The organism is Paenirhodobacter hankyongi (assembly GCF_003664585.1).
In the GTDB taxonomy this organism is placed as follows: domain Bacteria; phylum Pseudomonadota; class Alphaproteobacteria; order Rhodobacterales; family Rhodobacteraceae; genus Rhodobacter; species Rhodobacter hankyongi.
Genome location: NZ_RCHI01000003.1, coordinates 1 through 55,754, shown reverse-complemented (window position 1 = coordinate 55,754; position 55,754 = coordinate 1). Strand labels below are relative to the sequence as shown.

Below are 55,754 nucleotides of genomic sequence, written 5' to 3'. Positions count from 1 at the left end.
CCAGCGCGCCTGACGCAGCGCCGCGCGCTGGATGCCGCCATGTTCGGTCGCCCGCGTCGCGTGCGGGCGCACAAGGCCCATCTCGGCCAGACGGGCGAGCATCTCGGGCTGGCCATCCTCGCAGTCGTTATGGGCGACATAGAAGGACGTCGCGCCCAGCACCCGGTAATGGGCGAGCCATTCGAGCAGGAAGGCGCCCTCGTTCTTCATCGTGGTGACCACGGCGACGCGCGGGGACGAACCTGTCATCGCCGCCCCCGGTCGCCGCGTCGGACGCTCCGCGGGGAGTATTTTTGCCAGGGAAAAGGCCCATTTTCCCGGCCCAGAGACTCCTGCCGCAGGCAAGCGCCATCGGGGCCGGGCACGCCGCCGGGCAGGGCACGCGCGCTCAATGCTCGGCCTCCCCCACATGCTCGACGGTGAAGAGGAAGTCGGGCGGCAGGTCCTGTTCGTGCAGGTCGGGCGGGATCACGCCGGGCCCGGCGTTGAACACGCTCGAGCCGAAGACATGCAGGATGCGGGAATATTTCTCGAAGCGCGGTGAGCACAGCTCGCCATAGAATTTCTCGTAATTCTCGGTGGCGCGCAGCTCGGCGATCTTCTCGCGGTGCTTGCCGACGGAATACTCATGCGCCGCGCGGATCTCGGGGTCGGCCATCAGCCGGTCCCATTCGGCCTGAAGCGCCGGGATCATCCGCTGGATCGAGCGGTCCTCGACGGCGTTGTGGTTCATCCGGAACCAGTAGCTGAGCCCCTGGTCGCGGTCGACGTGGTTCACCCGGCCGCGGTCGCGCTTGACGAGGAAGCTCTCGGCCGAGCGCACGGCGTAATGGTTCAGCTGCACCCAGTCATAGCCGTAGGTGTCGGTGGTCGAGCGCCAGCCGTTGCGGAACATCTCCTTCGGCATCGGACGCCCCGAGCCGTTGAGCCATTTCACCTGGTCCCAGAGATCGGGGATCAGCCCCTTCGGCCGGTGCACGCCCAGCTTCTTGTAGATGTCGATGTTGCGGAAGAGGGTCTTGAAGCCCCAGGCCTGATGCGGCTTGCGCACCACCTCGGGCGCGCAGGTGGTGAACTGCTCGAGCAGGAAGCGGTCTTCGTATTCATGCACGTCGCAATTGCCAAAGAGCCGCCAGGTCAGCGAGATCATGTTCGCCTCGCCCATGGCGGTATACAGCGCGCGCAGCGTGCCATCACCGATCTTGATGTCGATGAATTCGTCGACATCCATGCAGATCGCCCAGCCGGCATTCTGCATCATCGGTTCGCTTTCGGCGGCCTGCAGCGCGGCGTGCTGCGGCTTGAGGTCCATCGTGCGGAACGGGTTGTCGCGATGCGCGCAGATCCCCTTGCGCTCGAGCAGGTCGAGCATCTCGTCGGTGCCGTCCGAGCAGTCGTTGGTGTAGATCAGGAAGTCGTCGACCCCGATCGCCCGGTGATAGGCGATCCATTCCATGATGAAGGGGCCCTCGTTCTTCATCGTGGTGACGATGCAGGTGCGCCCGCCCTCGACGGCGCGTTTCGGTGCGGCCTTGGGCTTCGACACCGGCGGCCGGATCGGCTTGTGGCCCCAGACCTGGGTGGCGAGGTCCAGCAACTGCGCGTCCTCGATCAGCGAGGTCTTGGGCGCGAGTTCCGAGGCCGCCCGGCCCGGCACGCGCAGGCCCATGGCGCGCCAGAACGGGAAGGTGGTGTTCGGGTCGGGTTTGGCATAGGCCACCCGGATCGCGCGCCAGGTGGCGTCGAGCCCGGCGCGGGCGGGGGCGACGCCCCAGCGGGCGATGCCGCGGCGCGCGTCGAACTGGCGGCAGATGTGATCGGCAAAGCGCGTCGGCGCGCCCTGCCGCACCCGCCAGGGATAGATCCGCCGCCCGACCAGCAGCACCACGCCCGAGCGCGCGGTGGTGCAGGCGTCGAAGGCCGAGGGCACGCCCGCCGCCCGCGGCGTCAGCAGGTCGGTGACGTCAAGCGTCAGCATCGCCCGCGCCTCGGTCAGGAAGCGCCATTTCGCGATCTCGTAGATCAGCGCCTGACCGAGCGGGGAACGCCAGGGATCGGCCGCGGGCACCTCCATGCGGTCCTTGCCCGGCGCGTCGGGGGCGAGGAACGGGTGGCTTTCGGGGCCGAGGTCGGGCTTGCCGAGCGGGAGTGCACTTTCGACGAGGGCCACTGCCATCTCGAGCTCGCGCGCCTTCAGGCCGCGGCGCAGGGCCGTGGCGAAGTCCGCGGCGCTGCCCGCGGCACTGTCGGGCGGCGCGCGGTTCACGATCACCGCGCCGGTCGCGCCGTGATAGTCGTGATGCCAGCTCAGCCAGTCGACCACCGCCTCGGCACTTTCCTCGAGCCGTTGGCCGAAGAGGCAATCGCAGCCGGAAAACAGCCGGGTATCGGGGGCCGCGGCGGCGATCTCATGCACGATCACCGGCGCGGCGGAGGCCTCGGCCTCGGGGCCCGGGCGCGGTGCCTCGGGGCTCAGCGCAATGCGCAAGGGGCCGTCCGCCGCGGCGCGCGCGACCACCATCACGCCCCCCGAGATCTCGCGCCGTTCAAGCACCTCGACGCAGCCCTCGGGCTGCTCGGGCGGCACCTGGCCGGCATGCGACGGCGCGGCAAGGAAGAGACGCAGGGCGCGCACCGGCGCGCCGTCGCGCTGATCGGGCCAGACCACCGCATCGAGCACCGTCAGGCACCCGAGCTGCACGACCCCAAGTTGCCGGCGGATCACCCCTGCCTCACTCATCTGCTCACCTCTTGCCTTTGGCCCTTCCTAGCACAGCCCCCGGGGCCCGCAAACCGCACCCGGCTTTGGGTCGAATTTGCGTTGGCAATCCGGGGGGATTTGGCGATTATGCCGGCAGGCAAGGCCAGAAAAAGACAAAAGGGCAGTGTATTCATGTCAAAAGATTACCAGGTTGCGGCGCTCTGGATCGGCGGGTCGCTGAGCTACCTCGAACAGCTTTGCCTGAAATCCTTCGTCGACGCCGGCCAGCATGTGAAGCTCTATTCCTACGAGCCGATCGATAATGCCCCCGAGGGCATCGAGATGGCCGATGCGAACGAGGTGCTGTCGCAGGAGAACTTCCTGCGCCACGGCCGCACCAACAGCCCGGCGCTGCATTCGGACCTGTTCCGCTATCACCTGCTGGCACAGAACGACCGCACGATCTGGGCCGATACCGACGCCTATTGCGTGAAGCCCTTCGAGACGCCGAACGGCCATTTCTATTCCTGGGAAAGCGCCGATGGCATCAACGGCGGCGTGCTCGGCCTGCCGCGTGACAGCGAGGCGCTTGGCCAGCTGCTCGAATTCACCACCGACGAGTATGCGATCCCGGAATGGTATGGCGAGGCCTACCGCCGCGAGCTGGAAGAGAAGAAGGCCGCGGGCACGCCGGTGCATGCGGGCGAGCAGCCCTGGGGCGTGTGGGGGCCGCATGCGCTGACCCATTTCCTGAAGAAGACCGGCGAGTCGCGCTATGCGATGCCGATCTGGGGGCTTTACCCCTTCGAGTACAGCGCGCGCGCGCTGATGCTGCGGCCGGGCTATGACTGGCAAAGCCACATCAAGGACGACACCTATTCGATCCATTTCTATGGCCGGCGGATGCGGGCGCGTCTGCTCGACAAGTTCGACGGCGTGCCGAAGCCGCGCAGCCTGATCGGGCAGCTCGTCAAGAAGCATGGCATCGACCCGGCCGCCGCGCCGCTGCGCCGCCATGGCTCGCCCGAGGCCGACACCGACGCGGATGACTGAGCGATGGCCGGGGCACAGGACGGGCTGTTCGCGGCGACGGGGCTGACGCAGGTGGCCTCGGTCGCCGATCTCGGCGGCGGGGCGCTGGCGCAGGTGATCGCGGCGCATGACCGCTGGGATTGCGACATCACCTTGATCGACATGGGCGCGAATGGCAGCTGGAGCGGGCTGCGCTCGGACTGGGTTGCCCCCTATCTTGCCGCGCTCGAGGCGGCGGGGGTGGACCCGGGCCGGGTGCGTGTGGTCACGACCGGCGCCGAGCTGCGCGCCGTCGATCTGCTGCTGAACCTTGCGGGCTGGGGCGACCGGCACAAGATCAAGCATCTGAAAGAGGTGCTCGAGACGGTGCTGCATGCCGACAGCCGGATGGTTCTCGACATCCGCCATGGCACCGGCAGCTTCCCGTTCCTCAAGGACTTCGGCGAGACCGAGATCGTGGCCGAGCTGCCGCCCCGCGACGGCAAGTCGGTGCGGCGGGTGGTGTTCACCCCGAATGCGCCGGCGCCGGTGGCTGATGATGGCTGGGCCGCGATCGCGCAGGGGCTTGCGGGGCCCGACGGCTTCTATCGCGAGACCGATGGCCACAGCTTCCTTTATATCCCGCGCTCGAAGAAGGTGCTGGTCGTCACCTTCGACAACCTCGACATCGCGATGAACAAGCGCGACGACCGTCGGCCCTGGGGCTTTGCCTTCATCGAGAAGCAGGGCTGGTCGATGCTGGGCGTGATGGCGGGCGGCTGGACCTGGTATCGCACCCCCTGGGTCCCGGCCGAGTTCGACCGGCTGGCGGCCGAGGGCTTCTTTGCGCAGTTCGACCGGGTGGTGTTCTATGGCGCCTCGATGGGCGGCTATGCCGCCTGCGCCTTCTCGGGCGCCTGTCCGGGGGCGGATGTGGTGGCGATCTCGCCGCAATCGACGGTCGACAAGACCGTTGTGCCCTGGGAAACGCGCTACAAGACGGTCTGGGGCGCGGATTTCAGCGGCAAATACGGCGATGCGGCGCTTGTGAGCGGCGCGGCGCGGCGCATCGCGCTGCTCTATGATCCCTATGAGCCGCTCGACGCGCAGCATGCCGCGCGGTTTCAGGGGGCGAATGTGATGAAGCTGCGCGCCCCGCTTCTGGGCCACCGGCTCGGCTCCTCGCTCAGCCAGATGGGGATCCTGAGCCCGATCATCCTGGGGGCGCTCGACGGCACGCTGACCGAGGCCGCCTTTTATCGCCGGCTGCGCGCGCGCAAGGATTTCGCGCGCTATCAGCGCGAGCTGTTCGAGCGGGCGGTGGCAAAGGGGCACAAGCGGCTGGCGCGGCGGCTGGGCGAATGGGTGCTGAAGCGTGGCGACAACCGGGCGATCCGGCAGGGGCTGGCGAAGCTGTGAGGCCTCGCGCGCGGGCCGTCAAAATGTCGCAGCCTGCGCCCCGGAAATCTTGATCTGGATCAACGTTGCCCGCTGCACCGCCGCGTAGAACAAACGCATCAGGTTCCTGATCTCCCTGAAACACGGCGCAAGCCGGCGGAACCTGACCGAACCTTGGACGTTCTCCCTCGTCGGGTTCAACAATGCGCTGCGGGCCTCCCTCCCGCAGCGCTTTATTTTTTGGCCCATGCCAAGTCAGATCAGCTTCACCTGCGTGCCGATCGGGCACAGGCCGAAAAGCTCCTCGATCTGCTCGTTGAAAAGCCCGATGCAGCCCGACGAGCTCTTGCGCCCGATCTTGCGGGTGTCATGGGTGCCGTGGATGATGTAGGCGGGCCAGCTCAGATACATCGCATGGGTGCCGAGCGGGTTGTCCGGTCCGGGCGGCATCGCGTGCAGCGAGGGGTCCGCGGCGATCATCGAGGGCGTGGGGGTCCAGCTCGGCCCGATCTTCTTGCGCACGATCTCGGTATAGCCGGTCCGCGTCAGCTCGGGGCTTTTCGGCACCGAGGTCGGATAGAGCCGGTAATCCGCGCCATCGACGGCCCAGTAGTGCAGCGCCTTCGACACCGTGTCGGCGATCAGCGTCACCCGGTCGAGCCGGTCGAAATGGTCGCGCCAGTCGATCTCGCGGAAGGACGAGATGTTCGCGCGCATCTGCGGCGCGACGATCGCCGGCTGATCGGCCATCGGAATGTCCTGCGTGCCGGCGCGCGCAATCGCCGGGGCGAAAAGCGATGCAGCCCCCGCCGCGAGTGCCGCGCGGCGGCTGAGAATGATCCGTGCCATGTTCTGTCCTGTCCTCATCTTCGTGTTGCCGAATGCTCCCACGATGCCCCTCCGGGGGCAAATCACGCCGCCTCACGAAAGGGCGAGTCGGGGGCGCCGCGGCCAAAAGGAAAAGGCCCCCCGTCCGGAGGGCCCTTCGCCGGCTCACGCCAGGTGGCGCGGGCTCATTTCGGGGCGATCATCATCACCATCTGCCGGCCCTCGAGCTTCGGCATCGACTCGATCTTGCCGGCATCGCCGACATCGGCGGCGACGCGGTTCAGCAGTTCGAGCCCGAGACCCTGGTGCGCCATCTCGCGGCCGCGGAAGCGCAGGGTGACCTTGACTTTGTCGCCATCCTCGAGGAACCGCATCACCGAGCGCATCTTGACCTCGTAGTCATGGGTGTCGGTCCCGGGGCGGAACTTCACTTCCTTGATTTCGATGATCTTCTGCTTCTTGCGCGCTTCGGCTTCGCGCTTCTGCTGCTCGTACTTGAACTTGCCGTGGTCCATGATCTTGCACACCGGCGGCACCGCCGTCGGAGAGATCTCGACCAGATCCAGCCCGGCCTCTTCGGCCATCGCGAGCGCCCGCGCCGGGGTCACGACGCCCACGTTCTCGCCGTCCGCCCCGATCAGGCGGATTTCGGGCGCTCGAATCCGGTCGTTGATCCTCGGGCCGGTGTCTCTTTGCGGCGGGGCATTGTGCGGTCTGCGGGCTATGGCTGTGATCCTTCTGCGGCCAAGTCGAATGGCGCGCAAAATAGGACCCGCAGCCGCGGCTTTCAACCGGAATCAGCGGTTTTCCGCCCGAACGGCCGGATCTGGCTGTCAAGCGGGCAGGCGGGGCGGGTTGTGCCTTTGCCCGGGCGCCGCGGATGTCCATATAGCGGGCATCGCATTCGTTTCGAAACCGAAGGGAGAGAAACATGAAGAAGGTTCTGGGCCTGGTCGTGGTCGTTGCCGCGATCGCTGCGGGGGCGTGGTATGTCACCCGGTCGCCCGAGGGGCAGAAGGCCGCGACCGAAGCGGTGACCGATGCCGAGGAGGCCGCCAAGGCGGTGACCGGCGCGGTCGAGAAGGGTACCACCGACAGCACTGCCACCGCCGCCGAGGATGCCGCGAAGACCGCGGCCGAGGCCGCGGCCGCGGCGACGAAGGCCGCCGGCGATGCCGCAAGCGCGGCGACCACCGCCGCCGGGGCCGCGGTTGACGCGGCCAAGGACATGGCCAGCGACGCCGCCACCCAGGCCGCGGGCGCGGCCTCCAACGCGGCCTCGGCCGCGAACCAGGCGGCAAGTGCGGCCGTCGATGCCGCCAAGACCGCGGCCTCGGACGCGACCGGGGCGGCAAGCGATGCCGCGACCCAGGCCGCGCAATCGGCCGCCGCCGCGACCTCGGCCGCCGCGCAGGCGGTGAGCGATGCGGCCACGGCCGCGACCAATGCCGCCGCTGCGGGCACCGGTGCGGGCGCCGACGCCTCGGCGCTGACCGTCGAGGGCTTCGATGCCGAGAAGGTCGGCGCGATGATCGACGCCTCGTCGCTCTCGGCTGAAAGCAAGACCTCGCTCAAGGCGGCGGTCGCGGCGGCGAAGACGAACCCCGACCTCGTCGCGGCGACGGTCGAGCAGGTGAAGGTTGCGCTTGGTCTCTGAGACCGGGCCGCAGCCCAGACAGCGAAACGCCGCCCCGAGGGGCGGCGTTTTTCGTTTGCGGAGAGGCGGAGCAGGCCGCGGGGGGACGCACCCGTCGCCTGTCGCCCTCTGCCGATCCGTGCTCAGATGCCGTCGCCGACGAAGGCTTTCTCGACGACATATTCGCGCGGCTCGGAATTCGCGCCCTCGCGCAGCCCGTAATGTTCGAGCACCGCCATCACGTCCTTGTTGAAGGCAAGGCTGCCGCAGACCATGGCGCGGTCATGCTCGGCATCCATCGGCGCGATGCCGAGATCCTCGAAGACCTTGCCGCTCATCAGGTTGTCGGTGATGCGGCCGCGGTGGTGGAACTCCTCGCGGGTGGCGGTGGGATAGTATTTCAGCTTGTCGCCCACCAGTTCGCCGATCAGCGGGTCGTCCTTCAGGCTCTCGACCAGCTCCTTGCCGTATTCGAGTTCGGCGACGGTGCGGCAGGTGTGCATCATCACCACTTCCTCGAACTTCTCGTAGGTCTCGGGCTCGCGCATCAGCGAGGCGAAGGGGGCGATGCCGGTGCCGGTCGCCAGGAACCACACCCGCTTGCCGGGCAGCAGCGCGTCGATCACCAGCGTGCCGACGGGCTTCGGGCGCAAGATGATCTCGTCGCCGACGCCGATGTGCTGCAGCTTCGAGGTCAGCGGGCCGTCCGGCACCTTGATCGAGTAGAATTCAAGCTCCTCGTCCCAGGCGGGCGAGGCGATCGAATAGGCGCGCAGCAGCGGTTTGCCGTTGTCGCCCATCAGCCCGATCATCACGAATTCGCCCGAGCGGAAGCGCAGCGACTGCGGCCGCGTCACGCGGAAGGAGAACAGCCGGTCGGTCCAGTGCTTCACATCGGTCACGGTCTGGGCGTCGGGCAGGTGCTTCACGGGCGGAATCGTCGCAGTCTGGGTCACGTCTGGCATCTCGTTCGGTTGGGCCCGGGGAGGAGGACCCGGGGCGCGAATAAACATGAGCCGCAGATATCTCAATCCTCTGCGGTCGGCCTTGATCTAAGGCAAATTGCCGGGCTGCGGCGATCTGTCAACCCGCGCGGGTCAGCGCTGCAGCCGGGCGCGGTAATCATGCGCGCGCCAATCGGCCCGGGCAAGCCATTGTTCCGCGCCCTGCCGTTCGGCCAGCGCCTCGGAAATCTCGACCTCGTCAAAGCCCGAGCGGCGCGCCATCGCATATTGGTCGGCGATCACATGGCCCGCCGCGCGCAGCCGCCCGGTATAGCCCGCCGCCCGTAGCCGCCGCGCCAGCGTGAAGCCGCGCCCGTCCGAGAAGGACGGGAAGGCGATGCGCACCAGCGCCGCGCCCAGGGCACGCTGTGCAAGCTCCTCGGACGGGGTGTCGGGGGCGATCTCGACGACATCGCCGGTGAAGTCATCGGCGTGGAAGCCGTCGTCGCGCACGATCACGCTCATGCAACTTTCTCCTTGTTGTCAGGCTCTTGCGTGCCGTTCTTGAGGCGCACGGCCTTGCCGCCGATGAAATGGATGCCGCATTCCGTCTTTTGCGAGCCGCGCCAGCGTCCGGCCCGCGGATCCTCGCCGGGCGCGACCTTCGAGGTGCAGGGCGCGCAGCCGATCGAGGGATAGCCCTGCGCCACCAGCGGGTGCCGCGGCAGCCGGTTCTGCACCATGTATTCCTCGAGATCCTCGCGGCCCCAATGCGCAAGCGGGTTGATCTTCATCCGCGTCGGCGTCTCCACCTCGAAGAAGTCGATCGTCGCGCGGGTCTGGCCCTGATAGCGCTTGCGGCCGGTGATCCAGGCATCAAAGCCCGACAGTGCCTGTTCAAGAGGCACCGTCTTGCGCAGCGCGCAGCAGGCGTCCTGGTTGAACTGGTGCAGCGTGCCGTCCGGGTCCTCGAGGTCGAGCATCGCCTGCGCGGCGGTGATCGTGCGCACATCGGTCAGGCCAAGCTGTCGCGACACCTCGCGCTGATAGTCGAGCGTCTCCTGAAACAGCATCAGCGTGTCGATGAAGATCACCGGCGTGCCCGGTGCGATCAGCGAGACCATGTGCAGAAGCACCACCGATTCCGCCCCGAAGGAGCTGACCAGCGCCACTTCCCCGGTGTCGGGGTCCTTCAGCGCCTTCTCCATGACCGCGACGGCCGCGTGGTGGCGGTAGCGGTCATTGAGCCCGGCGACCCGGGTGGTGATGTCAGGCAGCATCCCGTGCCTCGCCATAAAGCGCCTCCTTGAACGGCGCGGGGCCGAGGCGGCGGAACGCCTCGATGAAGCTCTCGGCGCGGTCGCTGCGCAGCGCCAGATAGGCGCGCAGGATCCGTTCGATCGCCGGAACGACCTCGTCATAGGCAAAGCCCGGACCGGCCCGTTCGCCGATCGTGGTCGCGGGGCCCGCGTCGCCGCCAAGGGTGATCTGATAGTTCTCCACCCCGGCGCGGTCGAGGCCGAGAATGCCGATGTGGCCGACGTGGTGATGGCCGCAGGCGTTGATGCAGCCCGAGATCTTGATCTTCAGCGCGCCGATTTCTTCTTCGAGACCGATCTTGCGGAAATGCGTGGCGAGCTCCTGCGCGACCGGGATCGAGCGGGCGGTGGCCAGCGCGCAGTAATCCATGCCGGGGCAGGCGATGATGTCGGAAAGCAGCCCGACATTCGCCGTGGCCAGCCCCGCGCGCAGCAGCTGCGCATGGATCGCCGGCAGATCGGCCTTGCGCAGATGCGGCAGCACGACGTTCTGCTCGTGGCTGATGCGCAGCTCGCCATAGCCGTAGCGCTCGGCGATATCGGCCAGCACCCGCATCTGGCTGGCAGAGGCGTCGCCGGGGGTTTGCCCATGCGCCTTCAGCGACACGGTGACGATCGCGTGGTCGGCGCGGCGATGTGCGGTCAGGTTCTGGCCCGCCCAGGCCCGGAACAGCGGATCGACCTCGAGCGCGCGCTCGTAGAACTCGACCGGCGCCGCCTCGAAGTCGGGCAGGGCGAACTGCGCCTCGATCTCGCGCAGCATCGCTTGGTCGACGCCTTCGAAGCTCGGCCGGATCCGGGCGAATTCCTCTTCGGTGGCGGCGCGGAAGGCGTCGATGCCGTTCTCGAAGACGGTGATCTTGATCCGCGCCTTGTACTTGTTGTCGCGCCGGCCCATCAGGTTGTAGGTCGAGACGATCGCCTCGAGATAGGGCAGCAGGTCGGCCTTCGGCAGGAAGGCGCGCAGCTCCTGGCCGACCATCGGCGTGCGGCCGAGACCGCCGCCGACGAAGACGCGCAAGCCGGTCTCGCCATCCTTCTCGACGATCTGCAGCCCGACGTCATGGGCCCGGATCACCGCCCGGTCATCGGCCGAGCCGGTGATCGCGATCTTGAACTTGCGCGGCAGGAACTGGAACTCGGCATGGTCGGTCGACCATTGCCGGATCAGCTCGGCCACCGGGCGCGGATCGGCGATCTCGTCGGCGGCGGCGCCCGCGAAGGCGTCGGTCGTGACGTTGCGGATGGTGTTGCCCGAGGTCTGGATCGCGTGCATCTGCACATCGGCCAGCGCATCGATGATGTCGGGCACGTCGGGCAGCTTCGGCCAGTTGAACTGGATGTTCTGGCGCGTGGTGAAATGGCCATAGCCCTTGTCCCAGGTCTCGGCGATATGGGCGAGCTGGCGCATCTGGTCGGCGCGCAGCGTGCCATAGGGAATGGCGACGCGCAGCATGTAGGCATGCAGCTGCAGGTAGAGCCCGTTCATCAGCCGCAGCGGGCGGAACTCGTCCTCGGTCAGCGCGCCCGACAGGCGGCGCTCGACCTGGCCGCGGAACTGCGCGGCGCGTTCGCGCACGAAGGCTTCGTCGAAGTCGGAATACTTATACATGGGCCGCCTCCTGCTTGCCGTGCGGATAGTTCGAGGGGCCGCGGGTGCGGAACACCTCGCGGAAATGGACGGGTTCGGGGCCGTTCGCGCCGGCGCGCGCCTCGGCGAGATAGGGGCCGACGACAATGCCCGGCTGGCCGAGCGCCGCCAGCAGCCGCAGCTCGCCATGCGCCTCGTCCTCGATCAGCTCGGCCTCGGCATGGTCGCGCGTCCAGCTGCCCGCCGCGGTCATGTAGACCACGTCGCCCATGCGCAGATCATTGGCGGTGACGACTTTCGGGGTGAACTTGCGGCTCATGGCGGCCTCCGGCGACGTGTTTTCCTGTCTGGAATATAGGAAATTTTCCCGGTATCCTGCCAGTCACCCGCGCAGATAAGGACATCTGTTCCGCATCCTGCGCCGAGTGGCATCAATTTCCCGACCGAAGGAGAAAAGCGGAATGGCTGTCCGGATCGACGAGATGGATCGGAAAATCCTCTTCCAGCTGCAGGAGGACGCGAGCCAGTCGCTCGACGAGATCGCGCGCAAGGTCGGCTCCTCGAAGACGCCGGTGTGGAACCGGATTCGGCGGATGAAGGAGCAGGGCGTGATCGGCCGGCAGACGGTGATCCTCGACCCCGAGGCGCTCGGGCTCGAGGCCTGCTTCTTCGTGCTGATCCGCACCTCGGAGCACGAGGCGGAGTGGCAGCAGAAATTCCTGCGCACCCTGCGCGAGCGGCCCGAGGTGCTCGAGGCGCACCGGCTGGCGGGCGACATCGATTACATCCTGAAGGTGCGGGTGCAGAACGCGCGCGCCTATGACGCCTTCTATCAGGCGCTGATCTCCGAGGTGAAGATCTACAACGTCACCGCGCTTTTGAGCATGGAAGAGATCAAGTCGACGACGTTGCTGCCGCTGTGAGCGCGACAGGGGGCGCTGCCCTCACCCCCGGGAGTGTTGCGGATATTGGAAGAGAAAGACGTCGTGCTTTCTCCTTGCCGGAAATACCTCGGGGGTGAATTGGCGCAGCCAAGAGGGGGCAGCGCCCCCTTCCTGTTTCAGGCCTCGTCGAGCGCGGCGAGGATCGCGCCGAAGTCCGCGGCTTTCAGGCTGGCCCCGCCAACCAGCGCGCCGTCGACGTTCGAGGTGGCGAAGATCTCCTTCGCGTTCGAGGGCTTGACCGAGCCGCCGTAGAGCAGGCGGATCTTGCCGGCCTCGGCGGCGCCGAAGCGGCCGGCAAGTTCCGAGCGCATGAAATCATGCACCTCGGCGATCTGTTCGAGCGTCGGCGTGCGGCCGGTGCCGATCGCCCAGACGGGCTCGTAGGCGATCACCGTATTCGCGCCGGTGGCGCCGTCGGGGGTGGAATCGTAAAGCTGGCGGCCGATCACCTCGAGCGTCGCGCCCGCGTCGCGTTCGGCCTCGGTCTCGCCGACGCAGATCACCGCGACCAGATCCGCCTCGCGCGCGGCCGCGGCCTTGGCGCGCACCATCGCATTTGTCTCGGCGTGATCGGCGCGGCGCTCGGAATGGCCGAGGATGACATGGCTTGCGCCCGCATCCTTGAGCATTGCGGCGGCGATGTCGCCGGTATGCGCGCCCGCGGCTTTCATGTGGCAATCCTGCCCGCCGACCGCGATGCGGCCCGCGGCACGCGCCGCCATCTGCCCGACCAGCGTCGCGGGCGGGCACAGCAGCACCTCGGAGCGCGGCGTCGGATGGGCCGCGATCAGCGCGTCAACCTCGGCGAGGCTCGCCGTGACGCCGTTCATCTTCCAGTTGCCTGCCGCGAGTTTTCTGCGCATCCGCCCCTCCATGTTTGCGCCAGATTAGGGCAGGGGCCGGGGCTGGGGAAGGCGCAAAGCGCCGCGCCCGCGGATGATAACGCCAACAGTCGGCCGTGTCAGTCGGCGTCCGCCTCGCGGAACTTGATCGACTCGCCGCAGCCGCAGGTCTCGACCACATTCGGGTTGCGGAACTTGAAGCCCGATTCCAGCAGGCCGGTCTCATAGTCGATCTCGGTGCCGATCATGAACATCTGCGCCATCGGCGCGATCAGCACCCGGGCCGGGCCGTCCTCGACCACGATATCCATCGGGCCCGCCTCCTGCGCGATCTCCATGGTGTATTCCATGCCGGCGCAGCCGCCCTTCTTCACCCCGATGCGAAAGCCCGCGGCCTGTTCGCGCGCCATCAGCCGGGCGATCTGCGCGGCGGCGGCGGGGGTGAGGGTGACGGGCGGTTTTCCGGGAATGGCGAACATCGGGGCGGCTCCTGTGATGGGCCCAAGATAGGGCGTGCGGGGCGGGCGGACAACCCGCCCCGCACGGGTCAGCCGAGGGCGGGATAGTCGGTGTAGCCCTCCGCGCCGCCGCCATAGAGCAGGGCCGGGCGCAGCGGGTTCAGCGGTGCGTCGGCGGCCAGCCGGGCGGGCAGGTCGGGGTTGGCGATGAAGGGCCGGCCGAAGGCCACGGCATAGGCCGCGCCCGAGGCGACGGCGGCGAGTGCCGTTGCCCGCGTATAGCCGTTGTTCGCGATATAGGGGGCGGTCAGCGCGGCGCGGAAGGCGGCAAGCTCGGCCTCGGGGTAATCGCGCGCCCCGCCGGTCTGGCCCTCGACGACATGGACGAAGGCGAGCGGATGGGCGTTCAGCACCTCGGCCACCGCGGCGACAAGCGCCGGCGTGTCGCTGTCGAGGCCGACATTGTTCGCATTCGACCAGGGCGAGAGGCGGATGCCGGTGCGGCCGGCGCCGAGCACGCCCACCACCGCCTCGAGCACGCCCGCAAGGAAGCGCACGCGGTTGGCGATCGATCCGCCCCAATCGTCGGTGCGGGTGTTCGAGGTGTCGCGCAGGAACTGGTCGATCAGATAGCCGTTCGCGGCGTGGATCTCGACCCCGTCGAAGCCCGCCTCGTCGGCGCAGCGCGCGGCATGGGCGTAATCGGCGAAGATCGCGGGGATCTCGTCGGCCTCGAGGGCGCGCGGCGTCACCGTCTCGACGAAGCCGGTGCCGTCGAAGGTCTTGGAATGGGCCGAGAGCGCCGAGGGCGCGACGGGCAGGGCGCCGTTCAGCAGCACCGGATGCGAGATCCGGCCGACATGCCACAGCTGCGCGACGATCTTGCCGCCCGCGGCATGCACCGCATCGGTGACCTTGCGCCAGCCGGCGACCTGTTCGGGAGAATAGATCCCCGGCGTCCAGGCATAGCCCTGGCCCATCGGCGAGATCTGCGTGCCCTCGGAGACGATCAGCCCGGCGCTGGCGCGCTGGCGGTAATATTCGACGGTGAGCTCGGTCGGCACCAGATCCGGCGCACGGTTGCGGGTGAGCGGTGCCATCACCAGGCGATTGGCGATCTCGATCTGGCCAAGCTGGCCCGGCGAAAACAGCGTGTCGGTCATCGGAAAGACTGTCCCTTGTGCGGCGCGACCTGCGCGCCAGAGTGAACGGATGAGTTCAATTTTGGCGCGCGCGGCGCGGCCGACAAGGGGGAAGCGCGGAATTTCTGCCCCGATTTCTGCCCCGGCGGCTCACATGAACCCGAGTTCGAGCCGCGCCTCGTCCGACATCATGTCCATGCCCCATTGCGGCTGGAAGGTCATCTCGACATTCACCGCCTGCACGCCCGGCACCGACTCGACCGCGTTCTGCACCCATTCGGGCATCTCGCCCGCCACCGGGCAGCCCGGCGCGGTCAGGGTCATCACGATCTCGACCTCGTTCGCGGCGTTGATCTCGATCGTGTAGACAAGGCCCAGATCGTAGATATTCACAGGGATTTCAGGGTCGAAGACCGTGCGGCAGGCCTCCACCACGGCGTCGAACAGCGGATGGTCGGTGGTCGAGGGCTTGATGAGCGGCGTGCCCTCGAGGGGCGTCTGGTCTTCGATGGTCATGGCGAACCCGCATCTGCGAAAGTCGAGCGTTTATATAGGGAATGCCCGGCAAAGGTAAAGAGCGCGGGGCTTGACCCGGAGAGATGAAAACGTCACATCCGCGGCATGGTCCCGCTCGAGAAACTTGCCCAGATCACGCAGCGCTTCGACTTTGTCGGGGCGAAGCTGAACGTCGCCACCGCACCTGCCGAGATCGCGGCGCTGTCGCGCGAATATTCCGAGCTGCGCCCGGTGGTCGAGGAAATCGCCGCCTATCGCCAGGCGCTCGAGGATGTGACCGAGGCCGAGGGCTGGTTGACCGACCCCGAGATGAAGGCGCTGGCCGAGGAAGAGCTGCCGCGGCTGCGCGCCCGCATCCCCGAGATGGAGCAGGCGCTGCGTCTGGCACTTCTGCCCAAGGACGCGGCCGATGCCCGCCCGGCGATCCTCGAGATCCGCCCCGGCACCGGCGGCGACGAGGCGGCGCTGTTCGCGGGCGACCTTTTGCGCATGTATCAGCGCTATGCCGAGACCAGGGGCTGGCGCTTCGAGCTGATGGAGCTGACCCCCTCGGAGCTTGGCGGGGTCAAGGAAGCCACGGCGCGGATCGAGGGCGAGGGCGTCTTCGCCCGGATGAAATACGAAAGCGGCGTGCACCGGGTGCAGCGCGTGCCCGAGACCGAGGCGGGCGGGCGCATCCACACCTCGGCCGCGACCGTCGCGGTGCTGCCCGAGGCCGAGGAGGTCGACATCGACATTCCGGCGGGCGACATCCGCATCGACACGATGCGCAGCTCGGGCGCGGGCGGGCAGCATGTGAACACCACCGACTCGGCGGTGCGCATCACCCACCTGCCGACCGGCATCGTCGTCACCTCTTCCGAGAAGTCACAGCACCAGAACCGCGCCAATGCGATGGCGGTGCTGCGCGCGCGGCTTTACGAGATGGAGCGCGAGCGGCTGGCCTCGGAGCGTTCGGCCGACCGGCGCGCGCAGGTCGGCTCGGGCGATCGCTCCGAGCGGATCCGCACCTACAACTTCCCGCAGGGGCGGATGACCGATCACCGCATCAACCTGACGCTCTATTCCCTGACGCAGATCCTGAACGGCGATCTCGACACGGTGATCGACGCGCTGATTGCCGACGATCAGGCGGCGCGGCTGGCGGAGATGGAGGGATGAGGGCGCAGGAGTCCCTGGTTCTCGGCACCCGGGCGCTCAATGCCGCCGGGATCGAGGGGGCGGCGGGCGATGCGCGCCGGCTGATGGCGCATGCGCTTGGCGTCGCGCCCGAGCGGCTGACGATGGCCTTGGGCGACGAGATCACCGCCGATCAGCAGGCGGCCTTCGATGCGGCGCTTGCGGCGCGCGCGGCGCATCAGCCGGTCGCACAGATCACCGGCCGGCGCCGGTTCTGGCGGCACGAATTCCGCGTCACCCGCGACACGCTCGACCCGCGCCCCGAGACCGAGCTGCTGGTCGCCGCGGCGCTCGAGGAGCCCTTCGCGCGGGTGATCGACCTTGGCACCGGCACCGGCTGCATCCTGCTCAGCCTGCTTGCCGACATGCCCTTCGCCACCGGCACCGGCACCGATCTTTCCGAGGCAGCACTTGCGGTTGCGGGCGAGAACGCCGCGGCGCTCGGGCTTGCGGCGCGGGTGCGGCTGCTCCGCTCGGACTGGTTCGCCGGGGTGAGCGGGGTCTTCGACCTGATCGTCTCGAACCCGCCCTATATCGCCGAGGCGGAAATGGCGGGCCTTGCCCCCGAGGTGCGCGACTGGGAACCCCGCGGCGCGCTGACCCCGGGCGGCGACGGGCTTGACGCCTATCGCGCGCTCGCGCGTGGCGCCGGGGCGCGGCTGCTGCCGGGCGGGCGGGTGCTGTTCGAGATCGGCCCGACGCAGGGCGCCGCGGTCTCGGAGCTGCTGGCCGCGCAGGGCTTCGAGCGGATCGAGATCCGCCGCGATCTTGATGGCCGCGACCGTGTGGTGATCGGCCGCAAGCCGGCGCAAGAGGGCGGTTGCGGCTGCGTCTGAGGCTGGTTTCGGCGCTTTTCCTGCGCGAAACGGCGCCGTTTTGCAATTTCCGGCTTGCACGGGCGCGCGTGAAATGCTTAGTCGTTCCCGTGCAGGACGGAAATTCGATCCCCCGCACGGCTCAGCTCTCCACTGCGGGTCAGACGGTTCACGGGCATCGCCCGGACAGACCGGCCGCACCCCTGGCGGGCCCGATCCTTCAATCCGATCGTGGCCCGGACTTCAGCGCCCCCGAGGGGCTCAACAGACGAAGGCCCATGAGATCTTCCAAATCCCGTTCGCGCAATAAGTCGAACCGTCAGCGCTCGATCGGCAACATCATCAACCGGGTGTTCGACAGCTCCGGCCCCGAGGGCAAGGTGCGCGGCACGCCGCAGCAGATCATCGACAAGTATCTCGCGCTGGCGCGGGATGCGCAGCTTGGCAACGACCGCGTCGCCGAGCAGAACTTCCTGCAGCATGCCGAGCATTACACCCGGATGCTGGGCGAGGCGCAGCGCGAGATGGCGCGCGAGCAGGAAGAGCGGCAACGCAGCTTCCCGCAGCAGGGCGGCAATGGCGGCCAGCAGGGCGGTCAGAACGGCGGCCAGACCGGCAACCGTGACCGGCAGGAGCGTCCCGAGCGCGAACCGCGGATCGAGGAAGGCACGGCGATGCCCGAAGCCTTCGCGACCGAGGATGACGGCCCGGGCCTCGTGCTGACGCCCGAGCGGCAGGCCGAAAGCGCGCCGGCACCGGCCGCGCCCGCACCTCAGGTCGAGGACAGCGCCGAAGCGGGCGCCGAGCCCGCGCCGAAGAAACCGCGCAGCCGCTCGTCCTCCTCCTCGCGCAGCCGCTCGACCTCGTCGCGCAGCAAGAAGAGCGACAAGGCCGACGGGCAGGGCGATGCCGCCCCGGCCGAGGCTCCGGCGGCGCCCTCGGGCGACTGAGCCCGGTTTCCAGATTTTCCGAAAGTCCGAAAGGCCCTGCAATCCGTTGCGGGGCCTTCGCCTTTTTGCGCTCAGCCGCGGGCGACGAGCCGGGCGAGGGTGCAGAATGCCTCGAGCGAGACACGTTCGGCCCGCTCGGTCGGCGCGATGCCGGCCTCCTCGAGTAGCGCCTCGATGTTCGGATGCACGCCCTTCAGCGCGGCCCGCAGCATCTTGCGGCGCTGGTTGAAGGCGGCGGCGACGACGCGTTCCAGAACCTTCGGATCGGCCGGGAACCGCGGCTCGGGCAGGGCGCGCAGATGCACCACCGCCGAATGCACCTTCGGCGCCGGGGTGAAGGCCTCGGGCGGCAGCACCATCACGATCTTCGCCTCGCAGCGCCATTGCGCCAGCAGCGCCAGCCGCCCGTAATGGTTGGAGCCGGGCTTTGCCACGATCCGCTCGGCCACCTCCTTCTGGAACATCAGCGTCAGGCTGTCCCAGAACGGCGGCCAGTCCGGCGGCGTCAGCCAGCGGATCAGCAGCTCGGTGCCGACGTTGTAGGGCAGGTTCGCGGCGATCCGGATCGGCGGCGTCAGATGGGCGCGCACGTCGATCTCCAGCGCATCGCCGTTGATGACTTCCAGCCGGCCCGGGTAATGCGCCGCGATCTCGGCCAGCGCCGGCAGGCAGCGGCTGTCCTTCTCGACGGCAAGCACCCGGCGCGCGCCCTCGGCAAGGAGGCCGCGGGTCAGACCGCCCGGCCCGGGGCCGACCTCGAGCACGTCGCAGCCGCTCAGATCGCCCGCGGCGCGCGCGATCTTGGCGGTCAGGTTCAGATCCAGCAGGAAGTTCTGGCCAAGGCTCTTCTTCGCCACCAGCTCATGGTCGCGGATCACCTCGCGCAGAGGGGGAAGCCCGTCGATCGCCGCCATGATCCGTTCCTTCATCTTGCCGCAAATACCTCGGGGGTCCGGGGGCTGGCCCCCGGTCTCACGGCCCCCGGCCGCGTCGCGCCCGGGCATACTGTCCCCGGGCGGCAACGGCAAGCACGTCAGCGCGCCCGCGCGGCCCCCATCTTCGCCGCCATCTTCAGCGCCGAGATCAGGCTGGCCGGATTGGCGCGGCCCTGGCCCGCGATGTCATAGGCGGTGCCGTGATCGGGCGAGGTGCGCACGAAGGGCAGGCCGAGCGTCACATTCACCCCGCCGTCGAAATCGAGCGTCTTGATCGGGATCAGCGCCTGATCATGATAGGCGCAGATCGCCGCGTCATAGCGCGCCCGCGCCCCGGCGTGGAACATCGTGTCGGCCGGCAGCGGCCCGGCGACGGCAAAGCCCTCGGCACGCAGCCCGGCGAGGGTGTCGTTCATCCAGTCGAGCTCCTCGTGCCCCATCGCGCCGCCTTCGCCCGCATGCGGGTTCAGACCGGCGACGGCCAGCTGCGGGTTCTCGATCGCGAAATCGCGGCGCAGCCCCTCGGCGGTGATCCGCACGGTCTCGCGCAGCAGCTCGGGGGTGAAGGCCTTGGGCACCGCGCTCAGCGCGATATGGATCGTCGTCGGCACCACGCGCAGCGGCGGCGTGGCGCTTTCGGCGGCGAGCATCATCACCACCCGCGCCCCCCCCGCCAGATGGGCGAGGTATTCGGTATGGCCCGGGAAGGCGAAATTCGCGCCGTCATGCAGCGCCTTCTTGTGGATCGGGGCGGTGGTCAGCGCGCTGCCCTCGCCCGCGCGCACGATCTCGACGGCGCGGGCGATCACCTCGATCACCGCGGTGGCGTTGGCCGGATCGGGCTGGCCGGGCAGCGCCGCGGCCGGGAAGGCATGCGGCAGCACCGGCAGGGCCGAGCCCGCATGCAGCATCGCCTCGGCGGGTTCGGCAATCTCGCGGATCCTGGTGCCGCGCGGCAGATGCGCCGGATCGCCGACCCAGACGAAGGGCAGCGCCGCGCCAAGGATTTCCCAGGCCTTCGCGGCGATCTCGGGGCCGATGCCCGAGGGGTCGCCGCAGCTGACGATCACCGGCCGGTGCGCCGCGTCTTCCCGTGCTGCGCTCATGGCCGCACGATCACCGCATTGGCGATCAGATCGGCGAGGTAGTTGTCGGCATAGCTGCCGATACGCTCGTTCTGCAGCCGCGACCGCACCGCATCGCGGTTCGGCGCGGTCTCGCCCTTGGCCTCGTCGACCGCCGCCTCGCGCGAGCACAGCATCAGCAGCTCCTGCCCCGCGCCACGGGTCAGAATCGTCGTTTCGCCGATGTCGAGCCCGGCCAGCGCCAGCGCGATATCCTTCGGCAGCGCGCCTTGCGGCGCCGGATCGGGCCGGGTGACGAGCGACACGGGCAGCCCCTTCACCACGGAGTAAAGGTCGTCGCAGCGCTTTGCCGAGGCGGCCTTCTGCAGCAGTTGCGCGCCCTGTTCGGAGCCCGCCGGGCCAAGCGCGAGCGTCGCATAGCCAAGCGTCTGCGGCCGGGTGCTGGCGGGGCCATGCTCGTCGAGGCCGCGCATCATGAAGATTGCGACGGCGCCATTCAGGTCGATCGGCGCCGAGGCCTGGCCGGGCTTCAGGCTCAGCAGGATCGGGCGCAGCGCCGGCGGCAGGTTGTCGAGTGGCATCCAGTCAAGCCGGCCGCCATTGTCGCGGGTCGAGGCCGCCGACATCTGTCGCGCCGCCTCGGCGAAGGCGCTTTCGCTGCGCAGCTGCGAGATCTTCTCGGCCGCGGCATGGGCTTCGGCCTCCTGACCGGGCGGGGCCGGCAGGATGACTTCGGAGATCAGCACGCGGGTGCCGCCGCCGCGGCTCGATTCCATCAGCATCGCGCGGTCGATGTCGCTGTCCGAGATCTGCACCCGCGGCGCGAAGCGCTGCTTGACCAGCTCGCGCCAGAGCAGGCCGGCGGTGACGAAGTCGCGGAAGGTCGGCTCATCGACGCCGGCCTTCGCCAGCTCGGCGACGAATTGCTCGGTGCTCAGGTTGGCGCGGCCGGCGAATTCGCTCATGCCCTGCGTGACCGCGTCCTTCTCGAGCGTGATGCCCGCCTGCTTCGCCGCCCAGACCCGGATCCGGTCCTCGGTCAGCGACTTCTCGGCTTCCTTGCGCAGGTCGCCGGGCTGGCGCAGCAGCTGCATGAAGCGGATCCGCTGCTCGATCTCGTAGCCGGTCACGCCGAGCCCGTTCACGAGGATCACCGGCGCGAAGGGGCTGGTGGTGGCCGCCTGGGCCGCCACATCCGTCACCGTCAGCCCGAGCGCGAGCGCCATGCCCAGAAGCGGGGTCAGTCGCATCCTCATCCTCATCCGTCTTTCGTCCGTCATCCGTTCCGTTCCTGCCCCGTCGCTCCCCGCCGGGGCGTGTCTTCGCTCGCTCAGTAGCGGCACACGCGTGTCGCGCTGCTGCCCGTGGTCGTGCTGCTTGTCGTCGCGCCGCCAAAGCCCGCCAGCTGCACCGAGAGACCGAAGTCGGTTTCCGGCTTCACAGTAGAGGAGGACGTGAAGCGACGCGAGAGGGAAAGATCGACGACCATGCACTCGTTGGCATATTCCAGCCCGATCGCGGCGCGCGCGGCGCGTTCGGCGGTGAAGTCGTAGCGCGTCGAGAAGATCGAGCGCCAGCCGCCGGTCCAGCTCCAGCCGGTCTCGAGCAGCAGCTCGGAGGTGTCGGTGAGCCGGCCCTCGGTCTCGCTCGCATCCATCCACAGATAGCCTGCCGCGATCTGGTATTTGGCGCCCGCGAAGGCCAGCCGCAGCTCGTCGCGCGAAAAGCCGAAATCGTTGTCGAAGAGCGCCCGGTTCGACAGCGTCAGCCCCTCGGCGGTGGTCAGATGGGTGGCGAGCAGCCAGTCCGAGCGCCGCCCCGACAGGCCCGAGCCGGTCGGGAACTGGTCGGTGTCGGTGACCCGCACGACGCGCCCCGCCGTGACGCCGAGCGACCAGCCCGAGGCGTCGTGCCGCGTCCAGCTCAGCCCGAGGTTCGCCCGCAGCCCCTGTTCGCGCGCATCCCCGCCCGGGTAGCGCGAGAAGGAGAACAGGTTGCCCTCGTCGAATTCGGTCAGCAGGCTGTCCTCGTTCGCCACCTGTTTCAGGTTGCCGGGGCTCCACACGATCTGCGCGATCGGCTCGAGCACCTGCGCCGCGCGGCCCGAGGTGGCGACCCAGGGCCAGCGCAGCTCGACCCCGACGGTCGGCAGCGCGCGCAGCGTGTCGCCGGCCCAGACCTCGTCTTGCCGCACCATCACCGCGTCGCCCGCCAGTTCGGCCTGCATCGCCGCCAGCACACCGCCCGACAGCAGCCATTGCCGGCGCCAGTCGGCGACGAAGGAGGAGCGCAGCGTGTCGCGCCCGTCCGAGACGGTGTCGCTGTCGTCGATGCCGTCCACCGTCATGTCCGAGGAGCGGCGATGCGCGTGCAGCGACCAGTCGATCGTCGCCTCGCCGCCGATCGTCGCGGGCCGGATCACCCGGGTCCAGCTGAAATCGCCCGAGAGCATCGGCTCGGTCGAGTTGCTCTCGCCCGAGCGGATCGAATGGGTGTTGCCGGCGCGCAGCCAGATCATCTCGTTGCGGTGCACCTTCTCGAGGGTGACGCCCGACCACAGCCGGTCATCCTCGGTGATGCCGTAGTTCAGCAGATAGGACGGGTCGGTGACCACCTTCAGCTGCAGCCCGAGGGTGTAATCCGAGGGCAGCTTGAAGGTGCCGTCGGCAAAGAGATAGCCGCGGTTCTCGCCCTTGCGGATGCTGTCGCGGCTGAGCGCGCCCTCGGCGTTGATCGTGCCGCTGTCGAAGGCCTGACGATAGCGCAGCCCGAGCGTGCGGGTGTAGGAGCTCGACAGATAGGGCGTGACGGTCAGGTCGGCGCTTGGCCCGAGGGCGATGAAATAGGGCAGCTTCAGCCCCGCGCCTAGGCTCGACGTGGTGCGGAAGCTCGGCCGCAGCAGGCCCGACATCCGCGTCACCGTCGGGTCGGGCATGCGCAGCTTCGGCAGCCAGACGAGCGGCACGCCCATCACGCGGAACTGTGCGCCCTCGAAATGCAGCTGCTTGGTGTTGCTGTCATGGGTGATCTTGCGGGCGCGGATCTCCCACAGCGGGGTCGGGTCCGAGGCGCAGATCCGGCACGAGGAGGCGACGACCTCGGTCAGGGTGGTGATGCGTCCGTCCTTGCGGTCGATCCGGTTCGCGGCCAGCTGCAGCTCGCGCGCCATCACCATCCGCGCGCCGATCATCACGCCGTTCTGCAGATCGCGCGACAGCTCGGCCTGATCGGCGACGATCACCGAGCCGGTCTGGCCGGGCTCGACCAGCCGGATCGGCCCCTCGATCGTCAGGGTCTCGGTGGTCTGGTCATAGGTGACGCGGCGCGCGGTCAGCCGGTTCTGTTTCCAGTAGACCTCGACCGCGCCCTCGGCCACCAGCCGGTTGTCGGCAGTGGTGACGATGCGGTCGGCCAGCAGCGTCGCGGCCTGATCGGCCTCGGCCACGGTATAGCCGCCGGGCGCGGCGCCTTGCGCATCGGTGCCGGGCGCGGTGGCCGGGGTCTCGGCCCGGGCGCTCGGTGGCAGGGTCAGCGCGGCACTCGCGAGCAGCGCGGCAATCAGCCCGTTCCTCATCAGCCGTCTTCCTCCTGCAGGATCAGCGCCAGCGCCAGCATCAGCGCGATCGCCGGCGGCGCCCAGGCGGCCAGCGCCACCGGGATCTGCCCGTTGTCACCCAGAACCTGCGCGACATTGCGCAGGAAGAACACGCCAAGCCCCGCGGCCAGCGCCAGCAGCACCATCACCCCGGTCCGGCCCAGCCGGCTGTGACGCATGGTGAAGCCCGCGGCAATCAGCACCATCGCCGCCATCACCAGGGGCTGGGCCAGCTCCATCTCGAACCACACCAGATGGCGGCGCGCCGAGAAGCCGGCATTCTCGAGCCCGCGGATGAAGTCCGGCAATTGCCAGATCGGCACGGTCGAGGGGGTGCCGAAGCTGTCGCGGATGCGCTCGGCGGTCAGGTCCGAGGGCAGGCTGAGCGTGTCGGCACGGGTCGCGTCGCGCTCGGGGTTGGTCGAGCTGCCGAGCGGCCAGTCCTTGACCTTGGTCAGTTCCCACGCGCCGCGGGTCAGCACCGCCTCGTCCGCATCGATGCGGCGCACCGGGCCGCGTTTCGGATCGACGATCAGGAAGGTCACGTCAAAGAGCCGCGTCGCGTCGAGATTGGCGCGCGAGGCGCGGATCACGGCCTGTTCGCCGGCATTGTCGCCGCCCATGCCCTGGCGCATCCACACGCCCTCCTGGCCGATCGACACGGCCTGCACCCCGGTCGCGCGATAGCGGCCGGCGAGCTCCTCGTAGCGTTTCGAGGTGGCCGAGACGATCGGGTTGCCGACGGCGACGATCAGCACGCCCAGCAGCAGCGCCACCACCACCGGCGCGGCCAGCATGCGCAGCGCCGAGCGCCCCGAGGCGCGGATCACCACCAGTTCGGACGAGCGCGCAAGGCCCAGGAACAGCGCCACCGCGGCGAGGATCATCACCAGCGGCAGGATGGTGTAGAGCGAGGCCGGCACCGACAGCCCGGCCAGCAGCGCCGCCTGTGCAAGGCCGACCTTGGCGGCGCTGAAGGAGCGGATCTTCTCGACCATCTCGATCAGGAAGAGGATGCCCCAGAAGGTCGCCGCGACCATCACGAAGGCGCGCAGGAAGCGGCGCGCGATATAGAGCGACAGCGTCATGCCCGCGCCTCCCGGCCAGGGCAGAGCTTGCGCGGGCGCCCCGCCCACCACAGCAGAAGCGCCGAGGCAAGCGCGCCCACACCCGCCGGCAGATAGGCGATCGCCCAGAGCTCGGGCTTGCCGCGCATCGCGCTGTCGACGGCATTGGTGAGGAACTGCAGCACGATCAGCCCGACGATGGCGAGGGCGATCTGCCGCCACATGCCGAAGCGCGAGAAGCCGCCGAGCATCAGCGCGGCAAAGCCGAGCACCGCGGCCGCCGGCGCCAGCAGCGGCTGTGCCATGCGGTCGTTCAGGATCTGCCAGGCCTCGGCGGCACTGCCGCCGGTCGCGGCCAGAAGATCGGCCGAGGGCGCGATCAGCCGCCAGCTCGGCACCTCGTCCCAGTTCGTGACCTCCTTCACCGGCGCCCCGATCAGCGCGCCGATGTCATAGGTGAAATCCGAGAAGCGGGTGACGGCGAGGCTGTGGTCGCTCAGCCGCAGGGTCTGCGCCATGCCGTCGAACATGATCAGCTTCGGCCCGCTGTCCGAGCGCACGATCAGCGCCTTTTCCGCGATATAGGTGGTGCGCTGCGTCTTCGAGCGGGCATCGACCAGATAGGGGTCGAGCAGCTCGCCAAGGTCGGAGATCTGCCGGATGTAGATCGTCACCCCGTCGACCGGGTGCTGGAAGCTGCCCTCGGTCAGGAAACGGGCGGTGACGTTCTCGTTGATCTGCGCCTGCCGTGCGGACAGCTGGCTGCGCGAGACCGGCACCAGGACATGCACCAGCACCATCATCAGCACCGCGACGATCAGTCCGAAGACGGCGACGGCGCGCGATAGCCGCCAGGGCGAGGCGCCGGTTGCCTGCATCACCACGAATTCGCTGTCGGCGCTGAGCCGGTTGACCGCATAGATCGTCGCCGCGAAGGCCGCGACCGGCAGCACCAGGCGGATCACATTGGGCAGGGTCAGGGCGGTGAACTCGAGCACCACCCAGGCGGTCTGGCCGTCCGAGATCAGCTTGTCGAACAGCAGCACGGCCCGGTTCACCCAGTAAACCGAGACGAGGATCAGCGCGAAGAATCCGAACAGCGCCATCAGCTGTGACAGCAGATATCGGTCCAGTCTCGTCACGCGCACCCCCGGCAGTTTCGCCCTGTCTACCCCGTCGGCCGCCGGCGCGAAAGCCCCGCCTCCCGCGGCTTTTCATTTTCCGCCGACGCCGTTAGGCTTTGCGCCGATCACCCTTTCGAGAGAGCCGCCATGACCCATCCCGTCGCCATCCGTTTCAGCGAATCCGATCTCGACGCGCTGGCCGCGCGGGACGGGCGCATCGCGCTTGTCGTCGCGCCCGGGGCCGGGCGTTCGCCCGCCGCGCGGCGGATCGAGCGGCTGACCCGCGGCGCGCTTGGCCGCGCGCTCGCCTCCGAGGCCTGGGACAAGCTGAAGGCGGGCGAGTCGATGGAACTCGCCTGGCCCTCTGGGCTCGCCTGCGAGGCGCTGCAGCTGGTGAAGCTCGCCCGGCGTGCGCCGGTCGCCACCGCGCGCAAGGCGGGGGCCGCGATCGGGCGCGCCCTTGGCGGCACCGACCTTCTGGTGCTGGCCGAGAACCACCCGCGCGCGGCCGAGCTGGCCTTCGGCCTTGCGCTGCGCGCCTATCGTTTCGATTACCGCAGCGAGGAGCGCAAACCCTTCGGCGCGGTCGAGATGATGGTGGCGAAGCCCGAGGCGGTGGCGGCCGAGGCGGCCCCCCATGCGGCGCTTGCCGAGGGCATCTTCTTCACCCGCGATCTGGTGAACGAACCCGCCAACATTCTGACCACCGACGATTTCGCCGCCCGTCTGGCCGCGATGCAGGAGCTTGGTCTCGATGTGCAGATCCTCGAAGAGGACGATCTTGCCGCGCTTGGCATGCGGGCACTGCTCGCCGTGGGGCAGGGCTCGGACAGCCCCTCGAAGGTGGTGGTGATGCGCTGGACGGGCCTGCAGCCCGCCGAGGACGAGAACGGCGAGGCGATCGAGGTGCCGCCGCTCGCCCTCGTCGGCAAGGGCGTGTGCTTCGACAGCGGTGGCATCTCGCTCAAGCCCGGCGCGGGCATGGAGGAGATGACGATGGACATGGGCGGCGCCGCGGTCGTCGCGGGCGTGATGCGCACGCTCGCGCTGCGCAACGCGCCGGTGAATGTCGTGGGCCTTGTGGGCCTTGTCGAGAACATGCCCGACGGCCGCGCGCAGCGCCCGGGCGACATCGTGAAATCGATGAAGGGCGACACGATCGAGGTGATCAACACCGATGCCGAGGGGCGGATGGTGCTGGCCGATGTGCTGTGGCACGCCCAGCAGGAATTCCGCCCCTCGGCGGTGATCGACCTTGCGACGCTCACCGGCGCGATCATCGTCGCGCTCGGCCACGAGAACGCCGGCGTCTTCTCGAATGACGACCGGCTGGCGGATGACCTGCTGAAGGCCGCGGGGGCGGAGGGCGAGGGCGCCTGGCGGATGCCGCTGGCGCCGGCCTATGACGCGCTCATCACCTCGCGGCTTGCCGACATCAAGAACACCGGCGGCCGCCACGGCGGCGCGATCACCGCCGCGGCCTTCCTGAAGAAGTTCATCGCCGAGGGCACGCCCTGGTGCCACATCGACATCGCGGGCGTCGCCCTGCCGCCTAAGGAGACGGCGCTGGCGCCGAAGGGCCCGACCGGCTGGGGCGTGATGACCCTCGACCGGCTGATCCGCGACCGGTTCGAGGCGTAAGGTGCCTGCGCTCTTCTACCACGTCACGCAATCGCCGGTGGAAGAGGTGGTGGCCAGCCTGCTGCCGCGCGCCCTTGCCCAGGGCTGGAAGGTCGAGCTGCGCGGCACCGATGCCGAGCGGATGGACTGGCTCGACCAGCGGCTCTGGCTCGAGGGCGACGAGAGCTTCCTGCCGCACGGGATGGCGGGCGGGCCGCATGACGCGTTGCAGCCAGTGCTGCTGACGGTGAGCCCCGCCCCGGCGGGGCGCGACGCGATCATGACGATCGACGGCGCCGAGGTTGATCCGGCCGAGGTCGGCGCAACGCAGCGGGTCTGGATCCTGTTCGACGGGCGCGACGAGCGGGCCGTGGGGCGGGCGCGCGCGCAATGGAAGGCGCTCACCGCCGCCGGCGCGACCGCGCAATACTGGAGCGAGGAATCGGGCCGCTGGGAGAAGAAGGCCGAGCGCTAGCTAGCCCATGCCGCTGTCGCCCGCGCGGCCCGCGGCGCGGCGGCGGTCGTCCCAGGCGCTCGCCACCGCCGCCAGCGCCCAGCTCAGCACGTAAAGACAGCCCATGCCGATCACGATCCGCCCGTCGACCGGACCGATCGCGGCGCGCTCGTAAAGCTCGCGCGTCGAGGTCAGCGGCCCGGGGTGGACCATCAGCTTGCCGGCATAGGCCGCGCTCTGGATCAGCAGGATCCAGATGTAATTGCGCCGGATCCGCCGCCCGACCGCCACCCGCATCGGCACGTGATAGCGCGGAAAGCGGTAATCCTCGGCCAGCACCTTCTGCCAGCCGGTCTCCAGATGCTGCTCGCCATCGGTCAGCAGCGGCGCGAAGAAATGCCGCTCCATCCAGCGACAGCGCGCCCGCCAGACGTTGAAATACCGATAGCGCCGCGCCTCGAGCATCAGGAAGAAGACGATCAGGATGCCCACCAGGATCAGCGGCAGCGGCGAGGCGGCGGGCGAGGCGAAGGAGATCGACAGCGCAATGCCGAGCGTCACGACCGACCAGTTCGTCGTGGTGTCGAGCCGTGTGCGCCAGATCGTCGAGCGATAGACCTCGCCGCGGTAGAGATGCGCCACCGCCCCGAGCTCGCCGGTATCGAACCTGGTGCGCCGATCCTCCTCGTCTCGCGCCATCTGCCTCACTCCCCGGGGTCAGACTGGCACGCTGCCCCTGCGTCAGGCAAGAGGCTTGCCGCCTGCCGCCCACCTTTCCAAGGCGGCGCTTTCGCGCTACACCCCGCCGGCAAAGGAGCGCCCGGATGACCGAGAAATTCAGCTTCACCCTCCACGCCACCGACGGCAAGGCCCGCACCGGGGTGATCCATACCCCGCGCGGCGAGATCCGCACCCCGGCCTTCATGCCGGTCGGCACCGCGGGCACGGTGAAGGCGATGATGCCCGAAAGCGTCGCCGCGACCGGCGCCGACATCCTTCTGGGCAACACCTATCACCTGATGCTGCGACCGACGGCCGAACGCATCGACCGGCTGGGCGGGCTGCACAAGTTCATGAACTGGCCGAAGCCGATCCTGACCGACTCGGGCGGGTTCCAGGTGATGAGCCTCTCGGGCCTGCGCAAGCTGACCGAAGAGGGCGTGACCTTCGCCAGCCATGTCGACGGCTCGAAGCATTTCCTCAGCCCCGAACGCTCGATGGAGATCCAGCGGCTTCTGGGCTCGGACATCGTGATGGCCTTCGACGAATGCCCGGCGCTGCCCGCCGACGAGACCCGCGTCGCCGAGAGCATGCGGCTGAGCATGCGCTGGGCGCAGCGGTCGCGCGACGCCTTCGGCGACCGGCCGGGGCACGCGCTCTTCGGCATCATGCAAGGCGGCGTGACGCCTGAACTTCGCGCCGAAAGTGCCGAGAAACTCACGGAAATCGGCTTTGACGGCTATGCCGTCGGCGGCCTTGCCGTGGGCGAGGGGCAAGAGGCGATGTTCGGCGTTCTCGACTATGCGCCGGGCTTCCTGCCCGAGGACCGGCCGCGCTATCTGATGGGGGTGGGCAAGCCCGACGACATCGTCGGCGCGGTCGAGCGCGGCATCGACATGATGGATTGCGTGCTGCCCTCGCGCTCGGGGCGCACCGGCCAGGCCTGGACCCGGCGCGGTCAGGTCAACATCAAGAACGCCCGGCACATGGACGACCCGCGCCCGCTTGACGAGCACTGCACCTGCCCGGCCTGCCGCAATTATTCCCGCGCCTATCTGCACCATGTCTTCCGCGCCGGCGAGATGATCTCGGGCATGCTGCTGACCTGGCACAACCTGCACTACTATCAGGAGCTGATGCAGGGGCTGCGCGACGCGATCGCGGCGGGGCGGCTGTCGGCCTTCGTGACCGAGTTCCACGCCCTGCGCGCCGAGGGCGACATCGAGCCGCTCTGAGTCAGTGCGCGGCCACCAGCAGCACCGCGGCGTAATGCACCGCCGCGGCCGCGAGCACATGGCCATGCCAGATCGCGCGCGAGAACGGGATGCGGTCGAGCTGATAGAAGATCGTGCCGAGCGTGTAGATCAGGCCGCCCGCGCCCAGAAGGATCAGGACGGCAAGCGGCAGCGCCTGCAGCAGCGGCCAGATCGCGACGATGCCCAGCCAGCCCATGGCGAGATAGAGCACGAATCCCGCCCGCTCGAAGCGGTGGAAGAAGCCGAGCTTCATCACCATGCCCAGGGCCGCCAGCGCCCAGATCGCCGCGGTGAGCCACAGCCCGGCCCGCCCGCCAAGGCCGATGAGGGCCATCGGCGTGTAGGTGCCGGCGATCAGCAGATAGATCGCGGCATGGTCGAAGCGGCGCAGCACGGCGCGGGTCTTCGCATGCAGCGTCATGTTGTAGCCCGCCGAGAAGCCGAACGAGGCGAGCAGCCCCACCGCATAGACGACAAGCGGCCAGATCCGCCCGGGCTCGGCGGTCAGCGCCGCCCAGACGATCAGCGCGCTCACCCCGGCAACGGCGGCGATCACGCCGAGAACATGCATCACGCCATCGGCGAAATGCTCGGCAAAGGAATGGGCAAGGGTATGGCGGGTCATGGTCGTCTCCGGGGGATGGCGCATCCTATCAGGACGAAGCCTGCCACACCAATCACGACGCTGCGTGACATCGCGCCGATCGGCAAGGCGCCGCGCATCGCGGCCCCTGCCTTCTCCTTGCCGAAAATACCTCGGGGGTGAATTCGGCGCAGCCGAAGAGGGGGCAGCGCCCCCCGGACCCCGCCAGGGCTCAGCCTGCCACCACCAGATCGGCGGCCCGGTTTTCCTGCCGCAGGAGTCGCCCGTTCGGCAGGTCGTTCTCCTCGACGCGGCGGCGCGCCTCGGCCTCGGGCAGGGCCTGCCAGCGCAGAAGCAGCCGGCGCCGCAGCTCGGCCTCGGGCACCGAGAGCCGGATCGTCAGATCGAAGAGCGGGTAAAGCGCGCGCCAGTCCGGCCGGGTCAGCAGCAGGTAATTGCCCTCGACGATCACGAAACGCACGGATGCCGGCACGGTCCCGGCGGCAGGCACCACCGCATCCGCCGCGCGGTCGAACTCCGGCACGGCGACCGCGTCGCCCGTCTTCAGCGCGGCAAGGCTCGCCGCCAGCGCCGCGACGTCGAAGGTTTCGGGTGCGCCCTTGCGGGGCAGGAGCCCGCGCGCAGCAAGCACCTCGTTCGGCAGGTGAAAGCCGTCCATCGCCACCACGGCGGCCGATCCTGGCGTGCGCGCATTCAGCTCGGCCGCGATCTCGGCCGCGAGCCGCGACTTGCCGGCCCCGGGGGCGCCGGCGATCGCGATCAGATTTCGCGCACCGTCAAGCTGGCGGATATGGCCGGCCAGATCGGCGCGGTCGGCGCGCAGCTCGCTGGCCATGAAGGCCCCGACATCGCCCATCGGCCCGTCGGAATCGCCCAGCCAGAACTCGCCCGCTTCGCTCTCGCGCATGGGTCAGCCCATCGCCGCGACAAGCCGGGCCAGCGCCGCAACCGGATCGTCGCTGCTCCAGATCTCCTCGCCGATGCCGAAGAAATCGGTCACCGGGGCCAGATCGCGCACCAGCTCCTCGGTCAGCGCACCCTCGGCCACCACCGGCACCTCGATCATCTCGCTCCACCAGGCGAAGAGGTCGCGCCCGGCCCGCGTGCCGTGGCCGAGCCCGGTCTCGCCGACGGGGCCGAAGACCACGTAATCGGCGCCGGCTTCGCCCGCGCCCATGCCGTCATGTTTCGACGCACCGCAGAAGGCGCCGACGATCGCATCGGGGCCAAGCGCCTTGCGCGCGGCGCGGACCGAGCGCGCGCCGTCGCTCAGATGCACGCCGTCAAGGCCCTGCCGCTCGACGAGCTGGAGGTGATCCTCGATCACCAGCGCCACGTCATGCTCATGCGCCACAAGCCGCACGGCGTCGGCCGCACGCATCACCGCATCCTCGTCGCGGCTGGCGAGTGCGAGGCGGATGCAGGCCACCTCCTGGGCGGCCAGCACCCGCGACAGCGTCTGCGGGAAGATGTCGAGATCGAAGCTCGGCGGGGTGAGCAGGTAGATCTGCGGGCGGTCCTCGGCCATGACGCCTCCTGGAAAACGTGTTTCGCGCCTTCTAGCGCAGCGCAGGGGCCGAGGCCAGAGGGCTTGCGGCGCGGGGCCTGCGGGGCTAGGACGGCGCGCGAAAAGGCCCCCCGAAAGGACCCCCGATGACCGATCCCGACGACAGCCTGATCCGCAACCCCGTTTTCGTGCTGGTGCGCCCGCAGATGGGCGAGAACATCGGCGCGGCGGCGCGCGCGATGCTGAACTTCTCCTTCGCGTCGCTGCGGATGGTCGCGCCGCGCGACGGCTGGCCGAACCCGAAGGCGGTGGCCACCGCCTCGGGCGCGGCGACGAAGGTGCTCGACCATGCCGGCGTCTTCGACGACACCGGGGCGGCGATCGCGGATTGCGATTTCGTCTTTGCCACCACCGCGCGCGGGCGCGAGCTGACGAAGCCGATCTACACCCCCGAGGCGGCGATGGCCGAGGCGCGGGCGCGGATGGCGGCGGGGCAGAAGATCGCGGTGCTCTTCGGGCCCGAGCGCACCGGGCTTGAAAACGACGACATCGCGCGGGCGAATGCGATCATCACCGTGCCGGTGAACCCGGTCTTCTTCTCGCTCAACCTCGCGCAGGCGGTGCTGCTGATGGCCTATGAGCTGTCACGGCAGGAAAGTTCGGCCGCGCCGGTCGCGCCGGGGCTTGCCGGCACCGAGGTGGCAAGCGCCCTCGATGTCGAGAAGCTGGGCGATCACTATGAAGAGGTGCTCGAGCAGGCGGGGTTCTTCTTCCCGGCCGACAAGGGCCCGATGATGAAGCGCAACCTGCGCAACATGTGGTCGCGCTTCGGGCTGACGCGGGCCGATGTGCAGACCCTGCACGGCATGCTGCGGCAGATCATCCGCCGCCGCGACTGAGGCTTGCGGGCCGGCGCGCGCCCGGCCATCCTGCCCCGATGTGGCGGGCGATGCGCATTTCCCTTCTGGCCCTCGCGCTTGGCGCGGGGCTCGGCCTTGCGGCGCTGCTGGCCTTCCTGCCGGCATTGCGCGGGGCGGCCTGTCCGCGCTGCTTCGGGCTTGACCCCGCGGGCGCCGGGCTCTGGGTCGAGGCCTCGATGCCGGCCCATGCCCGTGTGGCGCTTGCGGCCGAGGTCCGCGCCGCCCGCGCCCGCATCGCCGCCTTCTACGGCCCGCCGCGTGCGCATCTGCGCCTGATCGCCTGCGAAAGCGCCGCCTGCGACCGCCGCCTTGGCGGGCGGGGGGCGGCGGCGGTGACCTATTCGCTCGGGCCCGTCTCGGTGGTGCGGCTTGCGCCGCGCGGGCTGTCGGCCACCGTGCTGACCCACGAGCTTGCCCATGCCGAGACCCACGCCCAGCTTGGTCTTCGGGGGCAGCTTGGCGGGCGGTTGCCGACCTGGTTCGACGAGGGACTGTCGGTGGTGATCTCGGATGATCCGCGCTACCTCGGTCCGGGTCAGGGCGCCGCGCGCTGCCGCCGCGCGCCGCGCGCCGATCTGCCCGAGACTCCCTTCGACTGGGCGCCGCTTGCCGCGCGCGACCCCGGGCTTTATGCCGAGGCGGGCTGCGCGGTGCTGCGCTGGCTCGCGGCAGAGGGCGGGGCCGCCGGGCTGCGCGATCTCTTCTCCGGCGCGGCCGATCCGCGCGCCGGTCGCGGCCCGGTCCGGTGATCCCGGGTGGGTCCGTCCTCGGCCGGTGCGGCAGTCTGTCCCGGGCAAGCTTGATCTGGCTCAACGACGGCCTCACGAGATCGTGATATCCTTAAGCCGTGTCGCAGCTTAAGGAGGAGAAGATGCGGACATCTCATCTGTGCCGGAAGTCGCTTCCGGCCCTGGTCGTGCTTGCCCTGATCGCCGGATGCAACCCTGTCGGCAATGCCGCGGATCGCGTCGTCGAATATGGCACCGGGCAGGAATATACGGCGGACGATTACAAGACCATCGGCAAGCAGATTGCCAATGACACCGCCTTCAACATCGTTCCGGGCGGCGAGGTCTTCCAGTTCGCGGCGGACATGCCGGATATCACCCGGTCCTACCTGATGGAGACCTTCCGCGCCCGGCGCGATGCGGCCGATGGCCGGGCGATCTATGCCCATGGGCTTGAAGCCAACGCCCTCGATGCCGAGTCGAACTATTACGACAACTACATCCGCTGCCTGTCCGGCGACCGGGCCAGCTGTGACCGTGTTCCGGCGTTGCGGACCTCGGTGCGGCAGGCGCGCAATGCGGCCGCGGCCAGCGCGCGCGGCGATCACGACGGCGGTCACTCGCACTGAGGGGGAGCCGAGCATGCGACGCCGTGATTTCACCCTTGGAATGGCGGCGTCGCTGCCGGTCCTTGCGGGATGCGCTCCGGCGCTTGTGCCGGAGCGGTCGGGGTCCGGGATGCAGGCCAGCCTGTTCATCCCCGGCTATCATCCCGAGAAGCTGCGCCCGGTCGGCGAGCCGCCCGACAGCCGGCGCCGGGCCAAGGAGGGGCCCGAAACCATGCTGACCCGGATCTCGCCTCGCGGCGAGGTCCGGCAGGCGGTGTTCCCGGTCATCGCCCATGACGTGGCGATCTCGCCCGACGGGCGCGCAGGCTTTTTCGGGCGGATGAATCTGGGCGGCGGAGAGGGGGCGGCGCATCATGTCACCTTCGATCCGCAAACGCTCGAGATGATCGCGGTCGGCCGCTCGCTCGGGCCCGGATGGCGCGGTGGCGGGCATGGCCTGTTCCTGCCGGACGGGACCGTGCTTTGCGCCGAGCGCGCCCCCGAGAGGCCCTATGCCGGACGGCCGTCGGATCACTACGGCCGGCTGTCGCGGCGCGACCCGATGACGCTGCGGGTTCTCGACACGCTCCCGACGCATGGCATCGACCCGCACGAGCTGCGCCTGTCCGACGACGGGCGGTCGGTGATCGTGGCCAATTACGGCTCGGTGCCGAGGCGGCGCGGCGGGCTCTGGCAGGTCGTCGAGCCGGCGGTGACGGTCGTCGATCTGGACAGCGGCCGGCTGCTGCGCCGTCTTGCCGTGCCCGATCCCCACGCCGAGGTGCGTCACCTGGCGCTGGGCCGCGGGGGCAGGATCTTTGCGATCCGCGCACGGCAGGGGCTGCCGGGGGACAATGCGATCTGGCTGCAGGCGATCGGCGACGTGGCAGATGCCCTTCCGGTCGATCCGAACCCCACGGCCTCCTATCTGCCGATGGCGCCTGTCCTGCTCGACCGGGCGGGCGGGCCGGTGCGGGTTCTCGCCCGGGGCGAGCCGCAGGCGCATCTGCTCGAGGGGCTGTCGGTCGAATACGATCCGCTGCACAACGAATTCCTGGCGATCTTTCCGAGCTCGCATCGGCTGATGGTGTTTTCGGGCGATGACGGGGCGCTCGTGCACTCGATCGACATGCGCAGCCGGGGGATGGTGCGGCCGAGCGGGCTGGCGCTTCTGCCCGACAGCGACCGCTATGTCATCGCCGGATACTGGCAGGGGCTGATCGTGGCCGAGCGCGGTTCACACCGGGTCGTGCATCGGCTGACCGGATCCGCGCCCGTCGTCGGCGGGCACAGCCACATGACCGCCGCCTGAGCCCCGCCCCGCGTCCTTCGGGAAGGGCGCGGGGCGGTCGCGCGAAGCTTTGCCGCAGCCTCACGGGGCTTGACGTTTTCGTGAGCGCAGGTGAGATGCGCGTCATGAGAACAGCGCAGCGCATCGGGGCAGCTTTCCACGGCATCTTCGCCGTGGTTCTGGCGTTGCTTCTGAGCCTGCAGGTCGGCGCGGCCTATCTGCCGGCCGCGGCCGCGCCCGATCTTGGCGCCAACGAGGTGATGCTCGAGCTGTGCGACGGCACCGGGCTGAGCCGGATCGTCATCGATCTCGCCACCGGCAAGACCCGCAATGCGGCCGCGGGCGGCGAGCAGTCCGGCCCGAAATGCCCGTTCTGCGTGCTTGGCTTTGCCGCGCCCCCGGGCTTTGCGCCCGAGCTGGCCTTCCACGCCCGCGTGCACCGCGAGGCCTTGCCGCTGCCAGTGCTGCGGCTGCCGGCAGGCGCGCGGCGCGACCACAGCCGGGCGATCCGTGCCCCACCCGTCCTGACCTGAAACGCCGCCCCGGTCCGTCCGGGCAAGACGATGCCACGGCCCCGCCGTGGCCTCCCGCTCCGTTTCCACAAGGTCTGAGATCTCATGAACATCTTCTTTCCGGCACGCCCTGGCGTGACCGCACTGCTGCTTGGCAGCCTCGCCCCCGCCGCCCTGGCTCCGGCCGCCCTGGCCGAAGAGGCGAAGACCGAGGCGCCGCTCGCGCTCGACACCATCGTCGTCGCGCCGAAGACGCTCGAGCAGGACGGCACCACGATCACCGTTCCTCCGCGCGCGCTCTCGGTGCCGCCGGCGCTGGATGGGGGCGCGCTGCTGTCCTCGATCCCGGGCATCTCCGGCTCGCGCATGGGCGGGCATGGCATCGACATCATCCTGCGCGGCATGTCGAAGAACCAGCTCAACGTGATCGACGCGGGCTCGTTCACCTATGGCGGCTGCCCGAACCGGATGGACCCGCCGTCCTCGATCGCGGCCTTCTACCGCGCCGACCGGATCGTCGTGGAAAAGGGCTATTCCAGCGTGACGAATGGCCCGGGCGCGCCGGCCGGCACGGTCCGGCTTGAACGCGATGCGCCGAACTTCGAGGCGGGCAAGCGCGTCAGCGGCGATCTGACCCTGGGCGGCACCTCGAACGGGGCAGGGCGCGAGGTCGCGGGGCGGCTGTCCTTCGATCTGGGCCGCGGCCTCTATCTGGAGACCTCCGGCGAATACAAGACCGCCGACGATTACAAGGACGGGTCGGGCCATGACGTGCGCTCGGCCTATACGCAGAAGAGCGCGGGCGTCACGCTTGGCTACAAGCAGGGCGGGCTCGACCTTGCGCTCGACATCGAGAAGGACCGCGCCGAGGATGTCGAATTCGCCGGCGCCGGCATGGACAGCCCGCTGTCCGAGACCGAGACCCTGCGCCTGCGCGGCGGTGTCGATCTTGATCTCGGGCCGCTGAAGCGGATCGAGGGCACGCTCTATCGCTCGAATGTCGATCACACGATGGACAACTATTCGCTGCGGGTGCCCACCGGCATGGCGATGGTGTCGCCCACCACCTCGGACACCCATGGCGGCAAGGTCGAGGGCAAGTTCGAGTTCGGCCGCACCAGGGCGACCGTCGGCATCGACACTCAGTCGAACGCCCGCACCGCCTGGGGCTACATGGCGATGACGCCGGCGATGATCGATTTCGACGCGCCGTCCTCGCTGACCTGGCCCGACGTGACGATCGCGCAGACCGGGCTTTACGCCCAGACCGAGACGGCGCTGAGCTCGCGCGACATGCTGAAGATGGGGCTGCGCTTCGACCATGTGCGCGCCGATGCGGCGAAGGCCGATGTCGCGGTGCGTGGCGTGACGCCGAACGACTATTATTCGGCGGTCTACGGCACGACCTATGACAGCGCGCGGACCGAGGACAACCTCGGCGGGCTGATCCGCTTCGAGCATGCGTTTGACGCCGACACCAAGGCCTTCGTCGGGCTCTCGCGCACGGTGCGCACCGCGGATGCGAACGAGCGCGCGATGGCGCGCGGCTCGATGGGCACGCCGACCTGGGTCGGCAATCCCGACATCGCGCCGGAGAAGCACAACCAGCTCGACGTCGGCTTCCAGACGGCGCGGCAGACCTGGTCGCTGAACGCCTCGGCTTTCTACGACCGGGTCGATGACTTCATCTTGCAGGACTCGGTGACGATCTCGATGATGGGCAGCACCAGCACCCGCACCGAATATCGCAACATCGGCGCGACGCTGTCGGGGGCCGAGGTTTCGGGCAGCTACTCGATGGGCAAGCTGACCCTTGCGGGCGATGCCACGTATACCCGCGGGCAGAACACCAGCGACGATGCGCCGCTGGCGCAGATCCCGCCGCTCGAGGGCAGCCTCAGCGCGGTGTGGGACGAGGCGCTGTGGAATGCGGGCGCGCGGGTGAACTGGGCCACGCGGCAGGACCGGATCAACGCCGAGATCGACCCGGGCGAGACCGCGGGCTGGGCGACGCTTGACCTCTTCGGCAGCTATGCGGTGAAGGAGAATGTCCGGCTGATCGGCGGCATCAACAACGTCTTCGACAAGACCTATGCCCAGCACCTGAGCCGGCGCAACGTCTTCGACACCACGGTGACGCGGGTGAACGAGCCGGGGCGGACGGTCTATGTCTCGATGCAGATGACGTTCTGACATCAGCGCGGCGTCCCGGGCCGGGGCGCCGCCATCGGGCCCCTCAGGGGGTCGGGCCGCCCTCGGCGCAGGCGGGCTGGCGGCGCAGCGAGGCGATGTGGTGGTGCAGGAGCTTCGCGCCGAGCGTGTCGAGCGGGAAGGCCCGGTCCGAGCGCAGCCACTCGTTCAGCAGCCCGTTGAACATCACCATCAGCGACACCGCCACCTCGTCCGGGGTCAGCTCGTCGGTCAGCTGGCCGGCCTCGCCCGCGCGCGCCAGAAGGCGCTGGAACACCCGCCACAGCTCGGCGTTGGCCTGTGCCAGCCAGGCCGCCGTCTCTTCGGACATGGCCGCGTTCGACATGATCCGGTGCATCCGCTGCTGGCACCTGTCGGCGGCAAAGACCGACAGGAACCGGGTGCCGGAGCATTCGAGGAAGGCGAGCGGGTCGGTCAGGTCGGCCTGTTCCGACGCTTCCCGGATCAGCGCGAGCTGCGGTGCGGTGGTGCGTTCGTAAAGCGCGCTCAGGACATCCGTCTTGTCCTTGAAATGCCAGTAGAACGCGCCACGTGTGACGCCTGCGGCCCGGGCGATCTGTTCAAGCGTGGTGCGCGCGATCCCGTGCTCGGCGAAAAGCACCTCGGCCGCCTCGAGGATCTTCAGCCGGGTCTGTTCGGCATCGGCCTTGCTTCGTCTCACTCCGCGCATCCTCCCGTGATGCAGATCGCCTCCTCCCCTCCGTCAGGCGGGCCCTCGGCGCGCCGAGTCCGATCTTCGGAAGACGCGCCGCTGCAGTGATAGGCACTCTGTTCCTCTCGTGTCACAGCGGACACGTCAAGATCGCCTTATGCCGCAATTTCCTGTTTACATCCATACGTGAATGTATGTAGCTCTGCCGAAGTCGAGCGAACAGGGGGCAGGCGGTCGCAGCGCGGCGGCCATGCCCGTCAGCGGGAATGTGAAATGGCTATGAATCTGTCTGAACCTTCGGGGCGCGCGCCGTCGCGCCGGTCTTTCCTTTGGGGCGCGGCCTCGCTCCTTGCCCTCGCGGGCTGCGCCGATGTCGCCTACCAGCCGCCCGAGGCGGCGGTGGCGGATCGCTTCGATGGCGCGGCGCCGGCGCGCACCGGCGAGACGCGCGACTGGTGGCTCGCCTTCCGCGATGACGAGCTGAACCGGCTGATCGCCGCGGGGCAGGCGCGCAACCTCTCGGTGCAGCAGGCCCTTGCCGCGATCGAGGAGGCCCGTGCCGCGGCCGATGCCACCGGCGCCGCCGATCTGCCGCAGGTTTCGGGCTCGGCCGCCGCGACGCGCGGCGACACCCAGGGCACCGGTACGCGCACCACCACCTCGGCCGGGCTCGGCGTCAGCTGGCTGCTCGACATCTTCGGGGCGAACCGCAACAGCCGCAAGGCGGCCGCGGCGCGGCTCGACGCGGCCTATCTCTCGGCCGATGTCGCGCGGCTGATGATGGAAAGCGCCATCGCCCAGGCCTATGTCGCGCTGCGCTATCATCAGGAAAGCATCGCGCTCACGAAGCGCTCGATCGAGAGCCGCAAGCGCAGCCTCGATCTGACCAAGGCCCAGGTCGAGGCGGGCGATGCCTCGCGGCTCGACCAGATCCAGGCCGAGCAGCTGGTGGCCGAGGGCGAGGCGCAGCTGCCCGCCTTCGAGACCGGCTTCGACCAGGCGCTGGCCCAGCTTGCGACGCTGACCGCCGAGCGCAGCGCCACGCTGCGGCCGCGGCTGCAGCGCGGCGCGGCGCAGCCGAAACCGCGCTTCAAGGCCAGCGTCGGCGTGCCGGCACAGGTGATCGCGGCGCGTCCCGACGTGCGCATGGCCGAGCGCGCCTATGCCGCCGCGGCCTTCGATGTGGGGGTGGCGAAGGCGGCCTTCTACCCCTCGGTCTCGCTCTCGGGCTCGATCACGCCGACCGACATCCGCCATGCCGGCTCGATCAGCTATTGGGCCGTCGGCCCGCAGATCGACCTGCCGATCTTCACCGGCGGCGCGAACCGGGCCAACCTGAAGGGCGCCGAGGCGCGCGCGGTGCAGGCCAAGCTTGCCTGGGAAGCCGCGGTGCTGGCCGCGATCGAGGAGATCGAGAGCGGGCTTGCCGCCTACAACCGTGACGGCCGGGCGATTGCCGCGCAAAGCCGGCTGGTCAGCACCAGCGCCGAGGCGGTCGATCTGTCGCGCACCAACTTCAGCTATGGCGAAGGCAGCTTCATGTCCGTGCTGGACGCCGAGCGCAGCTATCTGTCGGCGCAGGAAGGTCTTGCCGCGGCCGAGCGCCAGCGCGCCTCCGACTTCATCACCCTCAGCGTCGCTGCCGCCGGCGGCACGCGCTGAGCCTGTTCTTCCCCTCCCAGGTCCAAGGTTCCGTCATGTCATTCTCCTTACCCCTGAGGGTTCTGCCGCTCGTCGCGCTGACCCTCGCCACCCCGCTTTTCGCCCAGCAGGCACAGGGCCCCTCGCGGGTCACCGTCGTCACGGCGCACACCGCCGATTTCCCGCTCACCGTACGCCTGCCCGGACGGATCAAGGCCTCGACCGTCGCCGAGGTGCGCCCGCAGGTCTCGGGCATCATCCGCGAGCGGCTGTTCGACGAGGGCGCCTCGGTCGAGAAGGACGCGCCGCTCTACAAGATCGAGGATGAGAGCTATCAGGCGGCGGTTGCCGCGGCGAAGGCTGCGGTCGCGCAGGCGCAGGCGAACCGCGATCTCGCCGTGACCGAGGAAAAGCGCGCGATCGAGCTGTTCGGCAACAACGCCGGCTCGGCGCAGAAGCGCGATTCCGCCGTGGCCTCGCGGCAGGCCGCCGATGCGGCGCTGCAGCTTGCCCAGGCGCAGCTGATGAGCGCCGAGATCGACCTTGACCGCACCACCATCCGCGCCCCGATCGCCGGCGTCATCGGCCTGTCGCAGACGACGACCGGCGCGCTGGTCGCGGCGCAGCAGGCGACGCCCCTTGCCACCATCCGCGCGCTCGACACCGTCTATGTCGACGTCACCCAGTCGGCGACCGACATCCTGCGCCTGACCTCGACCGCCGAGGGCCGCGAGATGCGCGCGACCGGCGCGGCGAAGCTGATCCTCGCCGATGGCTCGATCTATCACGAGACCGGCCACCTTGCCGCGGCCGAGCCCAACGTCGAGCCGACCACCGGCATGATCACCCTGCGCATGACCTTCCAGAACCCCGACCACCTCTTGCTTCCGGGCATGTATGTCGAGGTCGACCTGCCGCAGGCGATGGCGCGCGGCGCCGTCTCGCTGCCGCAGAACACGGTGATGCGCGACCGCACCGGCAATGCCTTCGTCTGGGTCGTCGACAACGGTGCCGTGGCGCAGCGCCCGGTGCATCTCGCGACCTCCTCGGGCTCGGACTGGATCGTCACCGACGGCGTGCGCGACGGCGACCAGGTGATCACCTCGGGCTTCCAGAAGACCGCGGTCGGTGCCCCGGTCGAGATCGTGCCGGCCGAGGGCGCCGCTGCCGGCGCCGCGGCGCCGGGCGAGGGCAACTGAGATGGCGCGTTTCTTCATCGACCGCCCGATCTTCGCCTGGGTGATCGCGATCGTCATCATGGGGCTCGGGGCGCTCTCCATCCTCAACTTGCCGGTCTCGCAATATCCCTCGATCGCCTCGCCCTCGGTGGTGATCTCGGCGACCTATCCCGGCGCCTCGGCCGAGACCGTGGCCGACACCGTCGTGCAGGTGATCGAGAAGCAGATGACCGGCCTCGACGGGCTGCGCTACATCAACTCCGACACCACCTCGACCGGTCGCGCGACGATCACCCTGACCTTCAAGCTCGGCACCAACCCCGACATCGCGCAGGTGCAGGTGCAGAACAAGCTCAGCCAGGCCGAGGCCTCGCTGCCGGAATCAGTGACGCGGCAGGGGGTGACGGTGAAGAAGTCGAGCACCGGCTTCCTGATGGTCGTCTCGCTGATCTCGCCCGACAAGTCGCGCAACCAGGTCGAGCTGAGCGACTACATGAACTCCTCGATGGTCGAGAGCTTCTCGCGCCTGCCGGGGGTGGGTTCGGTGCAGGTCTTCGGGTCGGAATATGCGATGCGGATCTGGCTCGATCCGCAGAAGCTCAAGACCTATGACATGGCGCCGGCGACGGTGATCGCCGCCGTGCAGGGGCAGAACGCGCAGATCTCGGCCGGCGCCTTCGGGGCGCAGCCCGCGCCCGAGGGGCAGCTCCTGAACGCCACGATCACCGCGCAATCGCTGCTCAAGACGCCGCAGGATTTCGAGCGCATCGTGCTGCGCGCCGATACCGACGGCGGCATGGTGCTGCTGCGTGACGTCGCCCGCGTCGAGCTCGGTGCCGAGAACTACGAGGTCTCGGCCTATTACGACGGGGCGCCCTCGGCGGGCATGGCGATCCAGCTGGCCTCGGGCGCGAATGCGCTCGACACGGCGACGCTGGTGAAGGCGCGGCTGGACGAGATCGCGCCCTATTTCCCCGCCGGGATGAGCTATGTCATCCCCTATGACACCACGCCCTTCGTCACGATCTCGATCGAGGCGGTGGTGCATACGCTGCTCGAGGCGATTGCGCTCGTCTTCCTGGTGATGCTGCTCTTCCTGCACAACTTCCGGGCGACGCTGATCCCGACGATGGCGGTGCCGGTGGTGCTCCTGGGCACCTTCGGGGTGATGGCGGCCTTCGGCTTCTCGATCAACACGTTGACCATGCTGGCCATGGTGCTGGCGATCGGGCTGCTCGTCGATGACGCGATCGTCGTGGTCGAGAACGTCGAGCGGATCATGGCCGAGGAACACCTCTCGCCGAAGGAGGCGACGAAGAAGTCGATGGGCGAGATCACCGGCGCGCTCGTCGGCATCGCCATGGTGCTCTCGGCGGTGTTCGTGCCGATGGCCTTCTTCGGCGGCTCGACCGGCGAGATCTACAAGCAGTTCTCGATCACCATCGTCTCGGCGATGACGCTCTCTGTGATCGTGGCGATCGTCTTCACTCCGGCGCTCTGCGCCACCATGCTGAAACCGCACGGCGGGGCGAAGCCGGGCTTTGCTTCGTGGTTCTCGAAGGGTTTCGAGCATCGCTTCACCCGGATCACCGGCGGTTATGGCGGGATCGTCAAATGGGTGGTGGCGAACCCGGTGAAGGGCGTCGTGGTCTATGCGGCGCTCGTCGCGGCCATGGGCGCGCTCTATGTCCGCACGCCGACCTCCTTCCTGCCGAACGAGGACCAGGGCGTCCTGATGACGATCATCCAGGCGCCCTCGGGCACCACGGCCGAGCAGACGAAGAAGGTGGTGCAGAAGGTCGAGCAATATTACCTGACCGCCGAGAAGGACAATGTCGCCTCGGTGTTCTCGGTGGTGGGCTTCTCCTTCGCCGGCCAGGGCCAGAACATGGCGATGATGTTCGTCAAGCTGAAGGACTGGGAAGAGCGTCAGGGCGTCGCGAACGGCGCCGAGGCGATCGCGGGCCGTGCCTTCGGGCCGCTGATGGGCGGCATCAACGAGGCGGTGGTGATCCCGATCGTGCCGCCGCCGGTGCTGGAACTTGGCAACTCGAACGGCTTCACCGCCTTCCTGCAGGCCCGCACCGGGCAAAGCCACGACGAGCTTCTGGCCGCGCGCAACATGCTGCTCGGGCTTGCCTCGCAAAGCGACAAGCTGATGGCGGTGCGCCCGAACGGCGTCGAGGATGCGGCGCAGTTCAAGCTCAACATCGACTGGCCGAAGGCCGGGGCGGTGGGGCTGACGGCGGCCGAGGTCGGCTCGTTCCTGAACACGGTCTGGTCCTCGACCTATGTCAACGACTTCCTCTATGACGGCCGGGTGAAGCGCGTCTACGTGCAGGGCGAGCCCTGGGCGCGGGCGACGCCCTCCGACTTCGACCTGTGGCGGGTGCCGAATGCGAATGGCGATTTCGTCTCGCTCTCGACCTTCGCGACGCAGGAATGGGTCTATGGTCCGCAGCAGGTGGTGCGCTATGACGCGCTGCCGGCGATGGAGATCCAGGGCTCGCCGAAGCCCGGCGTCTCCTCGGGCGAGGCGCTGGCCGAGATGGAGCGTCTGGCCAGCCAGCTGCCGCCGGGCTTCTCGCTGCAGTGGTCGGGCCTGTCGCTCGAGGAGAAGGAGGCCGGCAACGGCGCGATGATGCTCTATGCGCTGTCGCTTGCCGCGGTGTTCCTGTGCCTTGCAGCGCTCTACGAAAGCTGGGTGATCCCGATCGCGGTGATCCTGGCGATGCCGGTCGGCATCCTCGGCACCCTGATCGGGGCCGTGCTTGGCGGGCAGTCGAACGGCGTCTACTTCCAGGTGGGTCTGCTGACCGTGGTCGGTCTGACCGGCAAGAACGGCATCATGATCGTCGAGTTCGCCCGCGACCGGATGCGGCACATGGGCGAAAGCGCGCGCGATGCGGTGATCGCGGCGGCGCGGCTGCGCTTCCGCCCGATCCTGATGACCTCGATGGCCTTCTCGCTCGGTGTGGTGCCGCTGATCCTGTCGACCGGCGCCGGGGCCGGCGCGCGCGAGGCAATCGGCTATGCCACCTTCTTCGGCACGCTCACCGGGACGGCGCTGGCGATCTTCTTCGTGCCGCTGTTCTTCGTGCTGACCGATCTCGTCTTCGGTCGCCGCAAGCGGGCGAAGGCACAGGCCGCCACCTGATCGCTTTGCCGCGGGCCGTCCGCAAGGGCGGCCCGTGCGCGTTTCGGACCCGCAGGCCGCGCCCGGTGGCAGATCGCCGCCGGGCGCGTTTCGCGTGGCGCAGGGCAGGGCTGCCGGGCACGGTTCGCCATGGACCGGGATGCCGCGCCGCGGTAAACATACGCGACATTTCGGCGCAGCCGCGCGCTGCGCGCAGCACCGCCCTCGGGGCGCCGCGAACGGGGATGACGATGAACGGATTGCGCACTCCTCTGCGGCTGCCCGCGGGCATGGACCCGGTGACCGCGGGTGTTCTGATCGGCTTTGCCGCCTTCGCGATCTATGCCGTCTCGGACGCCTGCGTGAAGCTGATCGAGGGGCAGCTGCCGCCCTACGAATCGGCCTTCTTCGGCGCGGTCTTCGCGCTTCTGGTGCTGCCCGTTCTGCGCGCGCCCGGCGAGCCGTGGCGGGCGATCTTCGCCACCCGCCGACGCGGGCAATGGTGGCTGCGCTTCTTCGCCTATCCGGTCGGCGTGATGGGCTCGGTCACCGCCTTCACCGAGCTGTCGATGGCCGAGGCCTTCGTGCTGATCTTCCTGATGCCCGCCTTCGTCACGGTGATGTCGGTCGTGTTCATCGGAGAGCGGGTCGGGCCGCGGCGCTGGGGGGCGGTGGTGATCGGCTTCCTCGGCGTGCTGATCGTGCTGCGCCCGGGCTTTCGCGAGCTTGGCATCGGCCATCTCGGCGCCACGCTCGCCGGGCTGTGCGGGGCGATCTCGGTCGTCTCGTTCCGCATCGTCGGCGGCGGCGAGTCGCGGCTGTCGCTGTTCGGCTCGGGCACGCTTGGCGGCGTGACGCTATGCTTCATCGCGATGCTGCCCGCCTTCCGCTGGCCCGATGCGACGCAATGGGCGCTGCTGGCGGGCTATGGCCTGCTCGCCGCGCTCGCCAACATGATGATGATGGCCGCGACCCGGCTTGCGCCGGCCGCAGCCGTCAGCCCGACGCAATACAGCCAGATGCTCTGGGCGATCGTGCTGGGCTATCTGATCTTCGGCGACGGGGTCGATCTGCCGATGCTGGCGGGCATGGTGCTGATCGTCGGCTCGGGGCTTCTGACCCTTGCGCGCGAACGTCAGCGCGGGGTGAGCCTGCCGCCGCCGGTCTCGGCCTCGGGCGCGCAGGCGGCCGCCGCGATTGCCGCCGAAACCCGGGGCGAGCCGTCGCAGGACGCCTGAGCCCGCACCCTATCTTGCGGAGGAATTTCGCGAAATGGGCGGCACCGGCGTCGGAAACGGGGCCCGGGCGCGTATCACCTTCTGGCCCGCAACGAAAACACCGGTGCAAGAGTGACTGACATGAAAAGAAACGCGCGACTGCTGACCCTTCTTCTTCTGGCCGTGCTGGCCTGCGGCGGCGGCTGGTACTGGTGGGCGCGCACGGCGGGGCAGAGCGGCGCGGCGCCGACGCTTGCCACCGTCACCCGCGGCACCGTCAGCGAGACCGTGCTCGCCTCGGGCCAGATCGAGGCAAAGCAGCTCGTCTCGGTCGGCGCGCGGGTCTCGGGTCAGATCGAGACCCTCGCCGTCAGCCTTGGCGACACGGTGAAGGCGGGCGACCTGATCGCCCAGATCGACAGTCAGGACCAGCAGAACGATGTGCTGCAGGCCGAGGCCGATCTTGCCAATATCGAGGCGCAGATCGTCGCGATGCAGGCGAACCTGCGCAAGGCCGAGCTGACGCTCGAGCGGCAGACGGCGCTTGGCAAGTCGGACTGGGCCTCGAAGGAGACGATCGAGAGCGCGACTGCCGAGGTGCAGGTCTATACCGCCAACCTGGCCGCGCTGCAGGCGCAGAAGGCGCGCGCCGAGGTCACCGTGACCACCGCCAAGATCGAGCTTGACCGCACCCGGATCACCGCGCCGATCACCGGCACCGTCGTCGCCGTGGCGGTCGAGCAGGGCCAGACGGTGAACGCCATCCAGACCGCGCCGACCCTCGTCAAGCTCGCCGATCTCGACACGATGCAGGTCAAGGCCGAGATCTCGGAAGCCGACGTGGTGCATGTGCAGCCCGGTCAGGACGTGCGGTTCACCATTCTGGGCGAGCCCGAGACCACCTTCACCGCCAAGGTCCGCTCGATCGAGCCCGCGCCCTCGGAAATCGAGAACAGCGACACGATCTCGACCGACGAGGCGATCTATTACAACGGGTTGCTCGACGTCGCGAACCCCGATCACAAGCTGCGCATCGGCATGACGACGCAGGTGTCGGTCCTGCTCGACAAGGCCGAGAACGTGCTGACCGTGCCCGCCGCGGCGGTGAAGCGCGACGGCGAGGGCAATTATGTCGAGGTCTGGGACGCGAAGAGCGGCACCGCCATCCCGACCCGCGTCGAGGTCGGGCTGAACGACAAGGTCACCGCCGAGATCCGGTCCGGTCTGAGCGAGGGGCAACAGGTGGTCACCGGCACCGCCGTGGCCCCGAAGGCGGCGGGCACCACCACCCGGATGCGCCCGCCGATGGGGATCTGAGATGAGCGATCCGCTGATTTCCGTGCGCGGCGTCGGCCGCTCCTTCCAGGCCGGTGAGGAGACGATCACCGTCCTGCGCGACGTCGATCTCGACATCTGGCCGGGCGAATTCGTGGCGATCATCGGCGCCTCGGGCTCGGGCAAGTCGACGCTGATGAACATCCTCGGCTGTCTCGACCGGCCGAGCGCGGGCAGCTATCGCTTCGCGGGCGAGGATGTGGGCGGGCTTGACCCCGACGCGCTCGCCCGGCTGCGGCGCGAGCATTTCGGCTTCATCTTCCAGCGCTATCAGTTGCTCGGTGATCTCGATGCGGTCGGCAACGTCGAGGTGCCGGCGATCTATGCGGGCGAGGGGCGCGCCAGCCGGCGCAGGCGCGCGACCGAGCTGCTGACCCAGCTCGGCCTCGGCACCCGGCTCGACCACCGGCCGAACGAGCTTTCGGGCGGCCAGCAGCAGCGCGTCTCGGTGGCGCGCGCGCTGATCAACGGCGGCGAGGTGATCCTGGCCGACGAGCCGACCGGCGCGCTCGACACGAAAAGCTCGGCCGAGCTGATCGAGCTGCTGCTCGATCTGAACGCCAAGGGGCACACGGTGATCGTCGTCACCCATGACCCGACCGTGGCCGCCCATGCCCGCCGCGAGATCGAGATCAGCGACGGCCGGATCGTGCGCGACAGCGGCCGCACCGAGGCCGGGGAGGGCGCCGCCCGTCCCGCCACCGCGGAGCGCGGCGCCGGCGCGCTTTTGCGCCGCGCAAGCGAGACGCTGTCGATGGCGCTGAAGGCGATGCTGGCGCATCGGGTGCGCTCGTTCCTGACCATGCTCGGCATCATCATCGGCATCGCCTCGGTGGTGCTGGTGGTGGCGCTCGGCTCGGGCACGCAGGAGAAGATCCTGCAGAACATCTCGTCGCTCGGCACGAACACGATCACCGTGCGCGCGGGCACCGGCTTTGGCGCGCGCGACGCCGGCAAGACCGAGACGCTGATGCCCTCGGACGCCTCGATGATCGCGCTGCAACCCTATGCCGACGGCGTCTCGCCCGCGGTCTCGAACAGCTCGAACGTGCTGCATGGCAATGTCTCGGCCACGGCCGCGGTGAACGGGGTGAGCGGCGATTACTTTGCCGTCCACGCCTACGAGACCGTCGACGGCCAGCAGTTCGACAGCCGCGACGTGACCGAGCTTGCGCAGGTCGCGGTGATCGACGAGGATACCCGCGACACCTTCTTCCCGAACGGCGAGGACCCTCTGGGCCAGGTGCTGATCCTCGGCCATGTGCCGGTGCGGGTGATCGGCGTCGTGCGCTCGACCGGCGCGACCTTCGGCCCCTCGTCGCTGAACGTCTGGATCCCCTACACCACGGCGATGTCGCGGGTGTCGGGGCAGAATTACCTCGACAGCATCGGGGTGAAGATCGCCGACAGCTATGACATGACGAAGGCGCAGTCCGAGATCACCGCGCTGATGCTGAACCGCCACGGCACGCAGGACTTCTTCCTGTCGAACAGCGACACGATCCGCGCCACGATCACCTCGACCACCGAGACGATGACCTGGCTTGTCGCCGCGATCGCGGTGATCTCGCTGGTCGTCGGCGGCATCGGGGTGATGAACATCATGCTGGTCTCGGTCACCGAGCGCACCCGCGAGATCGGCGTGCGCGTGGCGGTCGGCGCGCGGCGCAGCGACATCGTCGGGCAATTCCTGGTCGAGGCGGTGCTCGTCTGTCTGGTCGGCGGCGTGCTCGGCATCGCGCTGGCGCTTGGCGCGGGGGCGGTGATCGGCCTGGTCTATACCACGGTGACGCTCTCCTTCTCGGGCACGGCGATCGTGGTGGCGTTCCTGTCCTCGACGCTGATCGGGGTGACCTTCGGCTTCCTGCCCGCCCGCGCGGCGGCCCAGCTCGACCCGGTGGTGGCGCTGAACCGCGAGTGAACCGGACCGCGAGTGAACCGGAAGGGGGCGGCAAGTCGCCCCCTTTCCCCTGGACCGCGCTTGCGCCTATGCTTGGGGCGGACAAGAGCGAGGGCGCGGGTGCTGGGACGGATCGGGGCAGGCTGGGGGCTGGTGGTGGCGGCCCTTGTGGCATGTGCCGCCCCGGCCGCGCAGGCAGATGTGCTGCGCATCGGCGTGCTCGACTATCAGGGCTCGGAGCATTCGATCGCGCATTGGCAGGCGACCGGGGCGGCGCTGAACGCGGCGCTGCCGGGCCATCGCTTCGAGCTTGTGGCGCTCGACATCCATGCCCTCGATGCCGCGCTCGATGCCAACAGCCTCGATTTCGTCATCACCAATCCCGGCAATTACGCCGAGCTTGAATATCGCCACCATGTCAGCCGCATCGCGACGGCAGAGGGCGACATTCCGGTGGCCTCGACGCTGGTCACCACCGAGCCGCTCGAAAGTTATGATGACCTCTCCGGCCGCCGCCTCGCCGTCGTCGCGCCCGAGGCCTTCGGCGGTTTTCAGGTGCTCTGGCGCGAGCTTTACGACCATGACACGCGCCTGCCCGGGCGGATCGAGCCCCTGGTGACCGGCTATCCGATGCAGGCCGCGGCGCAGGCGGTGCTTGACGGCAAGGCCGATGCCGCGGTGCTGCGTGCCTGCCTGCTCGAGGAGCTGCAGGCGGCAGACCCCGGGCATTGGGCAGGGCTTCATGCCTTTGCCACCCGCGACCTGCCCGAGGTGCCCTGCGCGGTCTCGAGCCGGGTTTATCCGGGCTGGCCCTTCGCCAAGACCCGCCACACCGATGCGGCGCTGTCGAAACAGGTGGCGATCGCGCTTCTGGGAATGGAGGGGGGCAACCTCTGGACTGTGCCGCTCGACTATCAGCCGGTGCATGACCTGCTGCGCGCGCTGCGCATCGGCCCCTATGCCCGCACCGGCCCGGTCAGCCTGAGCGAATTCGTCGAGGATTACCGCGACTGGCTGATTGCGCTTGGCATCGCGCTGATGTTCTGGGCGCTTTATTCGGTGCGGATCGAGAGCCTCGTGCGCCGCCGCACCGCCGCGCTCGATGCCGCGAATGCGGGGCTGGTGCGCGAGATCGCCGAACGCGAGCGGCTCGAGGAGGAAGAGCGGCTGCACCGGCGCGAGCTCGAGCACGTCGCGCGGCTGTCGATCCTGGGCGAGATGGCCTCGAGCATCGCGCACGAGCTGAACCAGCCGCTCAGCGCGATCGCGAATTACGCGCAGGGCTGCTCGATGCGGCTGAAGTTCGGCACCTTCACCCCCGAGGACATGGACCGCGCCTCGACCGAGATCGCGGCGCAGGCCGAACGCGCGGCGACCGTGATCCGCCGCATCCGCGCCTTCGTGAAGAAGCGCGAGAGCCTGCGCGACCCGGTTGATCTGAACGACATGCTGCGCGAGACGGCGGTCCTTTACGAGGCGACGGTGCACCGCGCCGGCGTGCGCACCGAGCTGATGCTGGCGGGCGATCTGCCGGTGGTGTTCGCCGACCGGGTGCAGTTGCAGCAGGTGGTGCTGAACCTCGTGCAGAACGCGGTCGAGGCGATGGCCGAGACGCCGGCCGAGGAAAAGCGGCTGCTGATCCGCTCGGCGCGGCAGGCGGATGCGCTGAAGGGGGCGGGGGTGTGCATCTCGGTGCGCGACCGGGGCACCGGCCTGTCACCCGCCGCGATGGCGCGCTTCGCCGAGGCCTTCTACACCACGAAACCCGAGGGGATCGGGCTGGGGCTTGCGCTCAGCCGCTCGATCGTCGAGGCCCATGGCGGCTGGCTGCGCGCCGAGACCCCCGCCGACGGCTGCGGGCTGCGCGTCAGCATGTGGCTGCCGGCACAGGAGGATGCATGAACGAGGATGCGGTGATCCATGTTGTCGACGACGACCGCGCCGCGCGCGAGGGGCTGGGCTTCCTGCTCGGCTCGCTCGGGCTGAGGGTGGAGGCGCATGCCTCGGCGGCCGAGCTGCTCGACCGGCTCGACTGTGCGGGCGTGGGCTGCATCCTTGCCGATGTGCGGATGCCCGGGATGACCGGGCTTGAACTCCTCGACGAGCTTGGCCGGCGCGGCTGTGCGCTGCCGGTGATCATGATCACCGGGCATGGCGACGTGCCGATGGCGGTGCGGGCGATGCGCGCGGGCGCGATGGATTTCTTCGAGAAGCCGGTGAACGGCATGGCCCTTGTCGGGCGGCTGAACGAGGCGCTGGCGCTCAGCCGGTCGCGGGCCGAGGCGGCGCGCGGCGCGGCGCAGGTGCGCGCCCGTGTCGACAGCCTCACCGCGCGCGAGGCAGAGGTCGCCAGCGCGGTGCTGGCCGGCCGGCTGAACAAGCAGATCGCGGCCGAGCTCGGCATCAGCCTGAAGACCGTCGAGATCCACCGTCACAACGTGATGGACAAGATGGGGGCGAGTAGCGCCGCCGATCTGGTGCGTCTGCTTGTCGCGGCGGGCTGGACCGAAACCTAGGGGCAAACCCCTAATCTTCCGGGGTTTGTGCCGATACCGGCCGGGGATGCGTCGGGCGTAGGGTTCTTTCCGGTCGAGGTGGAAAGGGGGAGCCGTGGAGAAGAACCGTCGCGGCTTTCCCGGTGCGGCCGGCCGGGCGATGATCGGCGCTGCGCCCTTCATCCCGGGCATACGCAAGGCGGGGGATCACTGACATGCAGGTGCAGATTCACGACCTTGTCGGTGCGACGCACGAGGCGGCCTGGCTCCCCTGGGCGGTGCAGTACTTCTTCCTGATCGCGCTCTCGGTCACGGCGCTTCTCATGGCGCTGCCGGGCTTCGTGCTGGGCCGCGCGGCGGCGATGCCGCGCGCGCGGCTCGCGCTGATGACGGCGGTGACGACGGGGATCACCGCGCCGATTGCATTGCTGGCCGACCTGCACCAGCCCGGCCGGTTCTGGGAGTTCTTCTTCTACACCCATCCGACCGCGTGGATGGCCTGGGGCGCCTGGATCTTGCCGGGCTATGTCGGGCTGCTGATCGCCTTCGCCTGGGCCGTGCACCGGCCGGCCTTCTGGGCCTGGGGGCAGGGCGACTGGCGCTATGCGCCGCTTTTCCGGCTCCTGGCGCTCGGCGGCGCGGGCAACGGCTTTGCCCGTCCGCTCGGAGTGCTGGCCGGGCTCGCGGCGCTCGGCCTCCTGACCTACACCGGGATGGAGGTGATGGTGGTGCGCTCGCGCCCGCTGTGGAACACCCCCTTCCTGCCGCTGCAATTCGCCGCCACGGGCTGTGTCGGCGCGCTTGGGGTGATGCTGGTGCTCGGCCGTTCGCTGGGCACCGGGGCGGCGGTCGAGGCGGCGATGAACCGCGCCCTTGCGCTGGCGCTCGGCCTCGTCGGTGTGCTGGGCGCGGCCTGGTTCGCGCTGGCGCTCTCCGGGCTCAGCCCGCGCCACGCCGCGGCGCTCGCCTCCGTCGCGGGCTTCCCGGTCTGGCAGCGGATCGCGCTCTGGGGGGCGGTGGCGATCGTGCTGCCCTTCGGCATCGCGCTGGCCGCCCCGGCGCGCAGCGGCTGGATCACCGGGCTTCTCGCCATCCACGCCGCCTGGATGTTCCGCTGGACCGTGTTCATGGGCGGGCAGGCGGTGCCGAAGGTGGGATCGGGTCTTTATGACGCGCTGATGCCCACCGGGCTGGCCGGGCTGATGGGGGTGATCGGCACCTTCGGGCTCTGGCTCGTCCTGCTGATCGCCTACACGACCTTCGTGCCCTGGGATCAGGTCGGGGGGACGAAATCCGGCACCGCCCCCGAACCCGCCCGCAGCTTCTGAAGGAGAGCCCCGATGCCCACGCGCCGCACGATCCTGCAAGGCGCCGTCGCGACCGGGGCGACGACGGCGCCGGCGGGTGGTCGATCCGCGGATGGAGCGCGACGCGGCGGGCGAGCGGGTCCGGGATGGAGACGTTTCTGATCGCCAGCGCGAAGCGGAGGAGGCTGCCCGCAGGGCTCGAAATACCGGCCGAGCCCGGAACGGAACTCCCCCGGCGCCTGTGGGTGCGGGGGCCGTTTTAATTCAGTGATTTGCGTGGCGACCTTAATCTACCGCCAGGATCATGTTGCGCACCACCGGATAGATCTCGTTGTCCCAGCGACGGCCGTTGAACACGCCGTAATGGCCGACATTCGCTTGCAGGTGGTGGCGCTTCAGATGCGGGCGCAGCGCGCTGCACAGGTCATGCGCGGCCGAGGTCTGCCCCAGCCCGCAGATGTCGTCGCGCCCGCCCTCGACGGTCAGCAGCGCCGTGTGCCGGATCGCGCCGGGGTTCACCTTGCGGCCCCTGTAGGTGAAGTCGCCGGTCGCCAGCTCGGCCCTCTGGAACACCCGGTCGATGGTCTCGAGGTAGAATTCCGCGGTCAGGTCCAGCACCGAGAAATACTCGTCGTAGAAGTCCTTGATCTTCTTCGCCTCGGCCTCCTCGCCATTGGCGAGGTGGTGATAGAGTTTCTCGTGCTGCTCGCGGTGGCGGTCCATGTTCATCGCCATGAAGGAGAAGAGCTGCACGAAGCCCGGATAGACCTTGCGCCCCGCCCCCGCAAAGCGCAGCGGCACGGTGCCGATCACCGTGCGCTCGAACCAGTCCATCGGCTTCTCGTTCGCCAGATCGTTGACTGAGGTCGGGCTTTCGCGCACATCGACCGGCCCCGCCATCAGCACCAGCGAGCGCGGCGTGGCCGGGTTGCGGTCCTCGGACATCACCGCGGTTGCGGCAAGCGCCTGCACGCAGGGCTGGCACACCGCGAGCATATGCGCGCCCGGGCCGATCTCTTCCATGAAGCGGATCAGATAGGCGACGTAATCCTCGACGCCGAAATCGCCCGCCGACAACGGCACGTCGCGCGCATTCGTCCAGTCGGTGATGTAGACGTCATGGTCGCGCAGCAGCGTGCGCACCGTGCCCGCCAGCAGCGTGGCGAAATGGCCCGAGAGCGGCGCCGTCACCAGCACCTTCGGCAACGGCGTGTCGAGATCGCGCGCGAAGTGCAGCAGCCGGCCGAAGGGCAGCTCGAGCGCCACCTCCTCGCGCACCGGCCGCTCGCAGCCATCGACCTTCACCGTGCCGATGCCGAAGCGCGGCCGGTCATGGCTGAGGCCGAAGCGGGTGATCATCTCGAGCCCCGCCGCCTGCTGCCGGATCAGCTGCGCGAAGGGGCCGCTGGCCTTGGGCGTGAAGGAGAGCGCGAAATGGGCGGCGGTGCGAAAAGGGGCGAAAATATCATCAAGAGACTGGTAGGTTGCATAAAGCATGGCGATTCACCCCTTTGACGCCCGAAAACCGCTGGTCAGGCCCCCGGCAGCCTGCGACAAAATTTCCGGGAATACAGCCCTTCTCGGGCAAGGAGGCACCGTGACGCAAGCAACGCTTACGATTTCATCGAAAAACTATTCGTCATGGTCCTTGCGCGGCTGGTTGTTGTGCAAGATGGCCGGGCTCGACTTCGCCGAAAGCCCGGTCGACCTTTCCGATGCCGGCGCGCGGCAGGAACTGCTGCTGCTCACCCCCTCGGTGCTGGTGCCGCGGCTCACCCATGGCAAGGTCGAGGTCTGGGACACGCTCGCCATCGCCGAATACCTGAACGAGACCTTTCCCAAGGCCGGGCTCTATCCCGTCGACAAGGTCGCCCGCGCCCAGTGCCGCTCGGTCTCGGGCGAGATGCACTCGGGCTTTTACAACCTGCGCTCGGCGCTGCCGATGAATCTCAAGGCGCGGCACGAGAAGTTCAAGATCTTCTCGGGGGCGCGCCCGGATGTCGAACGGGTCAAGGCGATCTGGCTCGAGTGCCTCGCGACCCATGGCGGGCCGTTCCTGTTCGGCGCCGCGCCGACCGTCGCCGATGCGATGTATGCCCCGGTCTGCACCCGCTTCCGCACCTATTCCGTGCCGCTCGAGACCCGGCTCGCGGCCTATGTCGAGACCATCCTCGGCTGGGCGCCGATGCAGGAATGGACGGAGGGCGCGCTGGCCGAACCCGACGAGATCGTCGAGCTCGAGGTCGAGTTCTGAGCCGTCCCCTGTCGATCATCACCTATCCTCAGGTTGCGTGAGGGGTGATCTGCCCGGAATTGCGGCTTGGGCGGGGTGAGGTGCGGGGAAAACTGCCCGGAAAAGCGGCACGATTTGCATCGTGAGAA

The 55,754-nt window shown here is 69.0% G+C and carries 51 protein-coding genes (1 of these 51 running past the window's edge); 26 read left to right on the top strand and 25 right to left on the bottom strand.

What is annotated here, in order from left to right; translation table 11 throughout:
* A protein-coding gene (locus DYS74_RS03820; RefSeq protein WP_183077447.1) for a glycosyltransferase family 2 protein crosses the window boundary here: on the bottom strand, positions 1 to 249 show its beginning. It extends 699 nt beyond the left edge of the window; 249 of the gene's 948 nt are visible here — the first part of the coding sequence; its start codon is at positions 247 to 249; its stop codon lies off the left edge, out of view.
* 139 nt (positions 250 to 388) lie between these two features.
* Positions 389 to 2,740, bottom strand: a complete 2,352-nt coding sequence (locus tag DYS74_RS03815; RefSeq protein WP_121531102.1) for a glycosyltransferase family 2 protein — start codon at positions 2,738 to 2,740, stop codon at positions 389 to 391.
* A 153-nt stretch (positions 2,741 to 2,893) separates the two neighbouring features.
* Between DYS74_RS03815 and DYS74_RS03810 the strand changes: the two genes are divergently transcribed.
* Together DYS74_RS03810 and DYS74_RS03805 are read left to right on the top strand one after the other, a co-directional pair.
* Positions 2,894 to 3,754 (top strand): hypothetical protein, encoded by an 861-nt coding sequence (locus DYS74_RS03810; RefSeq protein WP_121531100.1) that lies wholly within the window; start codon positions 2,894 to 2,896, stop codon positions 3,752 to 3,754.
* A gap of 3 nt (positions 3,755 to 3,757) precedes the next feature.
* Entirely contained in the window at positions 3,758 to 5,131 is a 1,374-nt protein-coding gene (locus DYS74_RS03805) for a hypothetical protein (protein WP_121531098.1), read from the top strand.
* A gap of 234 nt (positions 5,132 to 5,365) precedes the next feature.
* On the opposite strand, the gene DYS74_RS03795 is transcribed toward DYS74_RS03805, so the two are convergent.
* A complete protein-coding gene (locus DYS74_RS03795) occupies positions 5,366 to 5,959 on the bottom strand; it encodes a L,D-transpeptidase (protein ID WP_121531094.1) in 594 nt (197 codons plus the stop codon).
* Positions 5,960 to 6,123: 164 nt separating this feature from the next.
* Positions 6,124 to 6,702, bottom strand: a complete 579-nt coding sequence (infC, locus tag DYS74_RS03790; protein WP_245965197.1) for a translation initiation factor IF-3 — start codon at positions 6,700 to 6,702, stop codon at positions 6,124 to 6,126.
* A gap of 167 nt (positions 6,703 to 6,869) precedes the next feature.
* Between infC and DYS74_RS03785 the strand changes: the two genes are divergently transcribed.
* Positions 6,870 to 7,595 (top strand): hypothetical protein, encoded by a 726-nt coding sequence (locus DYS74_RS03785; protein ID WP_121531092.1) that lies wholly within the window; start codon positions 6,870 to 6,872, stop codon positions 7,593 to 7,595.
* A 122-nt stretch (positions 7,596 to 7,717) separates the two neighbouring features.
* Here DYS74_RS03785 and DYS74_RS03780 read toward each other — a convergent pair whose 3' ends face one another.
* The 5 genes from DYS74_RS03780 to DYS74_RS03760 all read right to left on the bottom strand — a co-directional run bounded on the left by DYS74_RS03780 (position 7,718) and on the right by DYS74_RS03760 (position 11,747).
* Positions 7,718 to 8,539, bottom strand: a complete 822-nt coding sequence (locus DYS74_RS03780; protein ID WP_121531090.1) for a ferredoxin--NADP reductase — start codon at positions 8,537 to 8,539, stop codon at positions 7,718 to 7,720.
* A 132-nt stretch (positions 8,540 to 8,671) separates the two neighbouring features.
* Positions 8,672 to 9,043, bottom strand: a complete 372-nt coding sequence (locus DYS74_RS03775; RefSeq protein WP_121531088.1) for a DUF934 domain-containing protein — start codon at positions 9,041 to 9,043, stop codon at positions 8,672 to 8,674.
* Complete coding sequence (locus tag DYS74_RS03770) at positions 9,040 to 9,813, bottom strand: phosphoadenylyl-sulfate reductase (RefSeq protein WP_245965184.1); 774 nt, start codon at positions 9,811 to 9,813, stop codon at positions 9,040 to 9,042. The genes DYS74_RS03775 and DYS74_RS03770 overlap by 4 nt, the downstream gene beginning before the upstream one ends.
* On the bottom strand, positions 9,788 to 11,449 hold the full coding sequence (locus DYS74_RS03765) for a nitrite/sulfite reductase (RefSeq protein WP_121531086.1): 1,662 nt from the start codon (positions 11,447 to 11,449) through the stop codon (positions 9,788 to 9,790). The genes DYS74_RS03770 and DYS74_RS03765 overlap by 26 nt, the downstream gene beginning before the upstream one ends.
* A complete protein-coding gene (locus DYS74_RS03760) occupies positions 11,442 to 11,747 on the bottom strand; it encodes a DUF2849 domain-containing protein (protein WP_121531084.1) in 306 nt (101 codons plus the stop codon). The genes DYS74_RS03765 and DYS74_RS03760 overlap by 8 nt, the downstream gene beginning before the upstream one ends.
* A gap of 142 nt (positions 11,748 to 11,889) precedes the next feature.
* On the opposite strand from DYS74_RS03760, the gene DYS74_RS03755 reads away from it, so the two are divergent.
* Complete coding sequence (locus DYS74_RS03755) at positions 11,890 to 12,351, top strand: Lrp/AsnC family transcriptional regulator (RefSeq protein WP_121531082.1); 462 nt, start codon at positions 11,890 to 11,892, stop codon at positions 12,349 to 12,351.
* A 137-nt stretch (positions 12,352 to 12,488) separates the two neighbouring features.
* Here DYS74_RS03755 and tpiA read toward each other — a convergent pair whose 3' ends face one another.
* The 4 genes from tpiA to DYS74_RS03735 form a co-directional block, all read right to left on the bottom strand.
* A complete protein-coding gene (tpiA, locus tag DYS74_RS03750; protein ID WP_121531080.1) occupies positions 12,489 to 13,235 on the bottom strand; it encodes a triose-phosphate isomerase in 747 nt (248 codons plus the stop codon).
* A gap of 98 nt (positions 13,236 to 13,333) precedes the next feature.
* Positions 13,334 to 13,693 carry a HesB/IscA family protein gene (locus DYS74_RS03745; protein WP_121531078.1) on the bottom strand — a complete coding sequence of 120 codons (360 nt, stop codon included), beginning with the start codon at positions 13,691 to 13,693 and terminating at the stop codon, positions 13,334 to 13,336.
* A gap of 68 nt (positions 13,694 to 13,761) precedes the next feature.
* Positions 13,762 to 14,835, bottom strand: coding sequence for an alkene reductase (locus DYS74_RS03740; protein WP_121531076.1), 1,074 nt, complete (start codon positions 14,833 to 14,835; stop codon positions 13,762 to 13,764).
* A gap of 129 nt (positions 14,836 to 14,964) precedes the next feature.
* Positions 14,965 to 15,330, bottom strand: a complete 366-nt coding sequence (locus DYS74_RS03735) for an SUF system Fe-S cluster assembly protein (RefSeq protein ID WP_121531074.1) — start codon at positions 15,328 to 15,330, stop codon at positions 14,965 to 14,967.
* Positions 15,331 to 15,435: 105 nt separating this feature from the next.
* Between DYS74_RS03735 and prfA the strand changes: the two genes are divergently transcribed.
* From prfA to DYS74_RS03720, 3 genes are all read left to right on the top strand, one after another.
* Complete coding sequence (prfA, locus tag DYS74_RS03730; protein ID WP_121531072.1) at positions 15,436 to 16,491, top strand: peptide chain release factor 1; 1,056 nt, start codon at positions 15,436 to 15,438, stop codon at positions 16,489 to 16,491.
* Positions 16,488 to 17,345, top strand: coding sequence for a peptide chain release factor N(5)-glutamine methyltransferase (gene prmC / locus DYS74_RS03725; RefSeq protein ID WP_121531070.1), 858 nt, complete (start codon positions 16,488 to 16,490; stop codon positions 17,343 to 17,345). Before prfA ends, prmC begins: the two co-directional genes overlap by 4 nt.
* Positions 17,346 to 17,602: 257 nt before the next feature.
* The gene (locus DYS74_RS03720) at positions 17,603 to 18,274 is read left to right on the top strand and encodes a DUF4167 domain-containing protein (RefSeq protein ID WP_121531068.1); all 672 of its coding nucleotides are present in this window, start codon (positions 17,603 to 17,605) and stop codon (positions 18,272 to 18,274) included.
* 71 nt (positions 18,275 to 18,345) lie between these two features.
* Here DYS74_RS03720 and rsmA read toward each other — a convergent pair whose 3' ends face one another.
* The 6 genes from rsmA to lptF all read right to left on the bottom strand — a co-directional run bounded on the left by rsmA (position 18,346) and on the right by lptF (position 26,098).
* Positions 18,346 to 19,188 (bottom strand): 16S rRNA (adenine(1518)-N(6)/adenine(1519)-N(6))-dimethyltransferase RsmA, encoded by an 843-nt coding sequence (gene rsmA / locus DYS74_RS03715; protein WP_121531066.1) that lies wholly within the window; start codon positions 19,186 to 19,188, stop codon positions 18,346 to 18,348.
* A gap of 119 nt (positions 19,189 to 19,307) precedes the next feature.
* Entirely contained in the window at positions 19,308 to 20,315 is a 1,008-nt protein-coding gene (gene pdxA / locus DYS74_RS03710) for a 4-hydroxythreonine-4-phosphate dehydrogenase PdxA (protein WP_121531064.1), read from the bottom strand.
* On the bottom strand, positions 20,312 to 21,544 hold the full coding sequence (locus DYS74_RS03705; RefSeq protein ID WP_183077446.1) for a peptidylprolyl isomerase: 1,233 nt from the start codon (positions 21,542 to 21,544) through the stop codon (positions 20,312 to 20,314). The genes pdxA and DYS74_RS03705 overlap by 4 nt, the downstream gene beginning before the upstream one ends.
* Positions 21,545 to 21,624: 80 nt before the next feature.
* Positions 21,625 to 23,868 (bottom strand): LPS-assembly protein LptD, encoded by a 2,244-nt coding sequence (locus DYS74_RS03700; RefSeq protein ID WP_147435440.1) that lies wholly within the window; start codon positions 23,866 to 23,868, stop codon positions 21,625 to 21,627.
* Positions 23,868 to 24,977 carry an LPS export ABC transporter permease LptG gene (gene lptG, locus DYS74_RS03690; RefSeq protein ID WP_121531058.1) on the bottom strand — a complete coding sequence of 370 codons (1,110 nt, stop codon included), beginning with the start codon at positions 24,975 to 24,977 and terminating at the stop codon, positions 23,868 to 23,870. The genes DYS74_RS03700 and lptG overlap by 1 nt, the downstream gene beginning before the upstream one ends.
* Positions 24,974 to 26,098 carry an LPS export ABC transporter permease LptF gene (gene lptF / locus DYS74_RS03685; protein ID WP_121531539.1) on the bottom strand — a complete coding sequence of 375 codons (1,125 nt, stop codon included), beginning with the start codon at positions 26,096 to 26,098 and terminating at the stop codon, positions 24,974 to 24,976. Before lptF ends, lptG begins: the two co-directional genes overlap by 4 nt.
* 129 nt (positions 26,099 to 26,227) lie before the next feature.
* On the opposite strand from lptF, the gene DYS74_RS03680 reads away from it, so the two are divergent.
* On the top strand, positions 26,228 to 27,721 hold the full coding sequence (locus tag DYS74_RS03680; protein WP_121531056.1) for a leucyl aminopeptidase: 1,494 nt from the start codon (positions 26,228 to 26,230) through the stop codon (positions 27,719 to 27,721).
* A gap of 1 nt (position 27,722) precedes the next feature.
* Positions 27,723 to 28,175 (top strand): DNA polymerase III subunit chi, encoded by a 453-nt coding sequence (locus tag DYS74_RS03675; RefSeq protein ID WP_121531054.1) that lies wholly within the window; start codon positions 27,723 to 27,725, stop codon positions 28,173 to 28,175.
* On the opposite strand, the gene DYS74_RS03670 is transcribed toward DYS74_RS03675, so the two are convergent.
* Positions 28,176 to 28,853: a DUF2270 domain-containing protein gene (locus DYS74_RS03670; RefSeq protein ID WP_121531052.1), complete on the bottom strand. Its 678-nt coding sequence runs from the start codon at positions 28,851 to 28,853 to the stop codon at positions 28,176 to 28,178.
* Positions 28,854 to 28,978: 125 nt separating this feature from the next.
* Between DYS74_RS03670 and tgt the strand changes: the two genes are divergently transcribed.
* A complete protein-coding gene (gene tgt / locus DYS74_RS03665; RefSeq protein ID WP_121531050.1) occupies positions 28,979 to 30,109 on the top strand; it encodes a tRNA guanosine(34) transglycosylase Tgt in 1,131 nt (376 codons plus the stop codon).
* Position 30,110: 1 nt separating this feature from the next.
* On the opposite strand, the gene trhA is transcribed toward tgt, so the two are convergent.
* From trhA to DYS74_RS03650, 3 genes are all read right to left on the bottom strand, one after another.
* On the bottom strand, positions 30,111 to 30,755 hold the full coding sequence (gene trhA / locus DYS74_RS03660; protein ID WP_121531048.1) for a PAQR family membrane homeostasis protein TrhA: 645 nt from the start codon (positions 30,753 to 30,755) through the stop codon (positions 30,111 to 30,113).
* Between the two features lie 190 nt (positions 30,756 to 30,945).
* On the bottom strand, positions 30,946 to 31,641 hold the full coding sequence (locus DYS74_RS03655; RefSeq protein WP_245965183.1) for a hypothetical protein: 696 nt from the start codon (positions 31,639 to 31,641) through the stop codon (positions 30,946 to 30,948).
* A 3-nt stretch (positions 31,642 to 31,644) separates the two neighbouring features.
* Entirely contained in the window at positions 31,645 to 32,262 is a 618-nt protein-coding gene (locus DYS74_RS03650) for a thiamine phosphate synthase (RefSeq protein WP_121531046.1), read from the bottom strand.
* Between the two features lie 125 nt (positions 32,263 to 32,387).
* Between DYS74_RS03650 and DYS74_RS03645 the strand changes: the two genes are divergently transcribed.
* From DYS74_RS03645 to DYS74_RS03625, 6 genes are all read left to right on the top strand, one after another.
* Positions 32,388 to 33,140, top strand: a complete 753-nt coding sequence (locus DYS74_RS03645; RefSeq protein ID WP_121531044.1) for an RNA methyltransferase — start codon at positions 32,388 to 32,390, stop codon at positions 33,138 to 33,140.
* A gap of 50 nt (positions 33,141 to 33,190) precedes the next feature.
* Positions 33,191 to 33,910, top strand: a complete 720-nt coding sequence (locus DYS74_RS03640; RefSeq protein ID WP_147435439.1) for a hypothetical protein — start codon at positions 33,191 to 33,193, stop codon at positions 33,908 to 33,910.
* 122 nt (positions 33,911 to 34,032) lie between these two features.
* Positions 34,033 to 34,518 (top strand): hypothetical protein, encoded by a 486-nt coding sequence (locus DYS74_RS18585; RefSeq protein WP_183077445.1) that lies wholly within the window; start codon positions 34,033 to 34,035, stop codon positions 34,516 to 34,518.
* Positions 34,519 to 34,627: 109 nt separating this feature from the next.
* A complete protein-coding gene (locus DYS74_RS03635; RefSeq protein ID WP_183077444.1) occupies positions 34,628 to 35,809 on the top strand; it encodes a DUF1513 domain-containing protein in 1,182 nt (393 codons plus the stop codon).
* A gap of 104 nt (positions 35,810 to 35,913) precedes the next feature.
* Positions 35,914 to 36,321: a DUF2946 family protein gene (locus tag DYS74_RS03630; protein WP_147435437.1), complete on the top strand. Its 408-nt coding sequence runs from the start codon at positions 35,914 to 35,916 to the stop codon at positions 36,319 to 36,321.
* An 84-nt stretch (positions 36,322 to 36,405) separates the two neighbouring features.
* On the top strand, positions 36,406 to 38,493 hold the full coding sequence (locus tag DYS74_RS03625; RefSeq protein WP_121531036.1) for a TonB-dependent receptor domain-containing protein: 2,088 nt from the start codon (positions 36,406 to 36,408) through the stop codon (positions 38,491 to 38,493).
* A gap of 43 nt (positions 38,494 to 38,536) precedes the next feature.
* On the opposite strand, the gene DYS74_RS03620 is transcribed toward DYS74_RS03625, so the two are convergent.
* Positions 38,537 to 39,172: a TetR family transcriptional regulator gene (locus DYS74_RS03620; RefSeq protein WP_183077443.1), complete on the bottom strand. Its 636-nt coding sequence runs from the start codon at positions 39,170 to 39,172 to the stop codon at positions 38,537 to 38,539.
* A gap of 264 nt (positions 39,173 to 39,436) precedes the next feature.
* Between DYS74_RS03620 and DYS74_RS03615 the strand changes: the two genes are divergently transcribed.
* The 9 genes from DYS74_RS03615 to nrfD all read left to right on the top strand — a co-directional run bounded on the left by DYS74_RS03615 (position 39,437) and on the right by nrfD (position 53,393).
* Entirely contained in the window at positions 39,437 to 40,825 is a 1,389-nt protein-coding gene (locus tag DYS74_RS03615; RefSeq protein ID WP_245965182.1) for an efflux transporter outer membrane subunit, read from the top strand.
* Between the two features lie 35 nt (positions 40,826 to 40,860).
* Positions 40,861 to 42,003: an efflux RND transporter periplasmic adaptor subunit gene (locus tag DYS74_RS03610; RefSeq protein ID WP_121531031.1), complete on the top strand. Its 1,143-nt coding sequence runs from the start codon at positions 40,861 to 40,863 to the stop codon at positions 42,001 to 42,003.
* A gap of 1 nt (position 42,004) precedes the next feature.
* Positions 42,005 to 45,139 carry an efflux RND transporter permease subunit gene (locus DYS74_RS03605; protein ID WP_121531029.1) on the top strand — a complete coding sequence of 1,045 codons (3,135 nt, stop codon included), beginning with the start codon at positions 42,005 to 42,007 and terminating at the stop codon, positions 45,137 to 45,139.
* 230 nt (positions 45,140 to 45,369) lie between these two features.
* On the top strand, positions 45,370 to 46,356 hold the full coding sequence (locus DYS74_RS03600; RefSeq protein ID WP_220668818.1) for a DMT family transporter: 987 nt from the start codon (positions 45,370 to 45,372) through the stop codon (positions 46,354 to 46,356).
* A gap of 120 nt (positions 46,357 to 46,476) precedes the next feature.
* On the top strand, positions 46,477 to 47,652 hold the full coding sequence (locus DYS74_RS03595; protein ID WP_121531025.1) for an efflux RND transporter periplasmic adaptor subunit: 1,176 nt from the start codon (positions 46,477 to 46,479) through the stop codon (positions 47,650 to 47,652).
* Position 47,653: 1 nt separating this feature from the next.
* Positions 47,654 to 49,591, top strand: a complete 1,938-nt coding sequence (locus DYS74_RS03590) for a MacB family efflux pump subunit (protein ID WP_121531023.1) — start codon at positions 47,654 to 47,656, stop codon at positions 49,589 to 49,591.
* 99 nt (positions 49,592 to 49,690) lie between these two features.
* The gene (locus DYS74_RS03585; RefSeq protein ID WP_183077442.1) at positions 49,691 to 51,472 is read left to right on the top strand and encodes a sensor histidine kinase; all 1,782 of its coding nucleotides are present in this window, start codon (positions 49,691 to 49,693) and stop codon (positions 51,470 to 51,472) included.
* Entirely contained in the window at positions 51,469 to 52,086 is a 618-nt protein-coding gene (locus DYS74_RS03580) for a response regulator transcription factor (protein ID WP_121531019.1), read from the top strand. Before DYS74_RS03585 ends, DYS74_RS03580 begins: the two co-directional genes overlap by 4 nt.
* A gap of 194 nt (positions 52,087 to 52,280) precedes the next feature.
* Complete coding sequence (nrfD, locus tag DYS74_RS03575; protein ID WP_121531018.1) at positions 52,281 to 53,393, top strand: NrfD/PsrC family molybdoenzyme membrane anchor subunit; 1,113 nt, start codon at positions 52,281 to 52,283, stop codon at positions 53,391 to 53,393.
* 264 nt (positions 53,394 to 53,657) lie between these two features.
* On the opposite strand, the gene DYS74_RS03570 is transcribed toward nrfD, so the two are convergent.
* On the bottom strand, positions 53,658 to 54,869 hold the full coding sequence (locus DYS74_RS03570) for a polyhydroxyalkanoate depolymerase (protein WP_121531016.1): 1,212 nt from the start codon (positions 54,867 to 54,869) through the stop codon (positions 53,658 to 53,660).
* A gap of 100 nt (positions 54,870 to 54,969) precedes the next feature.
* Between DYS74_RS03570 and DYS74_RS03565 the strand changes: the two genes are divergently transcribed.
* The gene (locus DYS74_RS03565) at positions 54,970 to 55,626 is read left to right on the top strand and encodes a glutathione S-transferase family protein (RefSeq protein WP_121531014.1); all 657 of its coding nucleotides are present in this window, start codon (positions 54,970 to 54,972) and stop codon (positions 55,624 to 55,626) included.
* The last annotated feature ends 128 nt before the right edge of the window (positions 55,627 to 55,754 follow it).

What these genes read in the sequence shown, in the direction of transcription:
- DYS74_RS03735 (WP_121531074.1), bottom strand. Translation starts at nt 15,330, where the DNA reads ATGACCATCGAAGACCAGACGCCCCTCGAGGGCACGCCGCTCATCAAG.
- DYS74_RS03630 (WP_147435437.1), top strand. Translation starts at nt 35,914, where the DNA reads ATGAGAACAGCGCAGCGCATCGGGGCAGCTTTCCACGGCATCTTCGCC.
- tgt (WP_121531050.1), top strand. Translation starts at nt 28,979, where the DNA reads ATGACCGAGAAATTCAGCTTCACCCTCCACGCCACCGACGGCAAGGCC.
- DYS74_RS03580 (WP_121531019.1), top strand. Translation starts at nt 51,469, where the DNA reads ATGAACGAGGATGCGGTGATCCATGTTGTCGACGACGACCGCGCCGCG.
- nrfD (WP_121531018.1), top strand. Translation starts at nt 52,281, where the DNA reads ATGCAGGTGCAGATTCACGACCTTGTCGGTGCGACGCACGAGGCGGCC.
- DYS74_RS03615 (WP_245965182.1), top strand. Translation starts at nt 39,437, where the DNA reads ATGGCTATGAATCTGTCTGAACCTTCGGGGCGCGCGCCGTCGCGCCGG.
- lptG (WP_121531058.1), bottom strand. Translation starts at nt 24,977, where the DNA reads ATGACGCTGTCGCTCTATATCGCGCGCCGCTTCCTGCGCGCCTTCGTG.
- trhA (WP_121531048.1), bottom strand. Translation starts at nt 30,755, where the DNA reads ATGACCCGCCATACCCTTGCCCATTCCTTTGCCGAGCATTTCGCCGAT.
- DYS74_RS18585 (WP_183077445.1), top strand. Translation starts at nt 34,033, where the DNA reads ATGCGGACATCTCATCTGTGCCGGAAGTCGCTTCCGGCCCTGGTCGTG.
- DYS74_RS03815 (WP_121531102.1), bottom strand. Translation starts at nt 2,740, where the DNA reads ATGAGTGAGGCAGGGGTGATCCGCCGGCAACTTGGGGTCGTGCAGCTC.
- DYS74_RS03600 (WP_220668818.1), top strand. Translation starts at nt 45,370, where the DNA reads ATGAACGGATTGCGCACTCCTCTGCGGCTGCCCGCGGGCATGGACCCG.
- prfA (WP_121531072.1), top strand. Translation starts at nt 15,436, where the DNA reads ATGGTCCCGCTCGAGAAACTTGCCCAGATCACGCAGCGCTTCGACTTT.
- DYS74_RS03605 (WP_121531029.1), top strand. Translation starts at nt 42,005, where the DNA reads ATGGCGCGTTTCTTCATCGACCGCCCGATCTTCGCCTGGGTGATCGCG.
- DYS74_RS03775 (WP_121531088.1), bottom strand. Translation starts at nt 9,043, where the DNA reads ATGAGCGTGATCGTGCGCGACGACGGCTTCCACGCCGATGACTTCACC.
- DYS74_RS03705 (WP_183077446.1), bottom strand. Translation starts at nt 21,544, where the DNA reads ATGCGACTGACCCCGCTTCTGGGCATGGCGCTCGCGCTCGGGCTGACG.
- DYS74_RS03810 (WP_121531100.1), top strand. Translation starts at nt 2,894, where the DNA reads ATGTCAAAAGATTACCAGGTTGCGGCGCTCTGGATCGGCGGGTCGCTG.
- DYS74_RS03590 (WP_121531023.1), top strand. Translation starts at nt 47,654, where the DNA reads ATGAGCGATCCGCTGATTTCCGTGCGCGGCGTCGGCCGCTCCTTCCAG.
- tpiA (WP_121531080.1), bottom strand. Translation starts at nt 13,235, where the DNA reads ATGCGCAGAAAACTCGCGGCAGGCAACTGGAAGATGAACGGCGTCACG.
- DYS74_RS03770 (WP_245965184.1), bottom strand. Translation starts at nt 9,813, where the DNA reads ATGGCGAGGCACGGGATGCTGCCTGACATCACCACCCGGGTCGCCGGG.
- DYS74_RS03670 (WP_121531052.1), bottom strand. Translation starts at nt 28,853, where the DNA reads ATGGCGCGAGACGAGGAGGATCGGCGCACCAGGTTCGATACCGGCGAG.
- DYS74_RS03650 (WP_121531046.1), bottom strand. Translation starts at nt 32,262, where the DNA reads ATGGCCGAGGACCGCCCGCAGATCTACCTGCTCACCCCGCCGAGCTTC.
- DYS74_RS03745 (WP_121531078.1), bottom strand. Translation starts at nt 13,693, where the DNA reads ATGTTCGCCATTCCCGGAAAACCGCCCGTCACCCTCACCCCCGCCGCC.
- rsmA (WP_121531066.1), bottom strand. Translation starts at nt 19,188, where the DNA reads ATGGCGGCGATCGACGGGCTTCCCCCTCTGCGCGAGGTGATCCGCGAC.
- DYS74_RS03760 (WP_121531084.1), bottom strand. Translation starts at nt 11,747, where the DNA reads ATGAGCCGCAAGTTCACCCCGAAAGTCGTCACCGCCAATGATCTGCGC.
- DYS74_RS03625 (WP_121531036.1), top strand. Translation starts at nt 36,406, where the DNA reads ATGAACATCTTCTTTCCGGCACGCCCTGGCGTGACCGCACTGCTGCTT.
- prmC (WP_121531070.1), top strand. Translation starts at nt 16,488, where the DNA reads ATGAGGGCGCAGGAGTCCCTGGTTCTCGGCACCCGGGCGCTCAATGCC.
- DYS74_RS03595 (WP_121531025.1), top strand. Translation starts at nt 46,477, where the DNA reads ATGAAAAGAAACGCGCGACTGCTGACCCTTCTTCTTCTGGCCGTGCTG.
- DYS74_RS03755 (WP_121531082.1), top strand. Translation starts at nt 11,890, where the DNA reads ATGGCTGTCCGGATCGACGAGATGGATCGGAAAATCCTCTTCCAGCTG.
- DYS74_RS03640 (WP_147435439.1), top strand. Translation starts at nt 33,191, where the DNA reads ATGCGCATTTCCCTTCTGGCCCTCGCGCTTGGCGCGGGGCTCGGCCTT.
- DYS74_RS03680 (WP_121531056.1), top strand. Translation starts at nt 26,228, where the DNA reads ATGACCCATCCCGTCGCCATCCGTTTCAGCGAATCCGATCTCGACGCG.
- DYS74_RS03780 (WP_121531090.1), bottom strand. Translation starts at nt 8,539, where the DNA reads ATGCCAGACGTGACCCAGACTGCGACGATTCCGCCCGTGAAGCACCTG.
- DYS74_RS03765 (WP_121531086.1), bottom strand. Translation starts at nt 11,449, where the DNA reads ATGTATAAGTATTCCGACTTCGACGAAGCCTTCGTGCGCGAACGCGCC.
- DYS74_RS03570 (WP_121531016.1), bottom strand. Translation starts at nt 54,869, where the DNA reads ATGCTTTATGCAACCTACCAGTCTCTTGATGATATTTTCGCCCCTTTT.
- DYS74_RS03740 (WP_121531076.1), bottom strand. Translation starts at nt 14,835, where the DNA reads ATGACCGACACGCTGTTTTCGCCGGGCCAGCTTGGCCAGATCGAGATC.
- DYS74_RS03720 (WP_121531068.1), top strand. Translation starts at nt 17,603, where the DNA reads ATGAGATCTTCCAAATCCCGTTCGCGCAATAAGTCGAACCGTCAGCGC.
- DYS74_RS03635 (WP_183077444.1), top strand. Translation starts at nt 34,628, where the DNA reads ATGCAGGCCAGCCTGTTCATCCCCGGCTATCATCCCGAGAAGCTGCGC.
- DYS74_RS03610 (WP_121531031.1), top strand. Translation starts at nt 40,861, where the DNA reads ATGTCATTCTCCTTACCCCTGAGGGTTCTGCCGCTCGTCGCGCTGACC.
- DYS74_RS03655 (WP_245965183.1), bottom strand. Translation starts at nt 31,641, where the DNA reads ATGCGCGAGAGCGAAGCGGGCGAGTTCTGGCTGGGCGATTCCGACGGG.
- pdxA (WP_121531064.1), bottom strand. Translation starts at nt 20,315, where the DNA reads ATGAGCGCAGCACGGGAAGACGCGGCGCACCGGCCGGTGATCGTCAGC.
- DYS74_RS03700 (WP_147435440.1), bottom strand. Translation starts at nt 23,868, where the DNA reads ATGAGGAACGGGCTGATTGCCGCGCTGCTCGCGAGTGCCGCGCTGACC.
- DYS74_RS03785 (WP_121531092.1), top strand. Translation starts at nt 6,870, where the DNA reads ATGAAGAAGGTTCTGGGCCTGGTCGTGGTCGTTGCCGCGATCGCTGCG.
- DYS74_RS03805 (WP_121531098.1), top strand. Translation starts at nt 3,758, where the DNA reads ATGGCCGGGGCACAGGACGGGCTGTTCGCGGCGACGGGGCTGACGCAG.
- DYS74_RS03795 (WP_121531094.1), bottom strand. Translation starts at nt 5,959, where the DNA reads ATGGCACGGATCATTCTCAGCCGCCGCGCGGCACTCGCGGCGGGGGCT.
- DYS74_RS03645 (WP_121531044.1), top strand. Translation starts at nt 32,388, where the DNA reads ATGACCGATCCCGACGACAGCCTGATCCGCAACCCCGTTTTCGTGCTG.